This window comes from Paractinoplanes globisporus DSM 43857 (assembly GCF_000379645.1).
Taxonomy (GTDB): domain Bacteria; phylum Actinomycetota; class Actinomycetes; order Mycobacteriales; family Micromonosporaceae; genus Actinoplanes; species Actinoplanes globisporus.
This window is the reverse complement of the sequence record NZ_KB903302.1, coordinates 170,261-223,114: the sequence shown is the minus strand read 5'-3', so window position 1 is coordinate 223,114 and position 52,854 is coordinate 170,261. Positions and strand designations below refer to the sequence as shown.

The window sequence follows — 52,854 nt, the reverse complement described above, 5'->3', positions numbered from 1 at the left end:
CGCCCCACGCCCCAGCCTGCCCACGCCCCAGCCTGCCTATCCGCCGCCCGACCCGCCCATGCCCAGCCCATCAGACCGCCGCCCGACGCGCCCACGTCACCAGAACCCACTTCAGGAGGGATATGCCCGAAGGCCATGCCGGGCGATGACGCGCCACCGCCCGCCACGCATCATCCGCAGCGGATGAGATCCGCCGCCGAGGCCCTCAGAGGGCCAGCCAGAGAACGGCTCGGAACGCGCGCACGGCGCGATGAGGGGGAATGGGGCGAGAGGCCGGGCCGGTGGCGGGCCACAGGGCGACAGTCCCGGGAAAGCGCGCGCGGCGGCATGGGCAGGCGACCGGCGGCGATTTGGGTGATCGCGTGGGGCATCGAGAAACGGCGATGGCGGCCTAGGGGCCGCCATCTGCCGGGCGCTGGGCTTGGTGGGTCGGCGCGCGGTGGGTGGTTAGCGGTGGCCTTCCGGGCGCTGGCGCCAGCGGTCTTCCAGCCTGTCGATCAGTCCGGCCTTGCGGGTCTGTCGGGTGCGGCGGCTGGTGGTGCCGCCGACGGCGTGGAGGTCGGGAGCGTTGCCTCGGCGACGGGACTGCATCGCGAAGGCGGCTGAGCCGAGCATCACCACGAAGCCGGCCACGCCCAGCGGCGTGTTGCCGATGACGGTTCCGAGGACGACTAGGCCTAGACCAACAATGATCACGAAGGCGGCGACCAGAAGCCGGCGCCGTGCGTGGAAACGCGGGTCGTTGGCCCGCACAGCCGAGGCGAACTTGGGGTCCTCGGCAAGCGACCGCTCGATCTGATCGAACAGCCGCTGCTCGTGCTCCGAGAGCGGCACGGCATTCCTCCCCGGGCGCAGATCCCGATCCCGAAGCGGGTCGGGGTGAATCAAGGTAGGTGGCGCGGGACAGCCGTCGGCTGCCTTACCGACCAAGTCTACGAGGGGGTGGGCGGCTCGGAAAGCGGGACGACCGTCCGCTCCGGGTGATTTTCGGTGCGGCGAAGATCGGTTCGTCCCAAAAGACTGGCTGGACCGACGCTTGCACGGCCGAACCGGGCGGCGATCGCGTCGGTCGCGGCCTCGGCCTCGCGCCAGCCGCGCTCCGGCTCGCCGAGGCTGAGCTGCCGGGATGTGGTGGCCGCGGCGGTCAGCCCCTCGACCCGGACGCCGACGAGCCGAATGTGATCGGTCGCACCCAGCGCCTCGAACAACGACCATGAGATCTCGAAGATCTCGCGTGCCACATCGGTGCTCGTCGGCACCGTGCGCGAGCGGTTGACCGTCCGGAAGTCGGCCAGGCGCACCTTGATCGCCACCGTGCGCCCGACCTGGCCGCTCGCCCGCAGCCGGGCGCCCACCTTGTCGGACAGGGCCAGCAGGCTGCGCCGCAGCAGAACACGGTCGGCCACGTCGGTGTCGAACGTCATCTCGGCGCCGATCGACTTTTCCACCTGCTCGGGGGTGACGTGGCGCGGGTCGCGGCCCCAGGCGAGCTCGTGCAGGTGGGCCGCGGCGGCCTCGCCGAGCGCACCGCGCAGCATGCCGAGCGGGGCCCGGGCCAGCTCGCCCACGGTCGTGAGCCCGAGCCGGCGCAGCGTCTCGGCGGCCCGCTCCCCCACACCCCAGAGCGCGTCGACCGGCAGCGGGTGCAGGAAGTCGAGCACGAGGCCGGCCGGCACCACGACCATGCCGTCGGGTTTCGCCCGGGTCGAGCCGAGCTTGGCCACGAATTTTGTCGGCGCGACCCCGACCGAGCAGGTCAGTTCCTGCTCGGCGAGCATGCGGTCACGGATCTGCTGGGCGATCACCGCGGGCCGGCCGAGCAACCGCTGCGCACCCGCGACATCGAGGAACGCCTCGTCGGACGAGAGCGGCTCGACCAGGGGTGTCACGTCCCGGAAGATCGCCATGACGGCCTCGGAGGCGGCTGCGATCGCGGGGCCGTCGACCGGGAGAATGATCGCCTGCGGGCAGAGCGCCCGGGCCCGCATCATCGGCATGGCGCTGCGCACGCCGAACCGCCGCGCCTCATAACTGGCCGAGCTCACCACCCCGCGCGGCCCGATCCCCCCGACCACGACGGGCTTGCCGCGCAGCGATGGCTGGGCCCGGATCGCCACCGACGCGAAGAACGCATCCATGTCGACGTGCAGGATCGTGCACCCCGCGTCGTCGGCTTCCGGCCCAAAACGCGGGTCGCGCCCCCGAGGCACCACCTGGCTACGTCCCACGTCAGGGACCCTAGCCCCACCCCCTGACAAAAACGGGGAAGCGGCAGGTCAGCGGGCTATCAGGAGGGGGACCATCATCTCGGCGGCGGTCACTGAGCCGTGGAAGGCGATCAAGCGGTTCACCGTCGGTGGCTCCCAGCCGCTGGCCAGGGCGATGGCCCGTTCGAGGCAGATGATGACGATCTCACCGATGCGGTCCAGGTGGTCGGGCGACACCGGGCCGAACAGGCCGCGGGCGACCACCTCCTCTCGCGGCAACACCCAGGCCTGAGAGCCGAAGACGCCCTGGCAGACGGCGAGCACATCATCGTGTGCACCCGCCGCGGGATAGAGGTAACGCACGCGCGGCTCGCCCGCGACGGCCGCCAGCCCGCCCGACAAATCGGGAATGTCGGCTAGGTCGAAACGGTCGGCGGGCGGCACATTCAGCTGACCATGGTCGGCGATCACCAGCAGGGCCGACCTCGGCGGCAAGCCGTGCAGAACCCGATCGAGCAGGATGTCGACCGTGGTGGCCGCCGACCGCCACTGCTCCGAGTCCACCCCGTAGCCGTGCCCGTAATGATCGAGGTCGGGATGGTAGCCGTAGACGATCCCCGGGCCCGTCGCCAGCGCCGCCAGCATCCCCGCCGCCAGCGACGGCACATCCGAGGCGCCCACATACACAGCGCCCCGATTGGCCGAGACGCTCAGCCCGGTCCCCGCGAACTCCGGCTTGTTGACCACGGTCACGGCCAGCCCCGCCGCCGCGGCCGCCTCGAACTGGGTCGGCACCGGCTGCCACTGCCGCGGGTCGGGGTCGTCCTTCCACTGCACGTGGTTGAGCACCCGCCCGTCCGGCCGCTTCGTGGTGAAGCCGAGCACCCCGTGCGCCCCCGGCACCGCGCCCGTACCGACGGTCACCACGCTCACCGGCGTCGTGGAGGGAAAACCCGTGGTCAGGCTGCGGCTTCCCGGTGCGAGATCTTTCAGGACCGGGGCGTACGCCGAGGCGACCGGCACCTGGTACGTACCGAGCCCGTCGACGAGCAGCACCGCCACGCGATCGATTCCGTCCAGCGCTCCGGCCAGCCCCAGCACGTCGACCGCACCCGGCACTCCCAGGACCGCGCACACGCTCGGCAGCAGATCGGCCAGGCTCCCGCTGCCGTACGCCGGCAGAACCGGGGTCAGCGCGTCGGCCCGCAGGCGATCGGCCGGAACCTCGGTGATCACGGGCGCCGCGCGAAGAGGTGCAGCTGCGAGGCGATGTCCCGGAACGGCGGACGGGCCGACAGCGCCAACTCGAGCTCGAGCAGCGCCTGCGGGTCCTCCTCGACGACCGCGGCCGGCAGCAGGTCGGCCAGCACGCGTACGCCATGGGTCTCTTCCACCTCAAGCCCCGCCGAGCGCAAGAGTTCCGCCGCGCTCTCGGCGTCGTAGCGCCGGCGCAGCGTGTCACGCGCGCCCGCACGCCCGTCCGGGTCGGTGACCAGCGCGGACGCCGACCGCAGATGCCCGTTGATCGCCCGCCCGAGGATCGCCGCGGCCCGCCCGGCCACCAGCACGCTCACCGCACCGCCGGGCCGCAGCGCGGTCGCGACCGCCGCCACCACGTCGGCCGGCTGATCGACCACCTCGAGCACCGCGTGGCAGAGGATCAGGTCGACGCTGCCCGGCTCGACCAGCCCGGCCAGCGCGTCCCCGTCGCCCTGCACCGCCCGCACCCGGTCGGCCACGCCCGCGTCGGCGGCCCGGCGGGTCAGCGCCGCGAGCGCGTCGGGACTGGCGTCGACGACGGTGACCCGGTGCCCGGACTGCGCGAGCGGCACCGCGAACCCGCCGGTCCCCCCGCCGACGTCGAGCACCGTCAGTTCGCTGCCGGCCTGCCGGTCCAGCTCACGCCGGAGGACCGCCCACACCGCGGCGGTGCGAGCGCTGACGAGCGGCCGGGCAGTTCGCGTCGATGCGGTTTCCACACGGGCAGCGTATCGGCCCGGCACCTCTCGCCTCAGGGCCACACCGGGTCAGAAGTCAAAGAGCACACCGAGTGCCCGGTGCATCTCGCAGCTGTTTCCGTATTTGTGGTGCCAGGTCAAAGGCATGCCGTGCCAATCACCCTTAATCTCGGCCGTTATCGGCGCATAAATCAGGAAGCAGGCGGTGCGGGCCGGCTCGATCTTGCCGGGATCGCCGGCGACAAGAGCCAATTCCGCGCAGGCCTCGGCCGGCTGAGGATGGCCGCCGCCCGGCGGGTCGCACTCGAGCTTGACCGCCGCCGCGAACCCCGCGTCCGCCATGTAACTCAGCGTCAGCCTCGCCCCCGGCCCTCGGCCGCCACCGCCGGCATAGCCGGGGTCGGGCGCGGTCGCGGGGGCAGGCCCGGCGGCAAGAACCGCGGTCACGGCCGCGAGAAATCCGATCATGACGCTCTCCGATTTTTCGGATAAATACGGCAAAGCGGCAGGATACCGGCCGGTCAGCGGAAGTCGCGGGACGCGGGGGTCACCGGCGGGGTCGCCGCCTCGAGCCGGTCCGCGACCAGGTTGAGCACGCCCTCCGCCTTCTCCAGGCGCCCCCGCACGATCAGCGCCGTGCTGGTCCGCGCCACCCGCCGATACCGCTGCCACAGGCCGGGCGAGCAGGTCACGTTCAGCATCCCGGTCTCGTCCTCGAGGTTCACGAACGTCACCCCGCCCGCGGTGGCCGGCCGCTGCCGGTGGGTGACGATCCCGCCGACCCGGATGCGGGTGCCGGCCTCCACCCCGCCCAGCTGGGAGATCCGCAGCGCGCCCGCCCGGTCGAGCTCCCCCCGGATGAACTCCGCCGGGTGCGTGTCCGGCGACAGCCCGGTCGCCCAGACGTCGGCGACCAGCCGGTCCACCTCGCTCATCCCGGGCAGCATCGGCGCATCCGCCCCGGAGACCGTTCCCGGCAGCTTGTCCGGCTTGTCCTGCGCGGCCGCGCCCGCCGCCCAGAGCGCCTCGCGGCGGGAAAGACCGAAACCCGCGAAGGCGTCGGCCGTGGCGAGGGCCTCCAGGTGAGTAGCCGTGCATCCCGTACGGCGGGAAAGGTCGGTCATGCTCCGATAGGGCCCGTTGGCCCGACGCTCCTGCTCGATGGATTCGGCAAGCTCTGCTCCCACCGTACGGATGCTGGAAAGACCTTGCCGGACGGCCGGGCCGCCCAGTCCCCAAGCGTGCGGAGGCTCTTCCTTCTCGCTCTTGTGCCGGGTCTCCGGCGTGGTCTCCAGCGTCGCCATGGCGTCGCTCAGATTGATGTCCGGCCGGCGCACCTCCACGCCGTGCCGCCGCGCGTCGTCGACCAGCGTCTGCGGCGAGTAGAAGCCCATCGGCTGCGCGTTCAGCAGCGCGGCGCAGAACGCGGCCGGGTGGTAGCGCTTGAGCCAGGCGCTGACGTAGACCAGGTACGCGAAGCTGATCGCGTGGCTTTCCGGGAAGCCGTAGTTCGCGAACGCGCACAGTTTGACGTAGAGGTCGTCGGCCAGCTCGCCGGTGATGCCGTTCGCGGCCATCCCCTGGTAGAGGCGGTCGCGCATCTCCTCCATCTTCTTCACCGAACGCTTCGAGCCCATGGCCCGGCGCAGCTTGTCGGCCTCCAGCGGGCTGAACCCGGCCGAGTCCATCGCCAGCTGCATCAGCTGCTCCTGGAAGAGCGGCACGCCGAGCGTCTTCTCCAGCGCCCGGGTCATCGTGGGGTGCGGCATCGTCCACTTCTCGACGCCGTTCTTGCGCCGGATGTACGGGTGCACCGAGCCGCCCTGGATCGGGCCCGGCCGGATCAGCGCCACCTCCACCACCAGGTCGTAGAAGACCTGCGGCTTGAGCCGGGGCAGGGTCGCCATCTGCGCCCGGCTCTCCACCTGGAACACCCCGACCGAGTCCGCCTTGCACAACATCTCGTAGACCTCGGGGTCGTTCGGGCGGATGTCGCCGAAGTCGAGCTTGCCGTCGATCATGTCGAACGCGTAGTGCAGCGCCGAGAGCATGCCCAGGCCGAGCAGGTCGAACTTGACCAGGTTGATCGCGGCGCAGTCGTCCTTGTCCCACTGCAGCACGGTGCGGCCCGGCATCCGGCCCCACTCGACCGGGCACACCTCGCTCACCGGGCGGTCGCAGATCACCATGCCGCCGGAATGAATTCCCAGATGCCTCGGAAAAGTCTGCAATTCATTGGCGTACGCGACGACCTGCTCGGGAATGTCGTCGATGTCCACGGTCGCGACATCACCCCAACGGTCTATCTGTTTGCTCCACGCATCCTGCTGACCGGGAGAAAAACCAAAAGCTTTGGCAATATCCCGTACGGCGGAACGGGGCCGATAGGAGATGACGTTGGCGACCTGAGCGGTATGGCGACGGCCGTGCTTGGTGTAGACGTGCTGGATGACCTCCTCCCGGCGGTCCGACTCGATGTCGACGTCGATGTCCGGCGGGCCGTCCCGCTCCGGCGCCAGGAACCGCTCGAAGACCAGGTCATACTCGAACGCGTCCACATTGGTAATACCGAGCGCGTAGCAGACCACCGAGTTCGCCGCCGAGCCCCGCCCCTGGCAGTAGATGTCGTTGTCCTTGCAGAACTTGACGATGTCGTAGACGACCAGGAAGTAGCCGGGGAAGTCCAGCTCCTCGATCATCGCGAGCTCGTAGTTGAGCTTCACGTAGACCTCGGGCACCTCCTCGGGCAGGCCGTACCGGGCCCGGGCGCCGCGCATGGTCAGCTCCCGCAGCCAGCCCATCTCGGTGTAGCCCGCCTCGGGGATCGGGAACGCGGGCAGCTGCGGGGCGACCAGCTGCAGGTCGAAGGCGAGCGCGGCGCCCAGCTCGGCGGCCCGCTCGACCACGCCCGGGTACGCGGCGAACCGGCGGGCCATCTCGGCGCCGCTGCGCAGGTGAGCGGTGCCGGCCGCGGGCAGCCAGCCGTCGATCTCGTCGAGGCTGCGCCGGGCCCGGACGGCGGCGACCGCGGTGGCCAGGCGGCGGCGGGCCGGGGTCGCGTAGTGCACGTTATTGGTGGCGACCGCGGTTGTTTTTCGCAGGCGCGCCAGCTCGTACAGCACGTCGTTGCGGTCGCCGTCGTACGGGTCGCCGTGGTCGGTCAGCTCGACCACGACGTTCTCGGCGCCGAAAAGGCCGGTCAACCGGTCGAGCTCGCGGACCGCCTTCTCGATGCCGCCGGTGGCGAGCGCGTGCGGGACGAGGCCCTTGCGGCAGCCGGTCAGCACCAGGACGTGGTCCTTCAGCCGCTCGGCGATCTTGTGCAGGTCGCCGTACTCGGGCTTGCCCTTCTCCCCGCCGGCCAGCTGACCCTCGCCGATCATGCTGCCCAGCGCGGCGTAGCCGGCCGCGTCCTTCGCCAGCACCAGCAGGTGCTGCCCCTCGGGGTCGGGCTCGCCGTTCTGCGGCTTGGTCAGGCCCAGGGACAGCTCCGCGCCGAAGATCGTGGGCAGTTCGAGGTCGCGGGCGGCCTCGGAGAAACGGACCACGCCGTAGAAGCCGTCGTGGTCGGTGACGGCCAGGCCGGTGAGTCCCAGCCGCGCGGCCTCCTCGGCAAGTTCCTCCGGATGACTGGCACCGTCGAGGAAGCTGAAGTTGGTGTGACAGTGCAGCTCGGCGTACGGGATGACCTTCTCTGTTGATCTTTTGATCTCGGGCGCCTGGTAGGGCTGGCGTTTCCGGCTCCAGACCGGCGAGTCGCCGCCGTCCGCGTCGATCGCGAGCGGGTCCACGGCGTACGGCCTCGGCTTCTGCTCGCCGATCTGCCGGATGTCGTCGCCGGACGGTGGCCTGACCGGTTTGCCGGTCAGCTCGGCCTCCAGCTCCGACCAGGGCTTCTTCGGGTTGTTGAAGCTCACGTGCGCCACCCTCGCTCAGTCATAGATGGCCTCCACCGACCAGTGACCGCCCTCCAGGGTCAGCAGGAGGGCGCGGCCGTCCTCGAGGACCACCTGGAACCGCGCCCGCCGCCGGCCCTCGCCGGGCGCCCACCAGCGCTCGTCGACGGGCCAGGGGCCGGCCCACCCGCTGATCGCCATCGGCCGTCCCCGCTCCACGATCAGGGCCGCCGGGTCGCCGGTCAGCTCGAGGCGGGCGCTCACGCCGACCGGGGTGCCGATGTCGTCGAGCACGACCGCGGCCGGGGGCTGTGGAGGAACCACGGCCGGGGCGGGCTTGGGCAGCCGGCCGGGCCAGGGTGGCAGCGTGGCCGGAGGCGGGGCGGAACGACCTTTGCGCCGCACCGCTGGCACGGTCACGACCGTGACCCCGGCTGCCACCCCCGGCTCGGGCCCAGCTCCCGCCGTCGACTCGGGCCCAGCTCCCGCCGTCGACTCGGGCCCAGCTCCCGCCGCCGACTCGGGCCCAGCTCCCGCCACCCCCGGCTCGGGCTTGGCGGCCGGGCCGATCGCCGATTCGTCCTTTGTGGGCCATTTATTCGCTGGTGCCGCCCGGCCGGATCGCTGATTTCCGCCCCGCTCCGCCGGCCTTGCGCGCTCCGCCGGCCCTTCGTCGCGTTCCGCGGCCCGGGCCGCTCGGTGGGACGCCAGGCTGATCACCTCGGCCGACTCCGGGCCCCCGTCCACCAGCGACAGGGCGAGGGCGGGCGCCTCGGCGCGGGCCAGGATCGGGGCGGTGCCGACGTCCGGGTTCGGCTCGGCGTGCGGGGCCGCCGGGCGGGCCGGTTCCCGCTCGTCGCCCCACGGCACCAGCCGGATCTGGTCACCGGCCGAGCGCCCGCCGCCGAGAACCGGCGTGACCAGCGCTTCCGGCCCGAGCAGGCCCTGCACCCGGCTGAAGGCCCGGTGCGCCCGCTCCCGGTCGGCTCCCGCGTCGCCCCAGAGCCCCGGCTGGAGTCCGAGGTGGACGATCACCCCGTCCGGGACGAGGCGCAGCCGCACCAGCCCCGCGGTGGGCCGGGCGGGCGCCCCGCGCCTGGCGCCGGTGAGCCACCCGTCCAGCTGCCAGCGGACCCGCTCGGCGATGGCGGCCGAGGTCAGCGTGCCGTCGTGCCGCCACACCCGGTGCAGTTCCTGGCCGTCCGCGGTGACCGCCTCGATGCCGAGCCGGGTGCAGGCGAGCCCGTACGCCGCGAGCCGCTCGTGGAGCCGCTCGGCCAGCACCTTGCCGGCGAACGCGGCCACGTCCACCCGCTCCAGCGGCTCGTCGTAGGTGTCGGTGACGTCGAGATCCGGCGGCGGCTGCCGCACCGCGAGCGCCCGATGATCCCGCCCCGAGGCGAGCCGGTGCGCGAGCGCCCCGTCGAATCCGAACCGGCTCAGCACGTCCCCCGCCGGCAGGGCCGCGAAGTCCCCGAGCGTCTTGACTCCCAGCCGCTTGAGCAGGTCGACCAGCTCGGGCCGTTCCAGCGCCACGATCGGCATACCGGCGAGAAAGGCGGCCGTCTCCCCCGGCGCCACAACCCGCCCGTCCCGCGCCGCGAGCCCCGCCGCGAACACCCCGTCCGCGATCCCCACCTGGCTCTCCACCGCACAGGCCTCGGCGATCTGCTCCACGATCCGCTCCGCGGCCGCCTCTTCCCCACCGAAGTACCGGGCCGGCCCCCGCGCCGCCAGCGCACAACTCCCCGGCCGGATCACCTCAACCCCGACCGCAACCTCTTCCACCGCCGCCACGACGGCCTCGAACGCCCGGGCGTCCCGCCCCAAATCATGCTCAACCACCACCAGCCGCGGACACCTGCTCTGCGCCTCCCGCCGCCGCAATCCTTGCCGTACGCCCTCCAGCCGCGCCGCCTCGGAACAGGCCACCACCCGGTTCTCCCGCAACACGACGACCGGCCCCGACCCATCGATCCCTTCCACGATCTCGGCCGCCACCACCGCCCAATCCGGACACCACACCAGCAGCGTCCGCACCTCCCCACCCACCTCAGCCCCCCGCCGCCGACCGCTCCCACACGACCGGCTGCCTTCGCGCCTCCACCCCGACAGCGAACCGAGTGGCGCCCTTGCCCGCCGTCATGCGGATGCTCCCTGCACGGTGCCCGAGCGGGATCCCGGGTCATCAGCCGAACGAGAAGCCACAGCGGCAAGCCGCCGAGCCGGGATCTCCGCGTCCTGCCGAGACGCCGCCCCGCCGATCGGCCGAGATGCCGCACCCGCGATCAGGCGTCCCCGCCGCCTCGATCGAGTGGCCGAGCCGGCGCCGGCCCGAATGGCAGAAGCCGCAGCCGCGGCCGCTGCCCCGGCGGGCACAGCAACAGCGGCAGGCACGGCGGACGCGTCGGCCGCGACAACGGCGGGCGTGGCGGCAGTGACAACGACGGGCGCGGCGGCGGCGGGCGCGGGCGCAGCGGCATCGGCAGCGGCGGGCACCGTGGCGGCGACGGCGGCGATGGTGGGCACGGCGGCAGTTGCAGCTGGGCTGTGCTGCGGGAGGGCGGGGGCCGGTGCGGCGGTGGGTGGGCGGTCGGCGTGAGTGGGCGTGCCGTCGGCGGTGGTGGGTGTGGGCGGGAAGGTGAAGGGGCGGATCGTGACGCCCGGCATCCACATGGTGATTTCCTTGGGGCGGGCGGCCGCGCCGCGACCCCGGGCCAATACGGTCACCTCGCGGCGGCGCAGGCGGCCCTGGCCGTCGCCGAGGCCCTCCCAGCGGCCCTCGGTCACTCGCAGGGTCACGTCGGCGCCGTCCCACTGGCCGAACGGGACCAGCACGCAGCCGCGCTGGCGGGCCCTCGCCACGAGGCGGCTCGCGATCGACGGGGCGACCGTGCCGGGCACGGCCGCTACGACGACGTCGACGCCGTCGATCAGGGCGGCCACCACCGTGGCCCACTCGGGGCCGGGGTTGGGCACCAGCGCGAGACGGTCGAGGGCGATGCCGCTCTCGGCGGCGGCTAGCGCACCCAGCGCGGGCACCCCGACCACCGCGCACCACGATCCGGAGCGCGAGGCCTCGGAGAGCAACGCGAGCAGCAGCGACGTCCCGCCGCTGGCCGGCGCGGCCCGCCCGGTGGCGACCGCGACCGTGCTGCCCCGGCGCAGCCCGCGCCCGGGCAGCAGCCCACTCAGTTCGGGCGCCACCGGCAGCACCCGGTGCACACCCGGCTCGGCCGTCTCACCCGCTGTCCGAACCAGCTCGGCAAGGGCGGCCGCACCGCTGATCATGCGTCCCGCCATCGTTGCCCCGCTTCGTGTTGCCGTGTTTCGTGTTGCTGTGTTTCCCGCTCGCCCGAACACTCGCCCGCGCAGAGCGAGCGCCCAGACGGACACTCGCCCGCGCAGAGCGAGCACCCAGCGCACCAACGCCCGCCGAGCACTCACGGCCCTCGCCTCCCGCTCACCCACATCCGGACCCGGGCCCGGCGAGGAGAAAAGGGGAAGCACTCGCCGCCGGGCCCGGGCGACAACGCGCTCCTGGCAATCGGACGACCGCCTCAGCCGCCGGCCCAACCCAAGGCGAGCATCGAGCTCAGTGGGTCGGCAGATAACCCGCCGACGGAAGCACGGGTAAGCGGTGGCGGGTCGCTTCGCCCGGCGCGCTTCACGGCGGTGGCGGCCGCGCGCCGGGTGGCCAGGTGGCCAGGTGGCCAGGTGGCCACACAACCGGGTGGCCAGGTGGCCACGCGACCGCGCGACCAGGTGGCCCCGCGACCGGGTGGTCAGGCGGCCAGGGGTGGCTGGTAGGCGACGCCCAGGGAGGACTCGACCACGGCCACGAACTGCTCGGCGGCTCTCAGGAGGTCGTCTGCTTCCCGGGGGCTCACGACGCGGGGAATGCCGGCCTCGGCGGCCGCTCGCTTGGCGGCGCCCAGGGCGAAATAGCTTGCCCAGTCGGAGAACTCGGGGGCCACCAGGACCAGCAGGGACCAGACGCTCGTCACCCGGCTGCGGCGAGTGGGCGCCGCGGGACGGGCACGGGCGGCCAGCACCGCGGCGGCGGCGCGCAGGGCGGCCAGGTGGGCCGCCGCGTAGCGCAGGCCGTCGGGGCGGGTCAGTGCCGCCTCGTTGAGGCCCTGCCGGGCGATGGCCAGCAGCTGGGCGGGTGTGCGGTGCGGCAGCATGTGCGCCGGGACCGTGGGCGCCTCCGTCTGGACGGCCGCGGTTGGCGCGTGGGCCAGGCCGGGAGCCTGCAGAAGGGCCGGCGCCGTGGTGCTCGCCATAGGTCGTGTCTCCTCGCGTGTCGCATCCGACGTGTACGGGTCGAACCGAGGCTGCGGAGGAAGACGCAGCGCCCGTGGTGGGCGAGCCGGCCGGGCGTGAAGCTTCCCCACACCACACCCGGCCGGACCTTGCCGGCGGGTCCGTCGCCCACCACCCGGGGGTCGGGGGGCGGCGGGCGACGGTCCTGCCTTGTCTGAGGGCGCCGGGCCCGCGAAAGCCCGGAACCTCTCGTGCGGCACTTCGCGGGTGCCACACCCGGGAGCAAAGCCGCGAAACATCGCTCCCGGAGCCAGTCCGGACGCCGGAGCCTCGGAGGGAGGGCTTCGAACATCCGTTCTAACTACTCGAGAGACTAGCACGCCTGTACGACAAAAACCGACCGCGGCGACCCCCGGCTACGGCAAAACCTTCTCGAAGGGCAGCTCGTTGTACTCCGAGTCGCTGTACGGCGGGATCTCCCGGTATCCGCCGCTCCGATACAGCGCCGCGGCCTCGGGCAACGCCTTGTTCGTGCTCAGCCGCAGCGTCCGGAAACCCTGCGCGCCGGCCCGGCTCTCCAGCTCCGCGAGAAGCCGCCGCCCCAGCCCGAGCCCCCGGCAGTCCGGGCTGATCCAGAGATGCCGGATCTCGGCGACCCCGGGCGAAAGCGGCTGCCAGATACCGCACCCGACGGCCTCGGAGCCCTCCAGCGCCACCAGGAACTCGCCGCCCGTGCCGGCCAACTCGCCCGGCTGCAGCAGAGCGCTCGACGAGTACCCCGACGGAAACCGCGAATCAAGCTCGGCCGCATAGCGCGCAAGACACGCTCGCGCCACCGGGGAGGAATCCGGAATTTCCGAAATGGTGACGGCGGCCATCCGCAGCAACCGCCGCACCTGATCCTGGGCCGCGACCAGCCTGTCCCGCTGCCCGGCCGTGAGCTGCCCGAGCACCGCCCGCACACTCTCCCGGGCCCGCACATCGAGCTCGTCCCGCGCGTCGAGGCCCGCCGTCGTCAGCGAGGCGACCCGCACCCGGCCGTCCTGCGGATGCGGCCGCACCTCCACCAGCCCCTGGTCGGTCAGCGACCGCAGCATCCGGCTCACGAATCCCGAGTCGAGCCCGAGCCGGCGCCGCAGGTCACGCACGTCCATGCCGTCCGAGCCGATCTCGAAGAGAAGCCGCGACTCGCTCCACGGCCGGGACAGGCCGAGGTACTGGTCGCCGAGCACGCCGAGGTGGCGCGTGTAGTACCGGTTGAAGTCGCGCACGCGTTCGATCTGGTCCACCACCCGATAATCTCTGACCCGAGTCAGAGAATCTAGACCCCGCCCACATGAATCACCGGGCGGCGGGACGGATCGGGCTCGCTCTTGCGGATGATCTCGCGTACCACCGGCGCCGTGTCACCCCGGCCGAGCAACAGATAGCGGAACAGGTGCACGAGCGGGCTCCCCTCGGCCCAGGCGAAGTAGCAGTGCGGGATGACCCCGGTCGCGTCGCGCAGGGCGAGCAGCAGGGCGGCGATCGCGTTGGGGGCGGCCGGCGAGACCACCCGCAGCACGCGATGGCCGTCGACCTCGACCCCGTGCACCTCGAGCACCTCGCTGAACTGCGACGGGTCGACCACATCGACCTCGAGGAAGAGCACGTCGTTCCGCCCGGGAACCGGGTTCATCCGGCGCTGCTCGCGCTCCTTGTGCTCGTACTCCGAGGAGTCGCCGGCCTGGCGGCGGTTGGCGACGAAGTCGAGCTCGCCGTCGTTGGCGATCGAGTCGGCCACGAACTCGCGCGCCGCGGAATCGAGCTCGATCCGCTCGGCCCGCAGCTCGGTGGTGCGACTGACCCGGGAGACCAGCGAGACCACGATGATCCCGGCGACGAACACGGCCGAGATCGCAATCCCGTCCGGCTTCTCGATGATGTTGTCCACCAACGCGTACAGCAGGATGAGGGTGAGAATCGCGAAGCCGGCGGTGGCTCCCCGCTGTTTCGCCCGCAGGGCGGAGATCATGACGGCGACCGAGCCGGAGACCATCATCGCGAGGATGCCGGTGGCGTACGCGCCGGCCTGCGCGTTCACGTCGGCGCGGAAGACCAGCGTGATGCCGATGCTGATCGCGGTGTAGACCAGCACGACCGGGCGCACGGCCCGTCCCCACTCGGGCGCCATGCCGTAACCGGGCAGGTAGCGGGGCACGATGTTGATCAGGCCGGCCATCGCGGAGGCGCCCGCGAACCAGAGGATCAGGATGCTGCTGATGTCGTAGACCGTGCCGAAGACCTCGCCGAGCATCTCGTGCGCCAGATAGGCCAGCGCCCGCCCGTTCGCCGCGCCGCCGGGCTGGAACTCCTCCTTGGGGATCAGCACGGTGGTGACGAAGCTGGTCGCGATCAGGTAGACGCTCATGATCAGCGCGGCGGTGGTGAGCAGCTTGCGCGTGTTGCGGATGCGCGACTCGAGGCCGTCCGCCTTGATCAGCGGCATCATGCTGACCCCGGTCTCGAAGCCGGAGAGGCCCAGCACCAGCGCCGGGAAGGCCAGGATGGACGGCCCGATCACGCTGAAGAAGCCGGCGGACGGGAGCGCGTCGACCCACGCGGACAGGGCGCCGGGGGTGTTGAAGACGTCGGCCAGGCCGACCACGGTGACCACCGCGTTGAGCGCGAGGAAGACCGCGACCAGCGGGATCGCCACGCCCACGGCCTCGCTGAAGCCGAGCAGGAAGACAAAACCCAAGATCAAGAGCAAGACCACGGTGATGAGTACGTCGTGGCCGTGCAGAAAACCCGGAAGATAGGGATTTTCGGACATGTGCACCGTGGCGTCGGCGGCCGACAACGTGATCGTGATGATCCACGACGTGCAGACGAACCCGAGCAGGACCAGCACGAACAGCTTGCCCCGCCAGAACGGGAGCAGGTGCTCGAGCATCGCCACCGAGCCCTGCCCGTGCGGACTCTCCCGGGCGACTCGGCGGTACATCGGGAGCATGCCGAACAACGTCAGCGCGACGATCAGCAGCGTGGCCAGCGGAGAAAGAGCGCCGGCCGCGAGCGCCGCGATGGCCGGAAGGTAGGACAGCGTGGAGAAGTAGTCGACCCCGGTCAGGCACATCACCTTCCACCAGGGCTGCTCGTGGTCGGTCTGCGCCGACTCGGGACCGACCGGCTGCACGCGATGGGCAAGCAGCCACTTGCTCACCCGATGACCCGGGACGGCCGGCCGCTCGGGGCTCGCCACCACCGCCGGCACATTGATCTCGGTACTCATCAGGAATCTCCACTGGGCCGGCGCGACTGACAGGTGCCAGGATGCACCAGGGGTGCGACAAATCGATGAGCTAAGGGGAATCCGCCATGGATCGGACCATCGTGATCACCGGCGCGAGCTCGGGTGTCGGCCTCGCGGCCGCCGAGCAACTGGCGGCACAGGGCGACCAGGTGGTCGTCGTCGGTCGCGACCCGGGCCGCCTGGCCGCGGCGGTGGAGAAGGTCAAGGCGGCCGGCGAGGGCCGCGAGCCGGGCCGGTTCCAGGCCGATTTCGAGTCGCTCGACGAGGTGCGTGCGCTGGCCGATCACCTGCTTACGACGTACCCGGTGATCGATGTTCTGGCCAATAATGCCGGTGGGATCGTCGGGAAGTACCGGAAGACCAAGGATGGGTACGAGGCCACCATCCAGGGCAACCACCTCGCCCCGTTCCTGCTGACCCACCTGCTGCGCGAGCGGCTGAGCGGCAAGCGGGTCGTGAACACCGCCTCCGACGCGCACAGCGCCGGCGTACCCGATCCGGACCGCCTCGCCGGCGACCCGGCCACCTACCGCGCCTATCGCACCTACGGCGCCTCCAAGTCGGCGAACATCCTGTTCACCTCCGAGGCGCACCGCCGCTGGCCCGACATCCTGAGCGTGTCCTTCCACCCCGGCGTGGTGCGCACCAACTTCGGCACCGGCCGGGCGATGCGTCTTTTCTACAAGTACGCCCCGGGCCTGGTGTCCCCGGAGAAGGCGGGCGCGCTGCTGACCTGGCTGGCCACCGCCCCGGCCGACGAGTTGGTGAGCGGCGGCTACTACGTCGGCCACCAGGTCCGGCAGCCTCGGCCGCACGCCGCCGACGAGGCGCTCGCCAGCCGGCTCTGGGACGCCAGCGCCGAGGCGGTCGGAGTATAAAAACGGTTTGTGAGGCGCGGTAGAAAGGCCATATGAGATACCGGACCCTCGGCAACAGCGGCCTGCGCGTGTCAGAGCTCATCCTGGGCGCCATGACCTTCGGCGAACAGGGCGGCGTGGGCGCCCCGATCGAGGAGTGTCGCAAGATCGTCGACGCGTACGCGGAGGCGGGCGGCAACACCATCGACACGGCGATCAACTACCGCGGCGGACAGAGCGAGGAGTTCCTGGGCGAGCTGCTGGCCGGCCGTCGCGAGTCGTTCGTGCTGTCCACGAAGTACACGACCACCCGCGACGCGGAGGACGCGAACGGCGGCGGCAACGCCCGGAAGAATCTGCGCCTCTCGCTGGAGACCAGCCTGCGCCGCCTCCGCACCGATTACCTCGACCTCTACTGGGTGCATGTCTGGGACCGCTCGACGCCGATCGAGGAGACGATGCGGGCGCTCGACGAGGCCGTACGCTCGGGAAAGGTCCTCTATGTCGGCATCTCCGACGCGCCGGCCTGGGTCGTCGCGCGCGGCCAGACCCTCGCCGAGTGGCACGGCTGGGCGCCGCTGACCGCCCTCCAGGTGCCCTACAACGTGCTCGACCGCGACATCGAGCGTGAGCTGCTCCCGATGGCCGAGTCGCTCGGCCTCGGCGTGACCGCGTGGAGCCCGCTGGCCGGGGGCATCTTGTCCGGCAAATACGGACAAAGCGCGAGTGGGCCGACGCGACACGACCCCGCCAAGATCGACGAGCGGCAGCTGAAAGCGGCGGAAGCGGTACAAAATCTGGCCGACGAGATCGGCGCCACCCCGTCGCAGGTGGCGATCGCCTGGACGGCCGCCCGCTCGAAGGCGATCGTCCCGATCGTCGGCGCCCGGTCGCTGGCCCAGCTCACCGACAACCTCGGCGCGATCGACGTGACCCTCACCCCCGAGCAGGTCGACCGCCTGACCGCGGCCACCGATTTCTCCCGCGGCTTCCCGCACGACTTCATCGACGGCATAGCCCCGTGGGTGTTCGGCAAGGCCCTGATTGAACAATGAGTGACATGGAATCGCATCCGAACGTGGTCGCGGTGCGCGAGGCCCTCGAGGCCGCCGGCGCGCACACCTCCGAGGTCGTCGTGCTCGACGAGGCGGTGCACACGGCCGTGGCCGCCGCCGAGGCGCTCGGCGTCGAGGTCGGCCAGATCGCCAACTCGCTGATCTTCGACGCCGAGGGCGAGCCGTTGCTGGTGCTGACCTCGGGCGCGCACCGGGTCGACACGGCCAAGGTCGCGGCGGGCCTCGGCGTCGCCAAGCTGCGCCGGGCCACGCCCGAGTTCGTCCGCGAGCACACCGGCCAGGCGATCGGCGGGGTCGCCCCGCTCGGCCATCCCAAGCCGGTGCGCACGCTGGTCGACGTCGACCTCGGGCAGTACGACGTGATCTGGGCGGCCGGCGGCGTGCCCCGCGCGGTCTTCCCGATCAGCTACGCCGAGCTGGTCCGGGTCACCGCGGGCACGCCCACCGAGGTGGCCTGACGCCGCATGCCGGTGACGCTGCACGTCTGGCGCGTGCCGCGCCACCGGATCGGCGCGGCCTGGTTGCGCATCGCCTTCCCCGCCCGCCGTCGTTCCGACATCCGATTTGTCCGCTTTCTCGGAACTGGTGCCGGATTTACCCCCAAAAATGCGGACCTAACGCGGTACGCGGCAGTGACCGTCAGCGAGAACGCCATCGAGTACCCCGAGTGGGACAAACTGGCCACCGCCTCGGCCCGAGTCGACCTGGTTCCCCTGCAGAGCCGCGGAACCTGGTCGGGTCAAACGCCGTTCGCGCCGGAAGGCAGGCCGGAAAGCGGCGGCATGGTCCTCGCGCTGACGCGGGCCCGCATCCGCCCCACCAGGGCAATCAGGTTCTACCGCGCGGTGCCACCCGTCACCCGCGCGCTGGCCGAGACCCCGGGACTGCTGGCGAGATTCGGCTTCGGCGAGGCGCCGATCGGCTGGCAGGGCACGGTAAGCCTGTGGCGCGATGCGGCGGACCTGACGCGGTTCGCGTACCGTCAGCCGGAGCACCGTGCGGTGATCGCACGCACCCCCGCCGATCGGTGGTACGCCGAGGAGCTGTTCGCCCGCTTCGCCGTCCGCGGTCTCACGGGCGACAGATCGGTGCTGGGGTGGCTGGAGGAGGGGCAGACTTAGGTATGAGGCTCGTTGCGTGGCAGCCGGACGACCTGCTGCGACGGCTCGACGACGTGGTCACGGTCTACGGCGAGGCGATGGGCTACCGCCAGGAACTGCTGCAGACCCGGCGCGGCTACATCGGGGCCCACGTCCGGCGGCAGGGTTTCCGCGCGGTCGCCACCCTCACCACCGACGGCCGGCTCGCCGGCTTCGGGTACGGCTACACCTCCGGCCCCGGCCAGTGGTGGCACGACCAGGTGCGCTCGGCCCTCGACGACCCGTCCCGCGATCAGTGGCTGTCGAACTGCTTCGAGGTGGTCGAGCTGCACGTGCGGCCGGCCGCCCAGGGGCACGGGATAGGCGCCCGGCAGCTGCGCGCTCTGCTGGCCATGGCCGACGGCAAGACGGTGTTGCTGTCCACGCCCGAGGCCGACGAGCAGAAATCGCGGGCCTGGCGGCTGTATAGGCGGTTCGGCTTCGTGGACGTGCTGCGGCACTTCTTCTTCCCGGGCGACGAGCGGGCGTTCGCGATCCTGGGCCGGGAGCTGCCGCTGTCCGACCGCCCCGCCGAGGACGCCCCCGGCATCGTCGGCATTTGACGATTTTTCCGAAAAATCAGGCGGCGGCGGGACAGCGAGGCGGGTCACGGCGGCGTGACTGGGCCCTGCTGGCGGCGCTCGTCCTGGTCCAGATCGCCTACCCCCTGACCAGCGGCCAGACCCGAGCGGCCACGACCGTTTTCACCGTCCTTATCGGATATTTCCTGTCAATCACCCACGCGGCGACCACTCGCGGCCCCCGAGCGGCATTCGCCCTGATCGCCACCGCGACAATCGGCGGCTTCGCGGTGGAGGCGATCGGCGTCTCCACCGGCTTCCCGTTCGGCACCTACGACTATTCCGGCGAACTCGGCCCGAAGCTCCTCAATGTCCCCCTGATCATCCCCCTGGCCTGGACCTGGATGGCGTGGCCGGCGTGGATTGCCGCGATTCATCTGACAAACCGGACGTCCCTGCGGATTGCCGCGGCCGCCCTCGGCCTGGCCGCCTGGGACCTCTTCCTCGACCCGCAGATGGTCGCCGAGGGCTATTGGCGCTGGCAGGACCCCACCCCCGCGCTGCCCGGCGTCCCCGGCGTCCCGATCGGCAACTACCTGGGCTGGCTGGCCTTCGCCGTGCTGCTGATGATCGCCCTGGCCGCTCTCGGCCGCGACCGGCTGAATTCCCCCATGCCCGCCGACGCGCCGATCATCGCACTCTGGTTCTGGACGTACGCTTCCTCCGTGCTAGCCCACGCGGTGTTCCTGGGCCTCCCCGCCTCCGCGGCCTGGGGCGCCGCCGTGATGGGCGCCGCCGTCCTTCCCCTGGCGCTCCGGCTGCGACGCCCATGACCTGGCTGATCCTGCTCCCCTGGCTGGCCCTGACCGCACACACCGCGATCAACGCCGCCCTCCTGAGGCGTCTCGGCCAGGGCCGTGAAACAAAGGAAAGGGTCGCCGTCCTCCTCCCCCTCCGCGACGAGGCCGACCGCCTGACCCCCTGCCTGGAGTCCGTGCTGGCCCAGCGCGGCGTCCCCCACCTGACCATTCACGTCCTCGACGACGGCTCCACCGACGGCACGGCCGAGCTCGTCCGCTCGATCGCCGGCGACAAGGTCAACCTGATCACCGGCGCCCCGCTGCCCCCCGGCTGGCTGGGCAAGCCCCACGCCTGCCAGCAACTGGCCGAGGCGGCCGCGGACGCCGACATCCTGTCCTTCGTGGACGCCGACGTGGTCCTGACCCCCGACGCCCTGGCCGAGGCGGTGACATTGCTGCGCGCCCTCGACGTGACGCTGCTGTCCCCGTACCCGAAAATCACCGGAACCGGCCGCCTGCTGCAACCGCTGCTCCAATGGTCTTGGCTCACCTTCCTGCCCTTACGCGCGATGGAGCGCTCGCGACGCCCCTCGCTCGCCGCGGCCGGTGGTCAATGGCTGGTCGTCGACCGCCCCGGTTACGAACGCGCGGGCGGTCACGCCGCCGTGCGCACCGAGATCCTCGAGGACATCGCGCTGGCCCGGCAGGTCAAACGCTCCGGCGGCCGCATCGCCCTCGCCGACGCGTCCGGCCAGGCCACCTGCCGCATGTACACGTCCTGGCCCGGCCTCAAGGCCGGATACACCAAATCGCTCTGGGCATCCTTCGGCTCCGGTCCGGCGCCGGCTTTCGTCGTGGTTCTTCTCCTTTTGCTGTACGCGCTGCCACCCGTAGCCACCCTCACGTCGGCCGTCCTTGGCTGCGGGGCGACCGCGCTGGTCGCCCTGACTGCCTACCTGCTCGGGGTCACCGGCCGCGCCGTGACCGCGCACGCGACCGGTTCCCGCGTATGGCCCGACGCCCTGGCCCACCCCGTGTCGATCGTCCTCTTCGCCTGGCTGACCGTCCGCTCCTTCACCCTGCGCCGGCAGTCGCGCCTGACCTGGCGAGGCCGCGCTCTATGAGCCGGATCGTCGTCATCGGCGCCGGCGTCGGCGGTCTGGCCGCCGCGATCCGCCTGACTTCCGCCGGCCACGAGGTCGAGGTGCACGAGCGAGCCGAGCGGCCCGGCGGCAAGCTGGCCTCCTACGAGCGCGACGGCTTCCGCTTCGACACCGGCCCGAGCCTGCTGACCCTCCCCCAGGTCTTCTCCGACCTGGGCCTCGCCCTTCCGCTCGTCGAGCTGGATCCGGTCGTCCGCCACTTCTTCCCCGACGGCACGGTCCTGGATTCGTCGTCGGACCACGCCGCCTTCGTCGACCGCATCGGCCACGCCCTGGGCGCTTCCGCGGCCGCCGACTGGGAACACTTCTGGCGCCGGGCCGCCCGCATCTGGCGCGCGTCGTGGCGCTCGGTGCTGCACCATCCGGTAACTCCCGCCACGCTGGCCGCGCTCTCCTGGCGCCTGCCCGACCTGGCCGCGATCGCCCCCGGCCGTACCCTCCGTGACCTGGGTTATCACTACTTCCGCGACCCCCGCCTGCGCATGCTCCTGGACCGCTACGCCACCTACACCGGCACCGACCCGCGCCGCGCGCCCGCCGCCCTGGCCGCGATCCCCTACGCCGAGCTCACCTTCGGCGGCTGGTACCTCCCCGGCGGCCTGTCCACCCTGACCGAGGCGATGATCGCCCGCTGCCGCGCCCGCCTGCTCCTCAACTCCGAAGTCACCGAAATCGTCGCCGAAGCCGGCCGGGCCAAGGGCGTCCGCCTGAGCTCCGGCGACTTCGTCCCCGCCGACGTGGTCGTGTCCGATGTGGACGCCCTGACCCTCTACCGCGACCTGCTACCCACCCCGTCCCGGCTCCCGGCCCTGACCAGCCGCAGCCTGGCCGGCTTCGTGATCCTCCTGGCCCTCCGCGGCGAGACGCCGAAGCTGGCCCACCACAACGTCTTCTTCCCGCCCTACTACGACGCCGAGTTCGACGCCATCTTCGGCTCCCCGGCCCACCGAGCCCGCCCGGCCGACCACCCCGCCATTTTCATCACGCGAGCCACCGACCCCGCCGTCCACCCACCCGGCACCGAGGCCTGGTTCCTCCTGGTCAACGCCCCCCGCCACGGCCACGCCTGGTCCGCGCTCGACTGGCGCCGCCCCGGCCTGGCCGACGCCTACGCCGACCACATCCTCGCGTTGCTGGCCCGGCAGGGCTTGGAGGTGCGCGACCGCGTCCTCTTCCGCGAGACCCGCACCCCCGCCGACCTGGCCACCGCGACGTCCACTCCGGGCGGCGCCATCTACGGCACAACCGGCACCCTGCTGCGCCCACCCAACCGAGGCCCACTCCCCAACCTGTACCTGGTCGGAGGCTCGGTCCACCCCGGCGGCGGCCTCCCACTGGTCACCCTCTCCGCCGAAATAGCCGCCACCCAGATCGGCCCCGCCTAGCGATTTTCAACGGACGCCGGTCACGCCCCGAACAGGTCCTCCAGCATCGCCCGCGACCGTGATGATCCCCGCGATCGTCGCGAGTGTCCGGAGGTCATCCTCGTCACGGCTCCGGGCGGCAAACGCCTTCATCGCGAAGACATGCTCCGGCGGCGCCGCCATCACCCCGGATCCCAGGGTGTTCGAAGACCTCCCGCTTGCCCACGTCATGCTGAGCGGACATGTAGGAGTGGCCACCGCTCTGAAGTTGGGTTAGCCCGCCGGGTCAGGTCGGGGCGTGGGCGGCCAGGAAGGCCTTGGCCATGGCGGAGGCCAGGTCGGCGGGGTTCTTGGCGGCTATGGCCTTGCCGTCGGTGGCCTTGGCTATGTCGGCCAGCGTGCCCATGTCGGCGTCGGGGCCGAAGCCGACGCCGATCACCGGGACGGGGCGCTTGGGGTCCTCGGCCTTGGCCAGGCGGTCCAGGAAGGTCTTTTTCGGCATCGAGAACGTCGACTCGCCGTCGGTGCCGTCGGTCAGCACGATCACCAGGGTGATGGTGTTGGGCTGGACGCGGGGGCGCATCGCGGCGCGGGCGTCCAGGATGGTCTGGAAGAGCGGGGTGCCGGCCTCGTTCGGGGCCTTGTAGCGGTTGATGGCGGTGGCCATCGCGGTGCGGCGGGAGGTGGCGCCGACCTTCGCCGTGATCGGGCCGAACGGGACCACCTCGGTGTGTGGCCGGCTGGTGGGGGTCGGGGTGTTGAAGAACCACATGCCGACTTTGGTCTCGTCGCCCAGCAGTTCGGTCGCGGCCAGGCCGGACTGGCGCAGCAGGCCCGCCTTGGTGGTGGGCCGGCCGGCCTTGTCGACGGCCGGCTTGTTCATCGAGCCGGAGGCGTCGATCAGCAGGAGCACCTGGAAGGCGAGCGTGCGGTACTGCGCCCACTGCACCGCGGGAGCCAGCAGCTTGTCGGAGCGCTCGGGCAGGGCCAGGGCATGATCCATCCCGTACGTGCGGAAACCGGCCTCGGTCAGCAGCGGCTTGCCGATGGCGGCGCGCAGGCGCTCGGCCAGGTCGGCGTGCTTGGTGGAGGTGGAGATCGCGTACGGGTAGTCGGCCTCAATCAGGCCGTCGGACGGGAACGAGCCGGTGAGCGCGATCGTGTGTCCGCCGCGCTGGTACGTGGTCAGCTGCTGCTCGGTGATCGGGAAGACGCCGACGTCGTTGGTGACCGCCTTCGCGTCGGTGGCCGCGGCGACCTTCTCCAGCAGCGCGGTGGGGTCGGCCGAGGCGTCCTTGAGCCGGCTGCGCAGGGTCAGCGCGCGCAGCTGGGCGATGCCGGCGTCGGGGGTGCTGTGTGCCATCGCCGACTGGATGGCGTAGACGGCGAGCATGCCGACGCTGGAGTGCAACGGGTCGGGCATGGTCACCGCGGGGATCTGGTGCCCGGCGACGCCGGCCATCAGCTGCATCCAGGTCGTCTTGTCGCCGGTGGCGTACTTGCCGGCGATGGTGGTGGGTCCGGCGAGAACGATGGGGCTGCGGGCGATCGGGTCACCCTGGATCCGGTACGCCTCGACGCCGCCCACGAGTGAGATGCGCAGCCAGGCGCTGGAGGAGGGGATCCAGACGTCGGGCTGCTCGGGGGCGGAGGCCGTGATGGCCGGTTCCTGTGCGGTGACGCCGATGGGCCCGCAGTCCCCACCGTTGTTCAGGGTGCGCGCCGCCTCCCGGACGACGGGGGCTATCTCCGGTGCGGCGACGACGTGCAGGACCGTGTCGGGACACGGACCCGCGGGACGGGCGGCCTGGTCGCCAGGTTTCTGGGAATACAGCCACCAGGTTGTGCCGCCGGCGACGACGACCAACACACCCACGATCATGCTGGCAAGGAGGATGCGGACGGTGAGGCTGGCCGGCTGCTCGGGATCTAGGTCGGGCAGGGGGGAATGCCGCGAGAGATCCGACATGCCACCGCCTTTCTCAAAGTCCGCATTCCGATTACGCATGGTCGCTTTGAACGAGGCCGAATAGTAGCCGTCCGCCCGTCGAAGGCAACAGGGAAACTGATTTTTCTCGCTCACAGACTGTGAAATGCCAGGTCGCGGTGGATGTGTGCGGAATTCAACATCAAAACGGCCGTCGATACGTACAGTAATCGTCAAAGATCAATAAGGGCGCGAAAGGGCCGCTCACCCATTCAAGATCGGAATGTCGCGAACGCGGGCGGTGATCGTGCACAGATCCGGGGGCCACGGGCCGTATAGGGTCGGGCCCATGGAGTGGCTGACGCCGGGTCGGTACGCCGACGAGTTGGAGTCCGAGACCGCCCGCCTGGCCACGGCCGCCGCACAAAGGCCCAGCGACCAACAAATCGAGACATGTCCGGAGTGGACCGTCCGCGACCTGGTCACTCACGTCGGCACCGGGCACCGCCTCGCCGCCGGGATCATCGAGGAGCGCCGCACCACTCCGGCCGAATACCACCTGGTCGACGCCCCGGACGACCGGGACGACTGGGCGGAATGGCTCGCCGGCGGCGCCCGGCGACTGAACGCCGCGGTCGCCGAGCACGGTTTCGGCGGCACGGTCTGGACCTGGCAGCCGAAATTCCAGACGGCCGGCTTCTGGCAGCGCCGCATGCTGCACGACCTGATCATCCACAGGTTCGACGCCGACCCCACCGGCGATCTAGCCCCCGATCTGGCCGCCGACGGCATCGCCGACCTGCTGCTCGCCTTCGAGCATTTCCCGAGGTTCGCCGGCAAGGGCGAGACGCTGCTTTTCACCGCCACCGACACCGGCCAGAGCTGGCACGTCACGCTCACCCCGGACGGGCTCGACTGGGCCACCAAGGCCGAGACGGCCGACACGACCTGCGCCGCCCCGGTCACCGAACTGCTGCTGATGCTCAACCGCCGCCGCCCGGCCGAGAACGTCGAGGGCGACCTGGCCCTGTTCCAGCGCTGGCACAAGGACGCACAGTTCTAGCTGGGCGCCGCGCGCATAGGTGCGCAGAGCAGGGCGCATGGGTGCGCAGAGCAGAGCTTCCCCCGCTTTCGGGACGGTTCGGGGTGGTGGTCAGGCCGGGGTGTGGTGTTGTTCGTAGTCGATCGGGGACTGGCTGCCGAGCTCGGAGTGGCGTCGGCGGGGGTTGTACCAGGCTTCGATCCATTCGAAGATCACGTTGGCCAGTTCCTGCCGGGTGGCCCACATCTGGCGGTCGAGCAGCTCGAGCTGCATCGAGCCGAAGAACGACTCGATCATGCTGGTGTCGTAGCAGTCACCGATCGAGCCATCGAGGCGAGCAGCCCGGTGCTGCGCAGCCGGTGCCCGAACGCCCAGCTGGTGAACTGGCTGCCGTGATCGCTGCGGACCATGGTCTGCCCAGTGGTCGGCCGGCGTCGCGCGTTCACCAAACTCCGGCGGGTGTGGTGCGGGCATCCGAACTCCTCCCTCGGCGACCAGTGTCGCCTCAGCGATGGGTGTCCGGGAAACCGGGGGAAGCGCAGAGCAGGGCGCACGGCTAGAGCGGGCGCACGCCCGACGGCAGTTCCTCGGTCGCCACGTGGGCCAGCAACGTCGTACGCAAGGCCTCGGCGGCATGGGGAAGCACGGAGCGTTTGCGATGGGCCAAAGCTATGGTCCGGCGCATGCCGGGGGGCGCCAGCGGCGTCGCTCGCAGAAGCGGGCGGTTGGCCAGCACCATGCTCGGCACCAGCGCCACGCCCAGGCCCGCCTCGACGAAGGCGAGCACCGCGTCCATCTCGCCGCCCTCGACCGCGAACTTGGGCGTGAAGCCGGCCTGCCGGCAGGCCTCGAGGGTCACGCCGCGGATGTCGTAGCCGGCCCGGAACATCACCAGTGGGGTGTGCTCGAGCTCGGAGAGGGCGATCTGCGCGTACGAGGTGGGCGGCGGCCGGTCGAAGGCCGAGGCCACGACCAGGCTCTCGCGCAGCACGGGCATCGCGGTCAGCGCCGGGTCGACGCCCTCGTCCGGCTGCACGATCAGCGCGAGGTCGAGGGTGTGTGCGAGCAGGTTCTCGATGAGGTCCTGGGAGCTGCCCTCGTTCACGTACAGCTGGATGTCGGGGTGCTCGGCGCGGAACGTGCGCAGCACCTCGGGGACCAGCGACGAGCAGAGGCTCGGGGTGGCGCCCAGCCGCACGTCGCCGCGGCGCAGGCCGACGATGTCCTGCACGGCCTCGCGGGCGGCGTCGGCGTCGGCGACCATCCGCTGCGCAAGCGGCAGCAGCGTCTCGCCGGCCACGGTGAGCGCGACGGCCCCGCGGATGCGCTCGAACAAGGGCGCGCCGAGGCTCTGCTCGAGGGTGTGAATTTGTTTACTGAGTGTCGGCTGAGACACGTCCAAATTGTCCGCCGCTTGGGTGAAATGTCGTGTTTCCGCGACGGCCAGGAAGTATCGAAGCTGTTGCAACTGCATCTGGATAGCCTATCGCTATGGATACCTACCCCTTCATGCATTAGACGAATCGCATAGGGACTTCCTACCGTCAGATTCGTGGCGGTAGACACGAGAACTCCCAAAGTCGCGAAGGCAAAACCGGCCGCGACACCGGCGAAGCGGACCTCGTCCGTCGCGCTGAAGATCTTCATGGCGGTGACCGGCATCCTGCTGGTCCTGTTCCTGTACGCGCACATGATCGGCAACCTGAAGATCTTCTTCGGCGAGGGCACGTTCGACCACTACGCGCACTGGCTGCGCACGATCGGGACGCCCATCCTGCCGAACGAGTGGTACCTCTGGATCCAGCGCGGCGGCCTCACGATCGCAGTCGTCGGGCACGTCGTCGCGGCGACGATCCTCGCCCGGCGCGCCCGGCGGGCCCGCCCGGTCAAGTACGCGCACCGGCCCAAGGTGCAGGGCAGCTACGCCGCGCGCACGATGCGCTGGGGCGGCGTGATCATCCTGCTCTTCGTGATCTACCACATCCTCGACCTGACCACGCTCACGCTGAACCCGAAGGCCGAGTCCGGGCACCCGTACGCGAACGTCGTGGCCGACTTCGCCCCGGGCCGCTGGTACGTGACCCTCTTCTACACGCTGGCGATCGTGGCCATCGGCTTCCACCTGCGGCACGGCCTGTTCAGCGCCGTCCGCACGCTGGGCCAGCAGAAGCCGCGCGGCGAGGTGATCGCCCGCGCGACCGCCCTGGCCCTCTCCCTGATCTTGGTCATCGGCTACCTGAGCGTGCCGTTCGCGGTGCTCACCGGATTGGTGGACTGAGTAAAATGCCGGAATTCTGGAACGACGGCGACCCGATCGCCGACACCGCCGCCCCGGACGGCCCGATCGAGACCCGCTGGGAGCGCCGCAAGTTCTCGGCCAAGCTGGTCAACCCGGCCAACCGCCGCAAGCTGACCGTGATCGTGGTGGGCACCGGCCTGGCCGGCGGCTCGGCCGCGGCGACCCTGGCCGAGGCCGGTTACCACGTCAAGTCGTACTGCTACCAGGACAGCCCGCGCCGCGCGCACTCGATCGCGGCCCAGGGCGGCATCAACGCGGCCAAGAACTACCGCAACGACGGCGACTCGATCTACCGGCTGTTCTACGACACCGTGAAGGGCGGCGACTTCCGCGCCCGCGAGTCCAACGTCTACCGGCTCGCGACCGTGTCGGTGAACATCATCGACCAGTGCGTGGCGCAGGGCGTCCCGTTCGCCCGCGAGTACGGCGGCCTGCTCGACAACCGTTCGTTCGGCGGCACCCAGGTGTCCCGCACGTTCTACGCCCGGGGCCAGACGGGCCAGCAGCTGCTGCTCGGCGCGTACCAGGCGATGGAGCGGCAGATCGGCCTCGGCAACATCGAGATGAACGCCCGGCACGAGATGCTGGAGCTGATCGTCGTCGACGGCAAGGCCCGCGGCATCGTCGTACGCGACATGGTCACCGGCGAGATCACCACCGAGATGGCGGATGCCGTCGTGCTGGCCTCCGGCGGCTACGGCAACGTCTTCTTCCTCTCGACGAACGCCAAGGGCTGCAACGTCACGGCAAGCTGGCGGGCACACCGCAAGGGCGCGCTGTTCGGCAACCCCTGCTACACGCAGATCCACCCGACCTGCATCCCCGAGTCGGGCACGCACCAGTCGAAGCTCACGCTGATGAGCGAGTCGCTGCGCAACGACGGCCGGGTCTGGGTGCCCAAGGCCCGCGAGGACAAGCGAGCCCCCGGCGACATCCCCGAGGCCGAGCGCGACTACTACCTCGAGCGCATCTACCCGTCCTTCGGCAACCTGGTCCCCCGCGACATCGCCTCGCGCGCGGCCAAGAACGTCTGCGACGAGGGCCGCGGCGTCGGCCCCGGCGGCCTGGGTGTCTACCTCGACTTCGCGGACGCGATCGGCCGGCTGGGCAAGACGGCCGTCGAGGCCAAGTACGGCAACCTCTTCGAGATGTACCAGCGGATCACCGGCGAGGACCCGTACGAGACGCCGATGCGCATCTATCCCGCGGTGCACTACACGATGGGCGGGCTCTGGGTCGACTACGACCTGCAGTCGACGATCCCCGGCCTGTTCGTGGTGGGCGAGGCCAACTTCTCGGACCACGGCGCCAACCGGCTCGGCGCGTCCGCGCTGATGCAGGGCCTGGGCGACGGGTATTTCGTGCTTCCGACGACGCTCGGCAACTACCTGGCCGCCGGGCCGTTCGCACCAATTCCCCAAGATCACGAAGAAGTGCAGAAAGCCCGCAAAACGGTCGAAGAACGCATATCCACGCTGCTGAAGGTCGACGGCGACCGCACCGTCGACTCCTTCCACCGCGAGCTCGGCCACATCATGTGGGAGTACTGCGGCATGGAGCGCACCGAGGAGGGCCTGACCAAGGCGATCGGCCTGATCCGCTCGCTCAAGGAGGAGTTCTGGCAGCGGGTCAAGGTGCCCGGCACCGGCGAGCAGCTCAACCAGAACCTGGAGAAGGCCGGCCGGGTCGCCGACTTCTTCGAGCTCGCCGAGCTGATGTGCATCGACGCCCTCCACCGCCGGGAGTCCTGCGGCGGCCACTTCCGCGCCGAGTCGCAGACCCCCGACGGCGAGGCGCTGCGCCACGACGACGAGTTCAGCTACGTCGCGGCCTGGGAGTACGCCGGAGACAGCGGCAAGCCGACTCTGCACAAGGAACAGCTCGAGTTCGAGTACGTCCACCCCAGCACCCGGAGCTACAAGTAATGGACATCCAGGTACGCGTGTGGCGCCAGTCCTCCAGCGAGGACAAGGGCCGCATGGTCACGTACGACGTGAAGGACATCTCCCCCGACGCCTCCTTCCTGGAGATGCTCGACGTCCTGAACGAGAAGCTGATCCTCGACGGGGATGACCCGATCGCGTTCGACCACGACTGCCGCGAGGGTATCTGCGGCATGTGCAGCATGGTCATCGACGGCGTGGCGCACGGCCCGGAGCGGGCCACCACGACCTGTCAGCTGCACATGCGGCACTTCAAGGACGGCGACGTGATCGACGTCGAGCCGTGGCGGGCCGCCGCCTTCCCGGTCATCAAGGACCTGGTGGTCGACCGCACCGCGTTCGACAAGATCATTCAGGCGGGCGGGTACATCACCGCCCCGACCGGCGCAGCGCCCGAGGCGCACTCCACCCCGGTGCCCAAGAAGGATGCCGACCTGGCGTTCGAGGCGGCCACCTGCATCGGCTGCGGCGCGTGCGTGGCGGCCTGCCCGAACGGCTCGGCGATGCTGTTCACCGCGGCCAAGGTCGCCCACCTGGGCCTCATGCCGCAGGGCCAGCCCGAGCGCGACACCCGCGTGATCGACATGCTGCAGGCGCAGGACGACGCCGGCTTCGGCGGCTGCACCAACGCCGGCGAGTGCACCACGGTCTGCCCCAAGGGCATTCCGCTGACCCTGATCGGCCGCCTCAACAGCGACTACCGCAAGGCGCTGCGCAACCGCTGATCCCGCCGGGACCGACCGGGCACAACGGCGTGCCCGGTCTCCGGCAGGATGAGATCGCATGGGCACCATCCTGGCCGCGGCCGGCATCTTCGTCGGCACCGACATCGACGACCTGATCGTCCTGACCGTGTTGTTCCTCGCGGCGCGGGCGGCCCATCGCCCGGTCTGGAAGATCTGGGCCGGGCAGTACCTCGGCATCGCCGTCCTGGTCGGCGTCTCGCTGCTGGCCGCGCTCGGCCTCACCCTGGTGCCCGACCGGTACGTTCCGCTGCTCGGCCTGGTGCCGCTCGGCCTCGGCATCTGGGGCCTGATCAGGGCGTTCCGCGGCGGCGAGGAGGACGAGCCGCCGATCGGCGCGCAGGGCATCCTCCCGGTCGCGGGCATCACCATCGCGAACGGCGCCGACAACATCGCCGTCTACACACCCATATTTCGTACGATGTCCGGGGCGGATATCGCCGTGCTGCTCGTCGTGTTCGCGTTGCTGACCGCGGGCTGGTGCGCGCTGGCCTCCTGGCTCGGCTCGCACAAGCGGGTGATCGCCGTGGTCGAGCGGTACGGCCACTGGCTCGTCCCGCTGGTCTTCATCGGGATCGGCCTGGTCATCCTCACCGGGGCGCTCTGATCCCCCCGTACAGGAAAGAAGTCAGGGTTTCGATCGCCTCGTCGTCGGGGAGCTTGTCGATCCAGGTGTCGGCGAAAGCGCTGACCACGGAGCTGAAGATCGTCGCGAGCACGAGGGGGTTGGCCGACGGCGCCGCCTTGGCCATGTGGCCGGCGATGTGCGCGAGGTCCGGTTCCATCATCTCGCGCTGCACCCGGTCGAACTCGGGGTCGACGATGGCGGCCTGACGCAGCGCCTCCATGACCGTGCGGTGCCGGCGGTAGACCTGCCAGAACTGCTCGATGTGCCAGCGGATCGCCGAGCGGTCGGAGAAGTCGTCGGAGTGCCCGGCGGCGAGCGCGCCCTCGTCCCCCTCGGCCAGCAGGTCGGCCAGCAGCGCCTGCAGCAGCTGCTCCTTGCTCGCGAAGTGCTGATAGAACGAGCCGGTCGCGCGCCCGGCCTCGGCCGTGATGTCTGTGATCTTGGCATTGAGGTAGCCGACCCGCGCGAACACCCGGACCGCCGCCGCCTTGAGCTCCACCTCGGTCTGCGCCGCACGCTGCTTGCGCACACCCGTTCCCGCCATTGACGCAGGATATCAACTCGTCCTACAGTGAATCCATGTTCACTGAATCAGAATTCATCCTCATCGTCGGCGCCGGGCCCACCGGGCTCACCCTCGCCGGCGAGCTGCAGCGGCGGGCCGTGCCGTTCCGCATCGTCGAGCGCTCGACCGAGCCGTTCACCGGGTCGCGGGGCAAGGGGCTTCAGCCGCGCACCCAGGAGGTGCTCGACGACCTCGGGCTCCTCGACCGGTTCCGGGCGGCCGGCTCGGACTACCCCGAGCTGCTCATCCACCTGCCGGGCGGCCAGGAGATGCGGCGGCGGATGGACCCGCTGCACGAGGCGACGCCCCAGGTTCCGTACCCGAATATGTTGATGGTTCCGCAGTGGCGCACCTGCGCCCTGCTCGCCGAGGGCGTGCCGGTCGAGCTCGGCGTCGGGGTCACCGATCTCGAGCAGCTCGAGCGCGGCGTGCGGGTCACCCTGAGCACGAGCGAGGTCGTCGTCGCCCGCTACGTGGTGGGAGCGGACGGCGGGCAGAGCACGGTCCGCAAGCTTCTCGGCGTCCCGTTCGAGGGCGAGACCCACGAGACCGAGCGGATGGTCATCGCCGACGTGCGGCTGACCGGGCTCGACCGCGACAACTGGCACATCTGGCCCGGCGACGACGCCACCTCGTTCCGCCTCGGGCTCTGCCCACTCCCCGGCACCGAGGACTTCCAGCTCACCGCGCCGCCGTCCGATCTGTCCGTCGAGGAGCTGGTCGCGTCGGTCGACCCGTCGATCAAGGTCACGCACGTGGGGTGGACGTCGCATTTCCGGGCCAACATCCGGATGGTGTCGCGCTACCGGGTCGGCGACGTCTTCCTGGCCGGCGACGCGGCGCACGTGCACTCGCCGGCCGGCGGGCAGGGCCTCAACACCGGCATCCAGGATGCCTACAACCTGGGCTGGAAGCTTGCGGTGGGCGAGGACGAGCTTCTTGACACGTACGAGTCGGAGCGGCTCCCGATCGCCGCCGGTGTGCTCGGGATCAGCACTCGCCTGCACCGGGCCCATGTCGACGGCGACGAGGATGCGATGTCCCGCACCGACCCGGTGCTGCGGCAGCTGTCGCTGAGCTACCGGGGCGGGCCGCTCGCGGCCGAGCATCGCGCGGCGCCGGGACGGGTGCGGGCTGGGGACCGCGCGCCCGACTCCCCCTGCGGCGACACCACGATCTTCGACCTGCTGCGGGGGCCGCACGCGACACTGCTGGCCTTCTCCTGGTCCGGCGACCTGCCGGCGGCCTCCGAGAAGTTGGCGGTCCACCGCATCTCCGACGAGGCCGCGCTGGCCGCTTACGACATCTCGTCGCCGACCCTCGTTCTGGTCCGGCCGGACAACTACCTCGGTTGCGCCACCACCGACTCGTCCGGAATTTCGGCATACATGCCGAGGGTGCTGGGTCAAGATCGATGATCGCCGGCCTGTCTTGGTTTCAGTCCTGATCGCGGGTTGCCGCGACATCACCGGCGAACAGGCCGGTCGGGTCGACGGCGCGGCGTACGCGCTCCACCCGGGCCCGGGTGTCGTCGTCGTGCGTTCGCTGGGGTCGCTCGAAGTCGTCGACGAAGTTGGGTGCCGTGAAGCCGGTCAGGGACGGTTCGAGGGCCGACCGCACGGCCTTGAGGTCCCGCGTGGTCTCCTCACCGGCCGGGCCGACCCCGTAGTAGTGCAGCGGCGCTGCGAAACGGTCGAGTGCACCGCCGTTCGCCGGTGTGTCGGCGAACCCGCCGCCGAGCTGGCGCAGTTCGAGCGCGAGCAGGTTCGGCCCGGCGTCCAGGATCCGCGCCCAGTCGGCTTCGCCGATCTCGTGGATCAGTGCGGAGTCCGAGTAGGAGGCCACCGGTTGCGGCGGGTCGAGGTGGATGAGGGGCAGGGCCTGCGGAGCGGCCTCCGCCCACGTGTTGGCCACGGGCTGGGCGAGCGCGGTCAGCGGGGACAACATCTCATCGACGATGCGCCGTGCGGCCGGCAGGTCCGGCTCGGTCGGTGCGATGACGGCGCCGTCCAGGGCGAGCACGCGCTTGCCGGCCAGGTACGGCGGGAGGAAAGGCAGAGGCGGCAGCGACAGCGCGCGCAAGCTGGTGGTGATCTCCGGTGGGGCGGTTCGTGCCCATGCCTGCCAGACCGGCGCCAGCCGGGCGGCGTCGGCGGCATTCCAGACGGCCATGCCGGTGACGATGCGGCGCATGGGGATCAGGTCGATCTCCGCCGCCACGACGACGCCGAACCCGCCGCCCCCACCGCGCAACGCCCAGAACAGTTCCGGGCGGTGGGCGGCGCTCACCTCGACGACCTGTCCGTCGGCCAGCACGACGGTGAGGGAGCGCACGGAGTTGGCGGCCAGCCCGAAGCGGCGGCCGTAGAAGCTCAGGCCGCCGCCGAGCAGGTAGCCGATGACGCCGACGGTGGACGACGAGCCGTGGAGGGCGGTGAGTCCGTACCGGGTCGTCTCGGGCAGGACGTCGCCCCAGGTTTTCCCGGCGGGCACGCGAGCGGTCCGGGCGTCCGGGTCGACGCGGACGGGCGCGTCGAGCAGTGGCCGCACCAGCAGGGAATCGGTCAGCGGGCCGGTCCGGCCTATCGCGTGGCCGGTGGTGGTCAGCCGTAGCGGCCGGCCGGACCGGCGTGCGGCAGCGACGGCGCGGACGACGTCGTCGACCGAGCGGGCCGTGAACGCCCCGGCCGGGTCGACCGGGGCCGCGAGCTGGAAGGAGGCGCCGGCCTCCGCGTACTCGGGAGTTCCGGGCGGCCTGAACGGGGTGATGTCGGTGCCGATCATCGGAGCTTCGTCGTGAGACATCGAGGATTCTCCTGTCTTGGATGTGGATCGGGCAGCTGATGGTCAGGCTGTCGGCGCGACGATGACGGTCCTGCCGTGTAGTTCGCCCGCGGCGGCCTGGGCGTGCACCGCCGACAGCTCGACGTCCTCGTAACGCAGGACGCTCAGGTCGCGGTACTCGTGGAAACGCCCTGCCTTCATCGCAAGCCCTCTCTCTTCGCTCGCCAAGTGCTTCGTATTCGAAGCATTTGCCGACCATAGCACGCTTCGAATTCGAAGCAACTAACGCACGGTGTGAGCCGGCGCAGGGCCAGCCGGATCGCCGCTTTTACCCGTGGATGCAAGGCGACGGCAACCTGGTCCTCTACGACTCATCTACGACGCGACCGGACCGCTCATCCGATCGTGCTGAACGACGGCAACCTGGTGCTCCACAGCGACAAGACCGGCCTCTCGATCGGGGACACGCACACCCGCCGCCGGTGACGAAGCCGTAACGTGACGAAGGCGGCGCTGATCATCGATTTGATCGGCGCCGCCGACTCGCTATCATCGCTTGGCGCATTCGACAGCTCTCACTACCGAGAGCTTGATCCCGGGGACTATCCGTGACAGACAAGCGCTATGCGGTGGTTGTCGGTGTCGACGACTCCGGCATCGGCGCGACCCTGCCCGCCTTGCGCTACGCGGTCCGCGATGCGGAGGCCGTCCACGACCTCCTCTGCGACCCCTCCGTCGGCACGTACGACCTCGCCGACGTCGAGCTTTTCGCCGGCCCCTTCACCAGCGCCGCCGCGATCAAGACGGCACTGCGCCGCATCGCGCTGCACTCCGACCCGTCCGACTCGCTGCTGGTCTACTTCGCCGGTCAGACGCTGACCCCGGCCTGGAGCCTCGGCACCGACGTCTACCTGGTCACCCCCGACCTCGACGAGGCCGCGCTCAGCGACGACCCCGACGCCGGCCTGCGGCTGTCCTACCTCAAGCAGGACGTGCTCGAACTGTTCGCCGGCTCGGCCACGCTGATCCTCGACTGCTGCCGCTCCGGCAGCCTGCGCGCGACGCCCGGCCGGCACGTCGACCTGATCAACGTCGCGGGCCGCGAGGAGGTCCGCTACTGCGCGCTCACCGCGTGCGCCCGCGACGGCGCGGCCCGGGAGGACCCGTCGTATGGGCACGGCGTGCTCACCCACCACCTGCTGCAGGCGCTGCGCGGCGGCCTGGTGACGTTCGAGGCACTCAGCGGCTACGTCCTCGCGCAGGGCCTCGACCCGCAGCCGAGCGTGGCCATGCCGGCCTGGGCCGCGACCATGCCGCTGGTCCGGTACTCCCCCGCGCTGCCGCCGGCCGAGCCGCCGCCACCGCCGCCCGACCCGGTCGTGGTCCTCCCCCTGGAGAACCCGATCGACCGGCACGCCACCGCGATCGCCGGCTTCATCGACCGCCTGTCCCGCGCGGCCCGCGAGCCCCGGCTCTCCGGCGCGATGCTGCGGGCCGACCGGGTGCACTACCTGCGGTCCGCGACCGGCGCCGAGTCGGTGGCCCTGCTGGAGTACACCCCGACCGGGATCACCGCGATCGACGCGACCTCCCGCTTCGACCAGAGCCGGGTGCAGAGCCTGCTGCACTTCGCCGACGACCCGGTCCGCCCGCCGAGCCTCGAGTGGTTCGGCCGGATCGCCCGCGACAGCCACCGTACGGTCCTGTGCGTGCCGGTCAGCCGCAGCGACGACACCGTCCTGCTGCTGGCTGTGGTCAACCCGCCGCCGGCCCTGGTCGCGATCGGCCAGCCGATGGCAAAGGTGATCGAGACCATCTGGCGCACCGACTTCGCCGCCTCCCCCGCCGAGGCCGAGATCCAGGTGCTCACCGCGCTGCGCGAGACCTTCGGCCGGCTGCCCAACCAGCTCTACGAGCGCTGCTTCCGCCTCTACCGCGAGGTTCTCGAGTCGTTCCGCATCGTCTTCCAGCCGGTCATCACGATCGGCCCGGCCGTGGCGAACGTCGGTGTGCACAGCTACGAGGCCCTGGCCCGCCGCTCGCTCGACGAGCCGCGCGCGCCCGTCGCCATGCTGCAGATCGCCCGCACCTGGGGCGACCGCTTCGTCATCGAGCGCGACAAGGTCATCCTCCGCACCGCGCTGCGCTCCTACGCCGAGGCCCACGCCGAGGGCCCGTGGGACGAGCCCAAGCCGGTCTCGGTAAACGTCTCGGTGCGCGCCCTGCTCAGCGACTCCTACATCGAGACGCTCCGCGAGACCATCGCCGAGGTGGGCCTGACCCCCAGCGCCATCACGCTGGAGATCTCCGAACAGGACCCGATCGAGCCCCGCGACGGCGAGCAGTGGCCGGACGAGCCGCACGCGTACTTCCACAAGCGCCTGGCCTCGATCTCCCGCGAGGTGGGGGTCGCCTTCGCCGTGGACGACTTCGGCACGGGTTACGCCTCGTTGTCGCGGATGGCCGAGCTGCCGCTCACCCAGATCAAGGTGGACCGCGCGATCCTCCACCATCCCCAGGCGCTGCAGGAGCTCTCGCTGGTCGTCGCGGTCGCACGCGACTCCGGGCACACCCCCCGCGTGGTGATCGTCGAGGGCGTGGACGACGAGTCGCCCCTGAGCCTGCGCCAGATCTTCGAGCGCCGCATCAAGCACGTCCAGGGCTACATCACCCGCGAGCCGGCCGCCCCTCGCCTGCGCCGCCTGCGCCCCGAGGCCCGCAAGGAGATCGCCGCCCGAGTCCGCGGCGACGACGGCCGCCCCACCGTCCTCAGCGACAAGGGCTTCCCGCTTCAGCGCGGCGCTTAATTCCTTTCCCGTACGAGGTCAGCACGAGTACCGGCATTCCACGTGGGGCGCCGTCGCTGGTCACCCTCCTTGCATCGGTTCCGGGCTGTCCTGCATTGTCAATCCCCCGTTGACAACGGGTATGGTTCAGCTCATGGCCGATGACACCGACGCCGCTGGTGCCGCCGATGCTGATGCCGTCGGTGAGTCACCGCTGAGCGGGCTGCGGACGATCCCCGCGCGGCGGGCGCGGTTGGATGCCGCCGAGCTCGCGCTGATCGACCAGGCCCGCCGGGCGGGCGCCACCTGGGTGGAGATCGCCGAGGCACTGGGCCTGGGCAGCCGACAGGCCGCCGAGCAGCGACGATTGCGCCTGGCGTCGGCGATCGACCCGATCACCCCCGACCCCGGCTACGGCCCGGAGATCGCGGTGCTGCGCAAGGCGGCCATCGATCTCCACCGCCGCGTGGGCGCGGACCGCCGCTGGGACCACCGTTTCACCCGCGCCGCGCTGGTGCGCCAGACCCTCGCCGCCGTGCCCGAGGCGACCGTCTCCGCCCTATATGCGCTGGTAGCCGAGGTAGTCGACGACCTCTCGCGGGCCGGCGCCCCGCTACCGACCCCCACCCGCGCCGCCGTTTCCCGTCTCGCCGCCGCCCTGGAGTCCGCCACGCCCCAGCCTTGACAGCTTGCCACTCAACTCTTGAGGATGAGCCTCACGGACTCAACCCTCAGGAGGCCTCCGTGCGCCGCAACCCGGCCCTGTTCGTCCTGATCTCCCTGTTCTCCGGCTTCGGCAGCACGGCGATGACCCTGACCGCCGGCATCTGGGTGCTCGACCTGACCGGCTCGGTGTCGCTGGCCGCCCTGACCGGCCTGTGCATCTACGCCCCCACCTTCGCCGCCCCGTGGCTGGGCACGCTGGTAGACCGCTTCCCCCGCCGCCCCTTGCTCATCACGGTCGACCTCGCGCTAGCCGTCTTCCTGCTGACCCTCCTGCTGGTCAACTCGTCCACCGACGCTTGGCTCATCTACACGGCATTGCTGGCCCGGGGCATGAGCTACGTCCTCCTGGACGCCGGCGAGTCGGCGATCCTCCCCACCGCCCTACCCAGATCCCTACTGGCCAACGTCAACGGCTGGCGCTCCAGCGCCCAGGAGGGCATGAAGATCGTGGCTCCCCTGGTCGGCGCCGGCGTCTACGCCTGGCAGGGCCCAGTCCCCGTAATCCTGATCTGCACCGCCACCACTCTTCTGTCCGCCACTTGCTACGCCCTGCTCCGCCTCCGTCCTTCTCCTGTCTCCGCTGCGGATCGCTCGGGCACGCACGCACGGCGTGGTGAGGTGGTCGCCGGGCTGCGGGCGCTCTTCGACAATCCGGCCGTGCGCGGGCCGGTGCTGGTGGCGTCGGCCGCGATCGGGCTTTCCGGGCTGGCCAACGCCGCCGTGATCGCCCAGGTCGTGCACGGTCTGCACCTGCCCGCAACCCGTCTCGGCTTCCTCTCCACGGCTCAGGGAATCGGCTCGATCGTGAGCGGCCTGCTGGTGGGACGCCTCCTGGCCCGCCGATCGCCGGCCGCGGTAGCCGCCCTGGGCACGGCCGTCTTCGCCGTCGCGTGCATCTGCTCGTCGATCCCCTGGTGGCCGGCCCTGCTCACCGGCAGCGCCCTCGCCGGGCTGGGCCTGGTCTGGTCCCTGATCGCTGCCGTAACCGCGATACAGACCCGCACTCCCGACCACCTGCTGGGCCGAGTCTCCGCAACCTCGAACACGGTCATGTTCGCCCCGGTCGCCCTGGCCATCCCGGTAGGCTCGGCCGCCGTCCACTTGGGCCCGACCCCGGTCTTTCTAACCGCCGCCGCCCTCACCCTGGCCGCCACCCGCTACCGCCCCGCCCGCACCCCCGACCCAGCAGCCGCGCCGGCGGGCTGACCGACAACAGCCTCGCGAACCACGCTTCAAACCAACGGTCGCGCCGGCCGGGCTGACCGACAACCGCTCGCGAACCACCCGCCCCGGGCGGCGGCCAGCCCCGGGCGGCAACCGCCCCGGGCGGGGTGACCGACACGGCGGGGTGACCGACAACGGCCTCGCCAACCATCCAGCGCTCCCGGTTGTCGCGCTGGCCGACAACCGCTCGCGAACCACCCGCCCGGGCGGCGGCCGCCCCGGCGGGGTGACCGACAACGGCCTCGCGAGCTACGCGACGCCACCGGCGGTCGCGTCGGTGGGGGATGACCGGCGACGGCCTCGCGAGCTACGCGGCGCCACCGGTGGTCGCGTCGGTAGGGGTGACCGGCGACGGCCTCGCGAGCCACGCGGGACAGCCCGGCGGCCGCGCGCGGAGGGTGACCAACGACGGCGGCCGGCGCTCGACCGTGGACTCCGCGTCCCCCCGTATGGGGAAAAGGCCTTGAAGACGCGCCCGGAGAAACGGCCGCGGAGAGCTTGCGGCGATCGGCGATGGCGAATGGGGCGTGATCGTTAATCGGTTGTCGGGCGTGTGGCGCGATTCTACCGTGGTCCGTGACACAAGCGCCCACCGTGAAAGCCGGGGTGGGCTGCGGCGACATTCCCTATCGCGGCTATCGAGGAGGTGGGCCAAATGAGCGCGGTGCTTGTCTTGAACGCCGACTGCGGACCGCTGCAGCGGGTCAGCCTCCGGCATGCGATTCGGATGTTGTTCCGGGAGGTGGCGGTGGTGCACGAGGCCGAGCCGGATCGGCGGATCGGGGTTTATCCGATGCCGACGGTGGTGCGGCTCGTGAGCTATGTGGTGACGCGGTGGCGGCACAGTCGCGGGCCGGTCTGGTCGCGGGCGGGAGTGCTTGCTCGGGACAAGCGGGTCTGTGGATATTGCGGTGGGACGGCGTCCACGATCGACCACGTGCTGCCGCGGTCGCGCGGTGGGGCGAACGAGTGGGCCAACACCGTGGCGGCTTGTGGTCGGTGCAACAACCGCAAGGGTGACCGCACGCCGGGCGAGGCGCGGATGCCGCTGCTGGTGCGGCCGTACGCGCCTACCTGGTCGGCGCTGGCCTGATTGGCGGCTCATCTTCCGGGTATTTCCGAAAAATAGGTCTTTAGTGGGTTGGGCGGCGAGACGGCGATCGGTGGGCCGGCACGGGGGCAGGCCCGCCGGTCGTCCCGCTCGATTGCTAGCGTGCCCGGATGCTTCCGCGTTCGGCCCCGGCGGCCCAGGGGATGTCGTCCCGCGCGATCGGCACGCTGCTGGACTGGTTCGAGGAGAGCGCGGTCGAGGGCCACTCCGTCATGGTCGTACGCCATGGGCACGTCGTCGCCGAGGGCTGGTGGACGCCGTACTCGGCCGATCGCCCCACCCTGCTCTATTCGGTGACCAAGTCGTTCACCTCGACCGCGGTGGGGCTGGTGATCGCGGACGGGCTGCTCGCGCTCGACGATCGGGTGGTCGACGTGCTGCCCGACCACGTGCCGGACGACGTCTCGGAGCAGGGTCGCCGCATCACGGTGCACCACCTGCTGTCGATGACGGTCGGGCACGGCACGGACAGCCTCGCCGAGGCCTGGGAGCGCGAGCCGGGTGACCTGGTCAAGGGCTTCCTGCGGGTGCCGTTCCCCGAGCCCGAGGGGAACCGGTTCGTCTACGACAACGCGACCACCTTTCTTCTGGCCCGAATGGTCGAGCGGGTCAGCGGCCGCGACCTGCGGGAGCTGCTCGACGAGCGACTCTTCCGGCCGATGGGCATCGACCACGCCGAGTGGGATCGGGTGGCGAGCGGCAAGGCGTTCGGCTTCCATGGCCTGCACCTCACGACCGAGGCCGTTGCCGCCTTCGGTGAGCTGCTGCTGCGCGGCGGACGATGGGGCGACCGGCAGCTGGTCCCGCGGGAGTGGGTGGAACTGGCCACCCGGCCGCATTCCAAGATCCCGCCGGTCGAGGACGACTCGGCCCGCGGCTACGGCTACCAGTTCTGGATCTCGGAGCACGGCTTCTACGCCGACGGCGCCTTCGGCCAGCACTGCGTCGTCATACCGTCGCTCGACCTCGTCGCGGTCGTGACCAGCCACAACACGCGGACCTCGACCACGCCGGGTGCGGTCTGGGACTGCCTGGCGCCCGGTATCGACCGTCCGGGAAGCGCGCGGGACGACGAGATCCTCGCCGATCGGCTGCGGCGGCTGTCGTTCCCGCTGGTGGCGGGCTCCGCCGAGCCGGAGCGTTCCGCGCGGGCGGCGATCGTCGCGGTCGCGGACTCGGCGCTGCCCGCGGGCTGCACGGTGCTGGTCGAACCGGCCGGCGGCGGCTGGCGGCTGCATGTCGAGTCGATCGGCAAGGTCGAGGCCGGCCATGGCGAGTGGCGGGAGAGCTCGCCGCTCGGCCGGCCGGTCGTCGCGTCCGGCGCCTGGCACGGTGACACGTTCGTCGCCGAGCTCTTCGTCATCGCCACACCGCACCGGGTGCGGCTGGTGGTCGACGGCGACACGGCCACGGCGACCTGGAGCACCGTGCCCCTGACCAAGCCCGATCTGGCGTTGCATCTGCGGGCGCCGTTGATGACGCGGCCCGACGTGGCGTAGGCCGGTCGTCCCGCGCTCGGATCATCCGGAAGCGGATAATCCGAGGGTACGATTAGCGGCATGGCTGCACCCGAACGCACCGAGCGTGACATCACCGGCCTGCTCAACATGGCCGGTCACGCTCTGTCGAACCGTCTCGGCGCGGCGCTCGAGGGCGTCGGCCTGACCCCGCGCATGCAGTGCGTGCTGGTGCACGCCCTCGAGGAGGAGCGCACCCAGATCCAGCTGGCTGTGCTCGCCGACCTCGACAAGACCACCATGGTCAGCACCGTCGACGAGCTCGAGCGCCAAGGGCTGGCCGAGCGCCGGGCCTCGGCCACCGACCGGCGGGCGCGGATCATCGCGGTCACCGAGAAGGGGCGTCTCATGGCCGAGGAGGGGCAGCGCATCGTCGACCGGGTGCACGCCGACGCGCTGGGCGCCCTGCCCGAGGAGTCGCGAGCGGCATTTGTCGAGGCCCTCGGCGCACTGGCCGGGACCTCGCGCGATCCCGGTCCGCAGCCCATCCGGCGTCCGCGCGGTCGGTGAGGTCGGCGACGCCCGTGAGGTCGTCGGCGCCGATGTGCGAGGTAGGTGACAAACAGATAGTCCGGTAGCGGATTATCTGTTACGGTCGGGCCATGAGCCTTTCCGTGAGCCGTCGCGCGGCCGCCCTGGCCGTGCTATGCGCGATGTCCCTGATGATCGTTCTGGACAGCACGATCGTCGCCGTCGCCGTTCCCGACATTCAGCGCGATCTGGGCTTCTCCGCCGCCGGCGTGGCCTGGGTCGTCAACGCGTACCTGGTCGCCTTCGCCGGCCTGCTCCTGCTCGCGGGCCGTCTCGGCGACCTCGTCGGCGCCTGGCGGGTGTTCCTCGCCGGGCTCGCCCTGTTCACGACCGCGAGCCTGCTCTGCGGTCTCGCCGACAGCGCCGCCCTGCTGATCGCCGGCCGCTTCGTGCAGGGCGCGGGTGGGGCGCTCGCCGCCGCCGTGGTCATCGGCATGATCGTGCGGCTGTTCCCCGGCCCGGGCGAGCAGGCGCGGGCGATGGGTATCTACAGCTTCACCCAGGCCGGCGGCGCCGCGGTCGGGTTCGTCGCGGGTGGCCTGCTCACCGACGCCGTGGGCTGGCCCGCGATCTTCCTGATCAACGTCCCGATCGGCGTGGCCGTCTGGCTGACCGGCCGCCGCCTGCTCCCCCGCGAGACCGGGCCGGGCCTGCGGGCCGGGCTCGACCTGCCGGGCGCGGTGCTGATCACCGCGGGCCTTTCCCTCGGCGTGTACGCGATCGTCCGTACCGGATCTCCGGATGCGGCCGCGCCCGCCGCACTCACCGGAACCATCTCGGTGGTCTTGATCCTCGCCTTCCTGCTGCGGCAGCGCCTCGCCCGCCGCCCGCTGATCGCCCTGCGCGTGCTGGCCCGCCGCTGGCTGCTCTCCGCGAACGCCGCGGTGGTCCTCGTCTTCGCGACCGGCATGGGGTTCCAGTTCCTGAACGCCCTGTTCGTCCAGCGGGTGATGGGCTACGACGCGCTCGGCACCGGCCTCGCGTTCCTGCCGACCCCGATCGTCATCGGCGTGGTCTCGCTGTTCGTGGCCCCGCGCGTGACCGGTCGCTTCGGCCCTCGCCCGGTGCTGATCGCCGGCCTGTCGCTCCTGCTGATCGGTCTGCTGCTGCTCGCCCGGGTGCCCGCCGACGTGTCCTATGTGGCCGATCTGCTGCCGCCGCTGATCGTGATGGGTCTCGGCGTGGGCATCGCCATTCCGTCGATCATCATGCTGGCGATGGCCGGCGCGGCTCCGGCCGACACCGGCATGGTCTCCGGCTTCAGCAACACGGCCCAGCAGGCGGGCGGCGCACTGGGCCTGTCGGTGCTGGCGGTGGTGGCCGCCGCGCACACGTCGTCCCGGGCCGCGGCCGGGGTTCCCGCGATCGAGGCGCTGCACGACGGCTACGTGCGATCGTTCCTGGTGGCGGCCGGTTTCGTGGTCGCGGCCCTGGTGATCACGACGGTCCTGCTGCGCCGGCTGCCGTCGGCTTCCCCGGCTTCTCCGCCCGCACCGGTGAGCGAGCCGGTCCTCTGCGATACGGCCGTCTAAGGTCAAACCCATGAGGGTCGTCGTGTGGCTCACGGAAGGCACCTGGCAATCCGCCGTCGACGCCGCCCGCGATCTCCCGGCCGCCGACATCACGCTGCTCCACGTGATCGACGTGAACACCGTGCAGGCGGTGGCCGGGGCGCGGGCGGGTCTGCTCGGCCGGGGGCTCAGCTATGACCGGGCCGGCGACGCCGAACGTGTCCTCGCCGACGCCCAGACCGCGCTGCTCGACGCGGCCGAGGCCCGGCTCGGCCGCGCGGCACGGCGCGAGACCCGCCAGGGGCAGATCGAGCGCGAGGTCATCACGGCCTGCGCCGACGCTGGGCTGCTCGTCCTGGCCCGCGACGGCGACCACACCCGGCTCGGGCCGCGCAGCATCGGGCACCACGCCCGCTTCGTGATCGACCACGCGCCGTGCCGGGTTCTGCTGGTCTGGCCGGATGAGCCGCCGGACCTGTCCACCGTGCCGCCTCCACCGCCGCCACCACGGTAGCTTGTGGACAGTTTCGTCAAAGGGGGGCTTGATGATCGCGCGTACGTGGCAGGGCTGGGCAACGCCGGCGAAGGCCGGCGACTATCGGCGGCACTTCGAGACCGACGTGGCGGCGCACCTGCGCACGGTGCCGGGCTTCCGGGGCGCGCGCCTGCTCTCGACCCGGGACGGTGACGAGGTCAGGTTCACCACGGTCACGTTCTTCGAGAGCATGGACGCGGTGCGTGGCTTCGCCGGCGACAGCCCCGATCTCGCGGTGCTCGAGGAGGACGCCCGCCGGGCGCTCCGGCACTGGGACGAGCGGGTTACGCACCACGAGGTGCTCGCCGAGATCTAAGCCAGTTGCCGGCGGATCGCCACCGCCAGTTGCGCCAGGCCCACCGCGGCGAGGGCGAGCCACACCACGGCCGCCACGGTGATCGCCCAGCTCACGATGGCCGCCGCCAGCAGGCCGAAGATGGCGACCAGCACCCGGGTGGGCCGCTCGGCGATCGTGACCACCCCGATCTCCGTCATCCCGGCCGAGGTGGCTCGCGCCCGCGCGTACTCCTGAAGCCAGCTCACGGCACCGGCCGCGACCACCCATCCGGCCGGCGCCCCCGCCAGCCAGAACGCCAGCAGCCAGGCCGCCTCCCCCAGCCGGTCGGCCACCGAGTCGTAGACGTAGCCGAGCCGGCTGGCCCGCCCGGTCACCACCGCGACCGCGCCGTCGAGCCCGTCGGCCAGCGCCGCCAGCACCACCAGCAGAGCGCCGAGCGCCACTCCGGGCCGTCCGAACGTGACGGCGAGCGGCACACACCAGCACAGGATCAACCCCGCGGTGGTCACCGCCATCGGACCGACCCGCTTGCCACCAAGCCAATTCCCGATCCGGTACGCGGTGAGCACCCAACCACGCACGAGAGGCGAGGCCGTCCCGGGGTCGAAGCCGCCGTGCAGCCGAGCCCAGGCCGCGCAGTACTCCTCCCAGGTCACCGCCGGGTCAGACTCCTCCCAGGTCAGGCGACCGGAACGGTTGCCTCGGACGGAGCCAGCAGCTGCCACACCTCGCGCGTCGCCGTCGAGCGGTTGAGCGTGATGAAGTGGATGCCGGGAACGCCCTCGTCGAGCAGCCGCGCGCACATCTCGGCGCACAGCTCGATGCCCAGCTCGCGCACAGCGGTCTCGTCGCCGGCGAACCGCTCGAAGCGCTCCAGCAGGTGCGGCGGGAACGGCGCCCCCGACAGCTGCGCCGACCGCTCGATCGTCGCCATCCGGGTCACCGGCATCACGCCCGGCACGATCGGCGTCTCGCAGCCGACCGCCGCGACCCGGTCACGCAGGCGCAAATAGTCCTCGGCGTCGAAGAACATCTGCGTGATGGCGAAATCGGCGCCCGCGCGGCATTTGCGGACGAAGTTGAGGGTATCGCTCTCGACGTCGGGTGAGCGGGGATGTTTGTACGGAAAGGCGGCCACGCCCACGCTGAAGTCGCCCGACGCCTTGACCAGGCGAACCAGGTCTTCCGCGTAGAGCACGCCCTCGGCATGCGGCACCCACTCGCCCATCGGGTCGCCCGGCGGGTCACCGCGCACGGCCAGCACGTTACGGATGCCGGCGCCGGCCAAGCGGCCGATCATGTGGCGCAGCTCGGCGACCGAGTGGTTGACCGCGGTGAGGTGGGCCATCGGCAGCAGCGTCGTCTCGGTGGCGACCCGCTCGGTCACGGCGACCGTCGTGTCACGCGTGGTGCCGCCCGCCCCATAGGTGATGGAGACGAAGCTGGGCCGCAGCGGCTCGAGCTCGCGGATGGCCCGCCACAGCAGCTGCTCGCCCTCCGCCGTCTTGGGCGGGAAGAACTCGAACGAGAACGTCGGGGCGGCACCCCGGATCAGGTCACCGATCGCCGGTGTGCCGGGTAAACGTGAAGGGAGTCCGAGTGCCACGCCGACGACTCTACCGGCTGCCTACGACATCGCATGGTCTAGCGTCTGGCGGGTGACTTCGCCCGTTGAACTGGCCGGACTGCGCCCCCGAGTCGACAAGGCGCTCGCCGCGTTCCTGGCCGAGCAGCGCACCCGGCTCACCGCGATCGATCCCGCGCTGGCGGAGGTCTCCGAGGCGCTGGAAGACTTCGTGCTCGGCGGCGGCAAGCGGCTGCGCCCCGCGTTCGCCTACTGGGGCTTCCGCGGCGCCCACGGCACCGACTCCGACGCGGTGGTCGCCGCCGTGGCCGCGCTCGAGCTGGTGCAGGCGAGTGCCCTGATCCACGACGACCTGATGGACCGCTCCGACACCCGCCGCGGCATCCCGTCGATCCACCGCCGCTTCGAGCAGCGCCACCGCGAGGCGTCCTGGCGAGGCGCCCCCGCATCGTTCGGCGAGAGCGCCGCCGTACTGCTGGGCGACCTGGCGCTGGTCTGGTCCGACGAGCTGCTGCACGTCTCGGGCCTGGGCCCGGCCGAGCTGTCGAGGGCCCGCCCCGTCTTCGACGAGATGCGCACCGAGGTCACCGTCGGCCAATACCTGGACGTCCTGACCCAGGCAACCGGCGACACGTCCCTGGAACGAGCGGGAAAGGTGGCCCGCTTCAAGGCCGCGAAGTACACGGTCGAGCGCCCGCTCCTGCTCGGCGCCGCGATCGCCGGCGCCCCCGCCGAGGTAGCCAACTCCTACACCGGCTTCGGCCTACCTCTGGGCGAGGCCTTCCAGCTGCGAGACGACATCCTGGGCGTCTTCGGCGACCCGTCCCAAACCGGCAAACCGGCCGGCGACGACCTGCGCGAGGGCAAGCGCACCTACCTGATCGCCGCCGCCTTCGGCTCCCTGGCCGAGGACGACCGCGCCGAGCTGGACGCAAGCCTGGGCGATCCCAACCTCAACGTCGAGCGGCTCCGAGCCCTGATCCGCGACAGCGGCGCCTTGACCGCCACCGAACACCGAATCGACGAGCTGATGTCAGCCTCGCTGGCCGCGCTCGAGGCCGCCCCTATCGACGAAGAGGCCCGAACCGTCCTGCATGCGTTGGCCGACGCCGCAACCCGCCGCACCGTCTAGCCACCTTCGGTTGGGGGCAGCGAACAGCGGGCACGGCGGTCTATGGTCCTCGCTGGGTGACGGTGATCATCCAATGAGGATGGAGTATTCGGAATGAGACGTGGGCTCACGGGGGCCATCGCCACGGTCGTGAGTGCGGCGCTGTGCGGTGCGATGATCGCGGCGCCGGCCTCGGCGGCGGACGGACCAACGGTCTCCTGGTCGCAGGTGGCGTCCCGGCCGGACGGCTGGGCCACCGTCGGCAGCCGTACTCCGCTGCGGAACGAGTGGAACGCGACGCCGGCGGCGAGCGGGCAGATGCGGGTCGGCGCCGGCGACACCGGTGGCCAGACCGAGACGCTGATCGACGTGCCCATCCCGGACGTGCTGGCCGGCGCGTTCGTGAACACCGCGTACCTCAAACTGACCGTGACCGGCGGCAGCCCCTGCCCGGCCGCGGCCATCGCCGCGTACGCCCCGGCCGGCAATCTGACCTCGCACAACGCCACCTGGGCGCACTGGTCCGCGCAGCACTTGGGACCGGTGCTGGACCGCGAAGCCGGCAGCCAGTGCCCGTTCCCGGCGATCGGCTTCGACGTCACCTCGGCGGTGGCCGCGGCCGCCCGGGCCGGCCGGGCCACCCTGACCTTCGTCCTCAAGAGCACCGACCCGGCCGCCTGGCGCGAGTTCAGCCCGACCGACACGGTTCTCGCCATCAGCTACGACCGCAGGCCGGAACGGCCGACCGCACTTACCACCTCGCCCACGACGACCTGTGCGGCCCACCCGCCGACGATCATCGGCATGGGCTCCGTCATGGTGGAGGCGACGCTGTCGGACCCGGACGGCGGCATCCTCGGTGCGCAGTTCGAGCTGTACAAGAAGGGCTCCGGCACGCCGCTGGCGACGACCGACCCGGCGTTGCTGATCAATTCCTCCGGCGGCTTCAGCCGCTGGACCCTGCGGCCGGAGACCTTCGCAGACGTGGCCGATGCGGACGGCCTTACCGACTTCACGTGGCGGGTGCGATCCACCGACTTCGCGCAGACCAGCCCATGGTCGGCGGTCTGTGGCTTCACCTTCGACACGCAACGGCCGGGAGCACCGGCGCTGACCGTCCCCGAGGACGGGGTGCTCAACTCGCCGGTCGCCATCCACATCACGCCGCCGGCCACTGGCCCGATGCCCGCCCGGTACTACTACCTGTTCAACGAAGGCACCGCAGCCGGCACGGTCGAGGCGGCGCCGGACGGCTCGGCCGATCTCACCGTGACACCGGGCACCACCACCAACAGGCTCACGGTGAGCAGCGAGTCGCCGGGCGGCAACTTCGGCGGCGAGGTCAGCGTCGTCTTCACCGTGTCCACTCCGCCGCAGCCACCCACGGCCGCGGCCAACGACTTCGACGGCGACGGCCACCCGGACCTGCTGGTGGCCGGCGGCGAGCACGGCCTGCCCTCCGGGCTGTGGCTGGTCCGGGGCGACGGCACCGGCGGCTTCGCCGGACCGGCCACCGACATCGGCGCCAACGGCGACGGCTTCCACGCCGGTCAGCCGTCCGACTTCGACGGCGCGCAGGTGGTGCCCGGCCGCTATGCCGGCGGCTCGCAGCAGGACGTGTTCACCTACTGGCCGACCGGCGACAAGGCCGGCACCGGGGTCGAGCTACGGGGCACCGGCGACGGCACGGCGATCCAGCCGACCCCCTACGACACGGCCACCCTCACCACGCCCGGCTACCTGAGCGACTGGGACAATAACAATCCGCTGCAACTCGTCAACGCGAGCACGGCCGCGGACACCAACACGCCGTACCCGAACCTGGTTGGCATTTCCGGCGCCTCCGGTGCCTACCACCTGGCCTATTACTCCTGCCTGTGGAGTCAGAGCGTCTGCACGTGGTACTACGACATGCCCAACGCCACCCCGACCGGCGGCACCGACTGGGACACCTGGACGCTGGCCGGCGCCGTGCTGGACGGCCACACCACGCTCCTGCTCTGGCAGCGAAGCACCGGCAAGCTCTACGCCTGGGACGACGTGACGACCGATCCGGACACCATGAGCCTGCGCTACAACCAGTACCAACTGGCCGACGACTGGAACACCGGCCGGTCGCTGACGCTGCAGGGCGCGGACATCAACAGCGACGGTACGGCCGACCTGTGGGCGGTCGGCGACGGCGCGACCGCCACGGCCTGGCTGGTGACCAGTCTCGCCGACGGCCACGGCACGATCACCGCCCAGCCCAGCCACACGATCGCCACGCAGCAATAGCCGCTCGTGTTCCTCGTGAGAGTGGCGCTGCTCGGCCCATGACTGCGCAGCGGGCGACAGGGCCGTGGCTTGCGGGCCGTCTTGTTGGGGGAGGTTGGGGCTCGACCGTCCGAGGGTGATCTTCAGCGGATCGGGTAATGGCTGGTCGGCTGGGCCGCGGTCAGGCTGAGGCGCCGGGTGTGGTGCCGGCACTTGACTAGGGCTAGGGGATGCCGTGGCGACGTACAAGGTCGGCGGTGGGAGGTTCCACTCCTCGACAATGCAGTCGATTCTGGCTCAGATCAGCCCGGGGGACGTCGTCGAGTTCGCGCCGGGGGCGCACGTCGTGGGGGCCATTCGGCTGAACGGGGTGTCGCTGACCGCCGCCAAGCCGGGGACGGCGTCGATCAAGGGGCACCTGACGTACACCGGGCACGCCACGATCAGCGGGCTGACGCTTGACGGCCGGGTCAACCTGGTGGATCAGGCCCGGGTCACCGTCGCGCGGTCGGTGTTGCGCAACGCGGCGGACAATCTGCTCGTCGTGCGGGGATACGGCCATGCCACGCTGGTGGACTGCGACCTGAGCGGGTCTTCGACAACCCATCCCGCGCTGTACGCCGAGGAGGGCGGCACGATCGTGCTGCGCCAGAGCCACCTGCACGACGTCCCCCGCGACGGCGCACACGTCTTCGATAGCGCCGTGCTCGAGGTGCAGGACAGCCGGATCGCCTCCGGCGGCGGTGTGGCGGCGCGGGCCGACCGTGGCGGGAAGATCCTCCTGGCCCGGTCGTCGATTCACGGGTTTCCCCAGAACGCCATCGTCGGCGAGAACGCCAGCGTCGTACACGTCGATGGTTGCGAATTCTGGGACGCGAACTCGGCGATCGCCGTCACCGGGCGATCCACGGCGACCGTCAAGGGCTCGAAGTTCCGCGACCTTCGCGGCAACGGCGTCTATGTCGCCGAGGCGGCGACCGCGACGATTTCGGCCGCCACGTTCGTGGACACGATCTATCCGGCCGTCGCGGTGGCCGGCAAGGGCTCTTCCGCCGAGCTGGAGACCTGCCTGATCGAGAGATGCGGGGTGAAGTGGCCCGGGCTCTGGGTGGACGACGCGGCCACGGCCACCGTTCGCGCCACCCGCGTGCAGGAATGTTCGCCGGCGATCCTGGCCCGCCGGCAGACAAACACCGTCCTCGAGGACTGCGAGCTTGGCGGTGCAGCCCGCGCCCTCGTCTCCGCCGAGGGCGGGCGGGTTGTCATGCGCCGCGTACGTCTGGAGGGCGCGACTCTCGAGACGGCGGTCACGGTCGAGGGGCGTGGTGGGGCCACCGCCACCGGGTGCACGTTCAACCTGCGGCCGGTCCCCGACGGTCCCGTCGGCGACGCCGGTGGACTGCGGCGACTCAACGCCATGATCGGGCTCCCGGGCGTGAAGGCCGAGATGCGCAGGCTCATGGATTTCGCCGTGGTGCAGCAGCAACGAGCGGCTCAGGGCATGTCGACCGCGCAGACGAGCCTGCACCTGGTGTTCACCGGGAGCCCGGGAACGGGCAAGACGACCGTCGCCCGCGTCGTCGGCGAGATCTACGCCTCGGCCGGACTGCTCAGCTCCGGTCACGTCGTCGAGGTGGACAAGAGCGCGCTCGTCGGTGGGCACATCGGCGAGACACCGGGGAAGACGATGGCCAAGATCGAGGAGGCGCTGGGTGGCGTCCTGTTCATCGACGAGGCGTACTCCCTGGCGGCCGACAAGGGCACGCAGAACGACTTCGGCGGCGAGGCCATCGACACGTTGCTCAAAGCGATGGAGGACCACCGCGACGAGCTCGCCGTCATCGTGGCCGGATACACCGCGCCGATGCGCAAATTCATCGACGCCAACCCCGGCCTGCGGTCGAGATTCACCCGGTACGTCGAGTTCGAGGACTACGAGCCGGCCGAACTGCGCCAGATCCTGGACGCCATGCTCACGGAGAACGACTTCCTCGTCGTACCGGAGGCCGGCGAGAAGCTGACGAAGGTCGTCACCGACCTGCACCGTCGCCGGGACGCCCAGTTCGGCAACGGCCGGGCCATGCGCACCCTGTTCGAGCGGATCGCCGAGGCGCAGGCCCAGCGGGTCGCCGGAATCCCGGGCGCGGAACCGCAGGCCCTGCGCACGATCACCGCGGCGGACGTCCCGCAGGACCGGCGGGCCGTGGTGGAGGACGTCGATGCCCTGCTGGCCGAGCTCGACGCCATGATCGGTCTGGGCCGGGTGAAGCAGGAGGTCCGGGAGTTCGTCGACGTCGTGCGGCTCAACGAGATGCGGGCGCGCGACGGGCACGACCCGATTCCGCTGAGCTTGCACATGGTTTTCACGGGCAGTCCCGGTACGGGTAAGACGACGGTGGCGCGGCTCGTCGGGCGGATTCTCGCCGGGCTGGGTCTGCTGGGCCGCGGTCACACGATCGAGACAGACCGGTCGTCGCTCGTCGCCGGCCACGTGGGGCAGACGGCGATCAAGACGAGCGAGGCGGTGCAGGCGGCGCTGGACGGTGTCCTGTTCGTCGACGAGGCGTACTCGCTGGCGCCGGACGAGGGCGGGAGCGGGAACACGTTCGGCCAGGAGGCGATCGACACACTGCTCAAGGCCATGGAGGACAACCGGGAACGGCTTGCGGTCATTGCCGCCGGATACACCGCCCCGATGCGCAAGTTCATCGATTCCAACCCGGGCCTGCAATCGCGGTTCACGCGGTACATCGAGTTCGAGGACTACGGCCCGGGCGAACTGCGACAGATCCTGGACGCCTCGTTCGCGGCCAAGGGCCTTGTCGTGTCGCCGGACGCGGACGCCGGGCTGACCAGGCTCATCGCCGACCTGTACCGGCGCCGGGACGCGAAGTTCGGCAACGGTCGCGCGATGCGCGAGCTGTTCGAGAAGATCATCGGCCGGCAGGCACAGCGGTTGTCGACGGTCGCGCGGGCGCGGGAGAAGACCGGGACGCCGGTCGACTGGCGACTCATCGTGGCCGACGATGTCACCGACGAGCGGGCCGCGGTGGTGGACGACGTGGACGCGCTGCTGGCCGAGCTCGACGCGATGATCGGGCTGGCCGAGGTCAAGCGGGAGATCCGCAAGCTCGTGGCGCTCGTCCGGCTGAACCAGCGGAGGGTCCGCGAAGGCCAGAACCCCATCCCG

The 52,854-nt window shown here is 71.1% G+C and carries 44 protein-coding genes and 1 pseudogene (1 of these 45 running past the window's edge); 26 read left to right on the top strand and 19 right to left on the bottom strand.

Annotation, left to right across the window (positions count from 1 at the left end; all coding sequences use genetic code 11):
* Window positions 1–447: 447 nt before the first annotated feature.
* From A3CQ_RS0117340 to A3CQ_RS0117290, 11 genes and pseudogenes are all read right to left on the bottom strand, one after another.
* Complete coding sequence (locus A3CQ_RS0117340; protein ID WP_020512214.1) at window positions 448–834, bottom strand: SCO2097 family morphological protein; 387 nt, start codon at window positions 832–834, stop codon at window positions 448–450.
* Window positions 835–932: 98 nt separating this feature from the next.
* Window positions 933–2,228: a DNA polymerase IV gene (gene dinB, locus A3CQ_RS0117335; protein WP_026205798.1), complete on the bottom strand. Its 1,296-nt coding sequence runs from the start codon at window positions 2,226–2,228 to the stop codon at window positions 933–935.
* Window positions 2,229–2,276: 48 nt separating this feature from the next.
* On the bottom strand, window positions 2,277–3,443 hold the full coding sequence (locus A3CQ_RS0117330) for an alkaline phosphatase family protein (RefSeq protein ID WP_020512212.1): 1,167 nt from the start codon (window positions 3,441–3,443) through the stop codon (window positions 2,277–2,279).
* Window positions 3,440–4,186 (bottom strand): methyltransferase domain-containing protein, encoded by a 747-nt coding sequence (locus tag A3CQ_RS0117325; protein ID WP_026205797.1) that lies wholly within the window; start codon window positions 4,184–4,186, stop codon window positions 3,440–3,442. Before A3CQ_RS0117325 ends, A3CQ_RS0117330 begins: the two co-directional genes overlap by 4 nt.
* Before the next feature lie 48 nt (window positions 4,187–4,234).
* On the bottom strand, window positions 4,235–4,633 hold the full coding sequence (locus tag A3CQ_RS0117320) for an SSI family serine proteinase inhibitor (protein WP_020512210.1): 399 nt from the start codon (window positions 4,631–4,633) through the stop codon (window positions 4,235–4,237).
* Window positions 4,634–4,686: 53 nt separating this feature from the next.
* A complete protein-coding gene (locus A3CQ_RS0117315; RefSeq protein ID WP_020512209.1) occupies window positions 4,687–8,082 on the bottom strand; it encodes an error-prone DNA polymerase in 3,396 nt (1,131 codons plus the stop codon).
* A 15-nt stretch (window positions 8,083–8,097) separates the two neighbouring features.
* Complete coding sequence (locus A3CQ_RS0117310; RefSeq protein ID WP_020512208.1) at window positions 8,098–10,101, bottom strand: DNA polymerase Y family protein; 2,004 nt, start codon at window positions 10,099–10,101, stop codon at window positions 8,098–8,100.
* Window positions 10,102–10,521: 420 nt separating this feature from the next.
* A pseudogene (gene imuA' / locus A3CQ_RS53190) lies at window positions 10,522–11,364 on the bottom strand (DnaE2-dependent mutagenesis accessory factor ImuA'); the annotation flags it as partial.
* 482 nt (window positions 11,365–11,846) lie between these two features.
* The gene (locus A3CQ_RS0117300) at window positions 11,847–12,248 is read right to left on the bottom strand and encodes an SAV_6107 family HEPN domain-containing protein (protein WP_245577252.1); all 402 of its coding nucleotides are present in this window, start codon (window positions 12,246–12,248) and stop codon (window positions 11,847–11,849) included.
* Between the two features lie 495 nt (window positions 12,249–12,743).
* The gene (locus A3CQ_RS0117295; RefSeq protein WP_245577250.1) at window positions 12,744–13,616 is read right to left on the bottom strand and encodes a bifunctional helix-turn-helix transcriptional regulator/GNAT family N-acetyltransferase; all 873 of its coding nucleotides are present in this window, start codon (window positions 13,614–13,616) and stop codon (window positions 12,744–12,746) included.
* A 32-nt stretch (window positions 13,617–13,648) separates the two neighbouring features.
* Window positions 13,649–15,601 carry an APC family permease gene (locus tag A3CQ_RS0117290; RefSeq protein WP_020512204.1) on the bottom strand — a complete coding sequence of 651 codons (1,953 nt, stop codon included), beginning with the start codon at window positions 15,599–15,601 and terminating at the stop codon, window positions 13,649–13,651.
* An 86-nt stretch (window positions 15,602–15,687) separates the two neighbouring features.
* Between A3CQ_RS0117290 and A3CQ_RS0117285 the strand changes: the two genes are divergently transcribed.
* The 8 genes from A3CQ_RS0117285 to A3CQ_RS0117250 are packed head-to-tail and all read left to right on the top strand — an operon-like array spanning window position 15,688 to window position 22,563.
* Complete coding sequence (locus A3CQ_RS0117285) at window positions 15,688–16,500, top strand: SDR family NAD(P)-dependent oxidoreductase (RefSeq protein WP_020512203.1); 813 nt, start codon at window positions 15,688–15,690, stop codon at window positions 16,498–16,500.
* A 32-nt stretch (window positions 16,501–16,532) separates the two neighbouring features.
* Entirely contained in the window at window positions 16,533–17,534 is a 1,002-nt protein-coding gene (locus tag A3CQ_RS0117280; protein ID WP_020512202.1) for an aldo/keto reductase, read from the top strand.
* 5 nt (window positions 17,535–17,539) lie between these two features.
* Window positions 17,540–18,013, top strand: coding sequence for a YbaK/EbsC family protein (locus tag A3CQ_RS0117275; protein WP_020512201.1), 474 nt, complete (start codon window positions 17,540–17,542; stop codon window positions 18,011–18,013).
* Between the two features lie 6 nt (window positions 18,014–18,019).
* Entirely contained in the window at window positions 18,020–18,676 is a 657-nt protein-coding gene (locus A3CQ_RS0117270) for a hypothetical protein (protein WP_026205795.1), read from the top strand.
* 2 nt (window positions 18,677–18,678) lie between these two features.
* Window positions 18,679–19,257: a GNAT family N-acetyltransferase gene (locus A3CQ_RS0117265; RefSeq protein WP_020512199.1), complete on the top strand. Its 579-nt coding sequence runs from the start codon at window positions 18,679–18,681 to the stop codon at window positions 19,255–19,257.
* A complete protein-coding gene (locus tag A3CQ_RS0117260; protein ID WP_020512198.1) occupies window positions 19,254–20,048 on the top strand; it encodes a carotenoid biosynthesis protein in 795 nt (264 codons plus the stop codon). Before A3CQ_RS0117265 ends, A3CQ_RS0117260 begins: the two co-directional genes overlap by 4 nt.
* A complete protein-coding gene (locus A3CQ_RS0117255) occupies window positions 20,045–21,139 on the top strand; it encodes a glycosyltransferase family 2 protein (RefSeq protein WP_020512197.1) in 1,095 nt (364 codons plus the stop codon). The genes A3CQ_RS0117260 and A3CQ_RS0117255 overlap by 4 nt, the downstream gene beginning before the upstream one ends.
* Window positions 21,136–22,563 carry a phytoene desaturase family protein gene (locus A3CQ_RS0117250; RefSeq protein WP_020512196.1) on the top strand — a complete coding sequence of 476 codons (1,428 nt, stop codon included), beginning with the start codon at window positions 21,136–21,138 and terminating at the stop codon, window positions 22,561–22,563. The genes A3CQ_RS0117255 and A3CQ_RS0117250 overlap by 4 nt, the downstream gene beginning before the upstream one ends.
* Before the next feature lie 265 nt (window positions 22,564–22,828).
* Here the strand turns inward: A3CQ_RS0117250 and A3CQ_RS0117240 are convergent, their stop codons facing one another.
* The gene (locus tag A3CQ_RS0117240; protein WP_020512194.1) at window positions 22,829–24,511 is read right to left on the bottom strand and encodes a substrate-binding domain-containing protein; all 1,683 of its coding nucleotides are present in this window, start codon (window positions 24,509–24,511) and stop codon (window positions 22,829–22,831) included.
* Between the two features lie 307 nt (window positions 24,512–24,818).
* Here A3CQ_RS0117240 and A3CQ_RS53185 point away from each other — a divergent pair, with 307 nt between their 5' ends.
* Entirely contained in the window at window positions 24,819–25,532 is a 714-nt protein-coding gene (locus tag A3CQ_RS53185) for a maleylpyruvate isomerase family mycothiol-dependent enzyme (RefSeq protein ID WP_020512193.1), read from the top strand.
* A gap of 90 nt (window positions 25,533–25,622) precedes the next feature.
* Here the strand turns inward: A3CQ_RS53185 and A3CQ_RS60835 are convergent, their stop codons facing one another.
* Both A3CQ_RS60835 and A3CQ_RS0117225 read right to left on the bottom strand, forming a co-directional pair.
* Window positions 25,623–25,808, bottom strand: a complete 186-nt coding sequence (locus A3CQ_RS60835) for an IS3 family transposase (protein ID WP_020512192.1) — start codon at window positions 25,806–25,808, stop codon at window positions 25,623–25,625.
* A 259-nt stretch (window positions 25,809–26,067) separates the two neighbouring features.
* Complete coding sequence (locus A3CQ_RS0117225) at window positions 26,068–26,991, bottom strand: LysR family transcriptional regulator (RefSeq protein ID WP_211216625.1); 924 nt, start codon at window positions 26,989–26,991, stop codon at window positions 26,068–26,070.
* Window positions 26,992–27,144: 153 nt separating this feature from the next.
* Here A3CQ_RS0117225 and A3CQ_RS0117220 point away from each other — a divergent pair, with 153 nt between their 5' ends.
* From A3CQ_RS0117220 to A3CQ_RS0117205, 4 genes are read left to right on the top strand one after another with little or no spacing between them, the layout of a single operon-like run.
* The gene (locus tag A3CQ_RS0117220; RefSeq protein WP_281171493.1) at window positions 27,145–27,789 is read left to right on the top strand and encodes a succinate dehydrogenase cytochrome b subunit; all 645 of its coding nucleotides are present in this window, start codon (window positions 27,145–27,147) and stop codon (window positions 27,787–27,789) included.
* A 5-nt stretch (window positions 27,790–27,794) separates the two neighbouring features.
* A complete protein-coding gene (locus tag A3CQ_RS0117215; protein ID WP_020512189.1) occupies window positions 27,795–29,735 on the top strand; it encodes a fumarate reductase/succinate dehydrogenase flavoprotein subunit in 1,941 nt (646 codons plus the stop codon).
* Window positions 29,735–30,478, top strand: a complete 744-nt coding sequence (locus tag A3CQ_RS0117210) for a succinate dehydrogenase/fumarate reductase iron-sulfur subunit (RefSeq protein ID WP_026205793.1) — start codon at window positions 29,735–29,737, stop codon at window positions 30,476–30,478. Before A3CQ_RS0117215 ends, A3CQ_RS0117210 begins: the two co-directional genes overlap by 1 nt.
* Before the next feature lie 58 nt (window positions 30,479–30,536).
* The gene (locus A3CQ_RS0117205) at window positions 30,537–31,103 is read left to right on the top strand and encodes a cadmium resistance transporter (protein ID WP_020512187.1); all 567 of its coding nucleotides are present in this window, start codon (window positions 30,537–30,539) and stop codon (window positions 31,101–31,103) included.
* Here the strand turns inward: A3CQ_RS0117205 and A3CQ_RS0117200 are convergent.
* A complete protein-coding gene (locus A3CQ_RS0117200) occupies window positions 31,087–31,668 on the bottom strand; it encodes a TetR/AcrR family transcriptional regulator (RefSeq protein WP_026205792.1) in 582 nt (193 codons plus the stop codon). The genes A3CQ_RS0117205 and A3CQ_RS0117200 overlap by 17 nt on opposite strands.
* A gap of 35 nt (window positions 31,669–31,703) precedes the next feature.
* Here A3CQ_RS0117200 and A3CQ_RS0117195 point away from each other — a divergent pair, with 35 nt between their 5' ends.
* Window positions 31,704–33,107, top strand: a complete 1,404-nt coding sequence (locus A3CQ_RS0117195) for an FAD-dependent monooxygenase (protein WP_020512185.1) — start codon at window positions 31,704–31,706, stop codon at window positions 33,105–33,107.
* Window positions 33,108–33,126: 19 nt separating this feature from the next.
* Here A3CQ_RS0117195 and A3CQ_RS0117190 read toward each other — a convergent pair whose 3' ends face one another.
* Window positions 33,127–34,494 (bottom strand): FAD-binding protein, encoded by a 1,368-nt coding sequence (locus A3CQ_RS0117190; RefSeq protein WP_211216623.1) that lies wholly within the window; start codon window positions 34,492–34,494, stop codon window positions 33,127–33,129.
* Window positions 34,495–34,536: 42 nt separating this feature from the next.
* On the bottom strand, window positions 34,537–34,674 hold the full coding sequence (locus A3CQ_RS60830; RefSeq protein WP_020512183.1) for a hypothetical protein: 138 nt from the start codon (window positions 34,672–34,674) through the stop codon (window positions 34,537–34,539).
* A gap of 407 nt (window positions 34,675–35,081) precedes the next feature.
* Here A3CQ_RS60830 and A3CQ_RS53175 point away from each other — a divergent pair, with 407 nt between their 5' ends.
* The 9 genes from A3CQ_RS53175 (at window position 35,082) to A3CQ_RS0117135 (ending at window position 44,730) form a co-directional block, all read left to right on the top strand.
* Window positions 35,082–37,280 carry an EAL domain-containing protein gene (locus tag A3CQ_RS53175; RefSeq protein ID WP_063713575.1) on the top strand — a complete coding sequence of 733 codons (2,199 nt, stop codon included), beginning with the start codon at window positions 35,082–35,084 and terminating at the stop codon, window positions 37,278–37,280.
* Window positions 37,281–37,413: 133 nt separating this feature from the next.
* Window positions 37,414–37,944, top strand: coding sequence for a hypothetical protein (locus A3CQ_RS0117170; RefSeq protein WP_051115270.1), 531 nt, complete (start codon window positions 37,414–37,416; stop codon window positions 37,942–37,944).
* A 59-nt stretch (window positions 37,945–38,003) separates the two neighbouring features.
* Complete coding sequence (locus A3CQ_RS0117165) at window positions 38,004–39,191, top strand: MFS transporter (protein ID WP_020512180.1); 1,188 nt, start codon at window positions 38,004–38,006, stop codon at window positions 39,189–39,191.
* Between the two features lie 673 nt (window positions 39,192–39,864).
* Entirely contained in the window at window positions 39,865–40,302 is a 438-nt protein-coding gene (locus A3CQ_RS0117160; RefSeq protein ID WP_020512179.1) for an HNH endonuclease, read from the top strand.
* Window positions 40,303–40,430: 128 nt separating this feature from the next.
* Complete coding sequence (locus A3CQ_RS0117155) at window positions 40,431–41,819, top strand: serine hydrolase domain-containing protein (RefSeq protein WP_020512178.1); 1,389 nt, start codon at window positions 40,431–40,433, stop codon at window positions 41,817–41,819.
* A 60-nt stretch (window positions 41,820–41,879) separates the two neighbouring features.
* Entirely contained in the window at window positions 41,880–42,347 is a 468-nt protein-coding gene (locus A3CQ_RS0117150) for a MarR family winged helix-turn-helix transcriptional regulator (RefSeq protein ID WP_020512177.1), read from the top strand.
* 92 nt (window positions 42,348–42,439) lie between these two features.
* Window positions 42,440–43,900, top strand: coding sequence for an MFS transporter (locus A3CQ_RS0117145; RefSeq protein ID WP_026205790.1), 1,461 nt, complete (start codon window positions 42,440–42,442; stop codon window positions 43,898–43,900).
* Window positions 43,901–43,910: 10 nt separating this feature from the next.
* Window positions 43,911–44,393, top strand: coding sequence for a universal stress protein (locus tag A3CQ_RS0117140; RefSeq protein ID WP_020512175.1), 483 nt, complete (start codon window positions 43,911–43,913; stop codon window positions 44,391–44,393).
* Between the two features lie 31 nt (window positions 44,394–44,424).
* Complete coding sequence (locus tag A3CQ_RS0117135; RefSeq protein WP_020512174.1) at window positions 44,425–44,730, top strand: antibiotic biosynthesis monooxygenase family protein; 306 nt, start codon at window positions 44,425–44,427, stop codon at window positions 44,728–44,730.
* Here A3CQ_RS0117135 and A3CQ_RS0117130 read toward each other — a convergent pair.
* Both A3CQ_RS0117130 and metF read right to left on the bottom strand, forming a co-directional pair.
* Complete coding sequence (locus tag A3CQ_RS0117130; RefSeq protein WP_020512173.1) at window positions 44,727–45,368, bottom strand: CDP-alcohol phosphatidyltransferase family protein; 642 nt, start codon at window positions 45,366–45,368, stop codon at window positions 44,727–44,729. The two genes, A3CQ_RS0117135 and A3CQ_RS0117130, sit on opposite strands and share 4 nt — an antisense overlap.
* A gap of 23 nt (window positions 45,369–45,391) precedes the next feature.
* Window positions 45,392–46,318 carry a methylenetetrahydrofolate reductase [NAD(P)H] gene (gene metF, locus A3CQ_RS0117125; protein ID WP_020512172.1) on the bottom strand — a complete coding sequence of 309 codons (927 nt, stop codon included), beginning with the start codon at window positions 46,316–46,318 and terminating at the stop codon, window positions 45,392–45,394.
* Window positions 46,319–46,370: 52 nt separating this feature from the next.
* Between metF and A3CQ_RS0117120 the strand changes: the two genes are divergently transcribed.
* The 3 genes from A3CQ_RS0117120 to A3CQ_RS57485 form a co-directional block, all read left to right on the top strand.
* Window positions 46,371–47,429, top strand: a complete 1,059-nt coding sequence (locus A3CQ_RS0117120) for a polyprenyl synthetase family protein (RefSeq protein WP_020512171.1) — start codon at window positions 46,371–46,373, stop codon at window positions 47,427–47,429.
* A 93-nt stretch (window positions 47,430–47,522) separates the two neighbouring features.
* Entirely contained in the window at window positions 47,523–49,685 is a 2,163-nt protein-coding gene (locus A3CQ_RS0117115; protein ID WP_020512170.1) for an FG-GAP repeat domain-containing protein, read from the top strand.
* 259 nt (window positions 49,686–49,944) lie between these two features.
* A protein-coding gene (locus A3CQ_RS57485) for an AAA family ATPase (RefSeq protein ID WP_020512169.1) crosses the window boundary here: on the top strand, window positions 49,945–52,854 show its 5' portion. It continues 675 nt past the right edge of the window; only the first 2,910 of its 3,585 coding nucleotides appear in the window; it begins with the start codon at window positions 49,945–49,947; the stop codon falls past the right edge of the window.

Excerpts from the sequence above, each read along its gene's own strand:
- A3CQ_RS0117255 (WP_020512197.1), top strand. The coding sequence starts at position 20,045 with ATGACCTGGCTGATCCTGCTCCCCTGGCTGGCCCTGACCGCACACACC.
- A3CQ_RS0117320 (WP_020512210.1), bottom strand. The coding sequence starts at position 4,633 with ATGATCGGATTTCTCGCGGCCGTGACCGCGGTTCTTGCCGCCGGGCCT.
- A3CQ_RS0117290 (WP_020512204.1), bottom strand. The coding sequence starts at position 15,601 with ATGAGTACCGAGATCAATGTGCCGGCGGTGGTGGCGAGCCCCGAGCGG.
- A3CQ_RS0117140 (WP_020512175.1), top strand. The coding sequence starts at position 43,911 with ATGAGGGTCGTCGTGTGGCTCACGGAAGGCACCTGGCAATCCGCCGTC.
- A3CQ_RS0117155 (WP_020512178.1), top strand. The coding sequence starts at position 40,431 with ATGCTTCCGCGTTCGGCCCCGGCGGCCCAGGGGATGTCGTCCCGCGCG.
- A3CQ_RS0117145 (WP_026205790.1), top strand. The coding sequence starts at position 42,440 with ATGAGCCTTTCCGTGAGCCGTCGCGCGGCCGCCCTGGCCGTGCTATGC.
- A3CQ_RS0117160 (WP_020512179.1), top strand. The coding sequence starts at position 39,865 with ATGAGCGCGGTGCTTGTCTTGAACGCCGACTGCGGACCGCTGCAGCGG.
- A3CQ_RS60830 (WP_020512183.1), bottom strand. The coding sequence starts at position 34,674 with ATGAAGGCAGGGCGTTTCCACGAGTACCGCGACCTGAGCGTCCTGCGT.
- A3CQ_RS0117265 (WP_020512199.1), top strand. The coding sequence starts at position 18,679 with ATGAGGCTCGTTGCGTGGCAGCCGGACGACCTGCTGCGACGGCTCGAC.
- A3CQ_RS0117285 (WP_020512203.1), top strand. The coding sequence starts at position 15,688 with ATGGATCGGACCATCGTGATCACCGGCGCGAGCTCGGGTGTCGGCCTC.
- A3CQ_RS53185 (WP_020512193.1), top strand. The coding sequence starts at position 24,819 with ATGGAGTGGCTGACGCCGGGTCGGTACGCCGACGAGTTGGAGTCCGAG.
- A3CQ_RS0117280 (WP_020512202.1), top strand. The coding sequence starts at position 16,533 with ATGAGATACCGGACCCTCGGCAACAGCGGCCTGCGCGTGTCAGAGCTC.
- A3CQ_RS0117210 (WP_026205793.1), top strand. The coding sequence starts at position 29,735 with ATGGACATCCAGGTACGCGTGTGGCGCCAGTCCTCCAGCGAGGACAAG.
- A3CQ_RS0117150 (WP_020512177.1), top strand. The coding sequence starts at position 41,880 with ATGGCTGCACCCGAACGCACCGAGCGTGACATCACCGGCCTGCTCAAC.
- A3CQ_RS0117275 (WP_020512201.1), top strand. The coding sequence starts at position 17,540 with ATGGAATCGCATCCGAACGTGGTCGCGGTGCGCGAGGCCCTCGAGGCC.
- A3CQ_RS0117170 (WP_051115270.1), top strand. The coding sequence starts at position 37,414 with ATGGCCGATGACACCGACGCCGCTGGTGCCGCCGATGCTGATGCCGTC.
- A3CQ_RS0117270 (WP_026205795.1), top strand. The coding sequence starts at position 18,020 with ATGCCGGTGACGCTGCACGTCTGGCGCGTGCCGCGCCACCGGATCGGC.
- A3CQ_RS0117200 (WP_026205792.1), bottom strand. The coding sequence starts at position 31,668 with ATGGCGGGAACGGGTGTGCGCAAGCAGCGTGCGGCGCAGACCGAGGTG.
- A3CQ_RS0117250 (WP_020512196.1), top strand. The coding sequence starts at position 21,136 with ATGAGCCGGATCGTCGTCATCGGCGCCGGCGTCGGCGGTCTGGCCGCC.
- A3CQ_RS0117205 (WP_020512187.1), top strand. The coding sequence starts at position 30,537 with ATGGGCACCATCCTGGCCGCGGCCGGCATCTTCGTCGGCACCGACATC.
- A3CQ_RS0117300 (WP_245577252.1), bottom strand. The coding sequence starts at position 12,248 with ATGCTGCCGCACCGCACACCCGCCCAGCTGCTGGCCATCGCCCGGCAG.
- A3CQ_RS0117135 (WP_020512174.1), top strand. The coding sequence starts at position 44,425 with ATGATCGCGCGTACGTGGCAGGGCTGGGCAACGCCGGCGAAGGCCGGC.
- A3CQ_RS0117190 (WP_211216623.1), bottom strand. The coding sequence starts at position 34,494 with ATGTCTCACGACGAAGCTCCGATGATCGGCACCGACATCACCCCGTTC.
- A3CQ_RS60835 (WP_020512192.1), bottom strand. The coding sequence starts at position 25,808 with ATGATCGAGTCGTTCTTCGGCTCGATGCAGCTCGAGCTGCTCGACCGC.
- A3CQ_RS0117215 (WP_020512189.1), top strand. The coding sequence starts at position 27,795 with ATGCCGGAATTCTGGAACGACGGCGACCCGATCGCCGACACCGCCGCC.
- A3CQ_RS0117115 (WP_020512170.1), top strand. The coding sequence starts at position 47,523 with ATGAGACGTGGGCTCACGGGGGCCATCGCCACGGTCGTGAGTGCGGCG.
- A3CQ_RS0117240 (WP_020512194.1), bottom strand. The coding sequence starts at position 24,511 with ATGTCGGATCTCTCGCGGCATTCCCCCCTGCCCGACCTAGATCCCGAG.
- A3CQ_RS0117195 (WP_020512185.1), top strand. The coding sequence starts at position 31,704 with ATGTTCACTGAATCAGAATTCATCCTCATCGTCGGCGCCGGGCCCACC.